We start from the raw sequence: 55,454 nt of genomic DNA, 5'->3' as shown, positions 1-55,454 counted from the left end.
CGAGCTGGAAGCGCGCCACCAGCGAGGAGAGCCGGTCCGCTTCCTGCGACAGCGAATGCGCGGCGGCGGTCGACTGCTCGGCCATGGCGGCGTTCTGCTGCGTCGCCTGATCCATCTCGCCGACGGCGGAATTGACTTCCTGGAGGCCAGAAGCCTGCTCCTGCGCGGCGCCGGCGATCTCGGCGACGAGCGTGGTGACGCGGGTGATCTCGGAGGCCATGCGCTGTAGCGCGCCGCCGGTCTGGCCAACCAGCGTGACGCCCTTCTCGACCTCGATCGTCGAAGCATCGATCAGGGTCTTGATCTCCTTGGCGGCGGAAGCCGAGCGCTGCGCCAGCGCCCGCACTTCCGAGGCCACGACCGCGAAGCCCTTGCCGGCATCGCCGGCGCGCGCCGCCTCGACCGAGGCGTTGAGCGCAAGGAGGTTGGTCTGGAAGGCGATCTCGTCGATGACGCCGACGATCTGCGAGATTTCCTGGGCCGATTTCTCGATGCCGCCCATCGCCGTCACCGCATCGCGGACGATGCTGGTCGACTGCTCGGCCTCGGTCTTGACCTGTTCCGTCGCCTGGTTGGCGAGGCGCGCGCTCTCGGCGGTCTGCCGGACCGTGGCGGTCAGCTCGTCCAGCGCCGTCGCGGTCTCTTCGACCGAGGAGGCCTGCTGTTCGGTCCGGCTGGCGAGGTCATCGGCCGCCTGGCTGATCTCGGTGGAGCCCGCCTTCATGCTCTCGGTATTGGTCGCGATCTGGCGCATCGCGTCCTCGAGCTTGGCGATGGCGCCGTTGAAGTCGTCCTTGAGCTTGACGTATTCGGCGGTGAAGCCAGCTTCGATGCGATAGGTCAGATCGCCGTCCGAGAGGCGCTCCAGGCCCTGGCCGAGCGCGTGGACCACATCCGCCTGGACACGGGCATGCTCGGTCCGCTCGGCCTCGCTGCGCCGGCGCTCGCCATCGGCGGCGTGGCGATGGCCGGCAGCCTCCTCCTCCATCCGGATCTTGTCGGCCTCCATCGCCTCCTTGGCGAGGGCGGCGTCCCGGAAGACGACGAGCGTGCGCGCCATCGCGCCGATCTCGTCGGAGCGTTCCTGATGCGCGATCGGCGTATCGAGCTGGCCGGCGGCCAGGCCCTCCATCGAACCGCGCACGGAGTGCAGCATGCCGGAAGCGCGGCGGCTGAGCACGATCACGAGGCCAAGCATGACGAGGCCGAGCGGCACCAGAACCTTGGCGACGCCGCCGACCATGCCCATGAAGGCCGCATCGACGTCGTGGACGTGCAGACCCGAGCCGACCACCCACTGCCATTGCGGAATGCCGATGATGTAGGAGATCTTCAGCGAAGGCTCCTTGTCGCCCGGCTTGAGCCAGCCATAGTCGACGAAGCCTTCGGCCTTCGACTTCGCCAGCGCGATCATCTCCTGAACGAAGAACTTGCCGTCCGCATCCTTGAGCGGCTTCATGTCCGTCGACTGGATCTTCTTGTTCGCGTGCAGGACGCTGATGCCGTCGTAATTGATCAGGAAATAGTAGTTCCCGCCGTCGAAGCGTGAGCTGCCGAGAGCGTCCATCGCCAGCTTCCTGGCGTCCTCGTCCTTCAGCTCGCCGCTCTGGACCCGGGCCAGATAGCCCTTGATCGTCGTCGCGGCCGCCTCGACCGCATTCTTCATCTCGGCCCGTTTGAGCGTGATCATCTCGTTGCGGGCGGCGTTCAGCGTATAGCCGACGCTGCCGACGGCGATCAGAACGGCCAAGGCCGCGATCAGGCCGAAGGAACGGCTGATCGAGAGGGTGGCAAGCTTCCTGGTGAACGACATTCGCGGATCCTGCGCGGATGAGGGATTCCCCTCATTCGCGCAGAATTGGCTAAGGCCCGCTTAACACTGGCGCAGTTTCGCCACATTTTGTCGCAGGCCGCGCGGATAATGGCGCGACGCTCAGATCGCCGGTGCGTAATCCTCACTGTCCTCGTCGCGGTCGGAGGCGCGTTCGCGCCGGCGCGCCTTCAGCGGCCGCCCGGAGCAGATCGCGCGCGCCAGCCCGCGGAACGGCGCCGTCAGCCGGTGGACGTCCTCGGCGCGGGCCATAATCCGCCCCGCCGTCTTCAGCTCGCGGTCGAGCCGCGCCATCGTCTTCGACAGCTCCGGCTCGTCGTCGTCGAGCCAGGCTTCGGAGACCCGCGCCATCAGCAGCACCGCGCCCTGCACCCGGAGAGCCCCGAGCGCATCCTCGGTCGGGATGCCGGCCGAGGCCAGCATGTAGCGCCAGGAATTGACCGCCCCGCGATTGAGCGCAGCCAGCGCCAGCGGATCGCGTCGGACGGCCGGCGCGATCCTGCGCAGGCCGGCTTTGTAGGGAGCCATCGCATCGAGCCGGCGCATGACGAGGTCGAACATCCGCTCCTTGACCGGCTCGCCTGCGAGATCGTCCGATGAGCCGGCGAGAACGGCATCGTCGACGATGCGGGTCACGCCGCCCAGCATGGCGAGCTTGGACGGGAACAGCCCGCGCAACTGCGCCAGCGTCAGCCCGGCCTCGGCCGCGATATCGGGCAGTTCGATCTGGTCCCAGGGTCGCTCGGCCGCGAGCCTCATCAGCGCATCGACGGCGCCCTTGCGCGGATCGGCCGGCTTGGCCGCGGGCGCAGGCGGCGCCTCGGGCGGGGTGGAAACGGGTTTGCGGGCCATGGGGCAGCTCCTCTCGCTTCGCGTCGAGAGGAGGTTAGGCCGCGATCGTGGCGGGTGGAAGGCTGTCGGCAGCATTTTCGAGCGAAGTGGAAGCCGGTCGCGTGAAGAAAATGCGTCATGCAACAATCTGAATTTTCCGGCCTTTCGGTCAGAAAGGCCGGAAAATTCAGCCGGAAAGCTCGCCGGCGCGACGTTTGGCTGCAGCCACCGCCTTGCGCATCAAGGGCGTCATGCCGTCCTCGGCCATCAGCACCTCGAGCGCGGCAGCGGTTGTGCCACCGGGCGAGGTCACGTTCTGGCGCAGCGTGCCGGGCGGCAGCGGCGACTGGAACAGCAATTCGCCCGCCCCCTCGACCGTCGCTCGCGCCAGCCTTTCGGCGACATCGGCAGGCAGGCCGGCATCCTTGCCGGCGGCGGCAAGGCATTCGACGAGATGGAAGACATAGGCCGGCCCCGAGCCAGACACGGCGGTGACCGCATCGATCAGACCTTCGTCATCGAGCCACTCGACCTTGCCGATGCTGCCGAGCAGGGCATCTGCCGTGGCGCGCTGGGCGGCGCTGACCCCCTTGCCGGGCGCGGCTGCGGTAGCGCCGCGCTGCACGGCCGCCGGCAGGTTCGGCATGGCGCGGATGATCGCGCCGGCATTGGGCAGGCGCGCCGCGAGATCGCCCAGCGTCTTGCCGGCCAGGATCGAGATCAGCAGCGTGCGGGGATGGATGAAGGCCTGCACCGCCGGAGCCGCCGTGTCGAGCATCTGCGGCTTGGTCGCGAGCACGACGACATCGGCAGCGGGAATTTCCCTGGCGGAAGGGTTGACCCGCATGCCCTTCTCGTTGGCCAGCGCGACCATCTCGTCCGACGGCTTGGGGTCGATCAGGCTGATGCCCTTGGGATCGATGCCGATGCGCAGCCAGCCCTCGAGCATGGCGCCGCCCATCTTGCCGGCTCCGATCAGGACGAGCGATTGCGGAAGGGAATTCGACATGGCGGCCTCACAGGCTTGGCGTTTCGCGGGCCCCTGCCCGCACGCTCACGACTGGGAGCCTTCCCGTCCCGTGGCCGCCCGGTCAAGTCCGTCCGAACGGATTCGGCCGGCTCAGGCTTCGCCGACCGTCTCCAGGATCGCGCCCTCCATGCCCTCCCTGGCGGTCTTGCCGGCCCAGACGACGAACTGGAAAGCCTGGTAATAGCGCTCGCAGGCCTCGACCGCGGCCTTGACCAGCGCGATGGCCTGCTCCTCGGTCGGTTCGGCTCCGCCGGAGAGCAGCAGGGCATGACGATACATCACCACGCTCTCGCTGCTCCAAAGGTCGAAATGGCCGAGCCAGAGCTGCTCGTTGACGAGGCTGACGAGCTGCAGAACCTCGCCGCGCCGCCGCTCCGGCACCTTGAGGTCGAAGGCGCAGGCGATATGCAGCGCCTCCACCTCGGCGAGCCAGGTGATCGCGACATGGTATTCCGACCAGCCGCCGGTGACGGCGACCGAAAGCTCGTCCTCGCTGTCGCGATCGAAGGACCAGTCGTTGAGCGCAGCGAGGCGTTCGAACAGGTCAAGCGGATTGGAAGGCCGATCCAGCTCGGCATCCATATCGAGGTCTATCATGCCCTAAGGTCCACCTTCCGAAGCCAAGGCTCCGGCGCGTTCGAGAAGAGGAACACGGCGACTGGAAAGCCGAAGGAACGCAACACACCTCCGGAGCATCTCTGAGGAGATACTCCCATCCGGCGCGGCAGGACGAATCCGCCCGACGAATCAATTCTTTCCACCGACGATAGCGCAGGCGCTGTGACGCTCCCAACACGGCGCCACGCTCCGCGGATTCGGCCGGCGGGCTCAATCCCCCAAGCGGGCTGTCCACAGCACATGGCTGTGGACATGACCTGAGGGCAATCGGGGCGCGCTTTCAGAGCCTATCAGAACATCCCCACTCATCCCGAGAGCCGGGCAAAAAGCAGAACGAGCCCTCAATCCTGAGGAGCCATTTCACGGAAATGGCTCCTCAGGATTGAGGGCTCGGATCGAAAAGATGCTCAGATAGGCGCTCAGGCCTTGCCGAGCTTCTCCTCCAGCGCCTTCAGCCGGGCGGCGAGCTTGTCGTTCTCCTCGCGGGCGATCAGCGCCATCTCGCGCACCGCCTCGAACTCCTCGCGGGTGACGACGTCGAGATCGCGCAGCAGCCGCTCGATCTGCGTCTTCACCACCGTCTCGACCTCGCGCCGCACGCCCTGCGCCGCGCCGGCGGCATCCGTGGCGAGGCGGGCGATATCGTCGAGGATGCGGTTGCCGGGGTTGACCATGGCTCTCTCCCTTAGGGGCGAAATTCTCTGGAGACAGCCTATAGGCAGCCTGCGCGGGGGCCGCAATTGCGACCGGTTGCCGGGCTTGCCCGAAAGGCGCCGCCACGATCACATGCGCGACCGTCCGGAGGAAACGCCATGGCCCTGCATTTCACGCCCGCCGAATTCGCCCGCCGCCGCGAGGCCCTGCTGGCCGCGATGCAGAAGGATCGCCTCGACGCGCTCTTCCTGTTCCAGCAGGAATCGATGTTCTGGCTGACCGGCTACGACACCTTCGGCTTCTGCTTCTTCCAGAGCCTGGTGGTCAAAGCCGATGGCACCATGGCGCTGCTGACCCGCTCCGCCGATCTCAGGCAGGCACAGCAAACCTCGAATCTCGGCGATATCCGCATCTGGAAGGACGGCCGCGACGCCGACCCGACCGCCGACCTGCTCGCGCTGACCCGCGATCTCGGCCTCGCCGGCAAGCGCATCGGCGTCGAATTCGAATCCTACGGCCTCGTCGCCTCAAACTACCGCAAGCTGGAAGCCGGCTTCGCCGGACAGGCCGAACTCGTCGACGCCTCGCCGATCGTCACCCGTCTGCGCGCCGTGAAATCGGTGGAGGAGATCACCTATGTCCGGCGTGCCGCGGTGCTCGCCGATGCCGCCGACCACGCGGCGCTCGACGCGATCCGTGCCGGCGCCGACGAGGGCGAAATCCTCGCCGCCCAGCATAATGCCATCTTCGCGGGCGGCGGCGACTACCCCGCCAACGAGTTCATCATAGGCTCGGGCCGCGACGCCCTGCTCTGCCGCTACAAGTCCGGCCGCCGCCGGCTCGATGCGAACGACCAGATCACGCTCGAATTCGCCGGCACCGACCGGCACTATCATGTCGCCGCGATGCGCACGGTCGTCGTCGGCGAGCCGCGCCCGCTGCACCGCCCCTATCATGCCGCCGCACGCGACGCGCTGCTCGCCTGCGAGGCGGAACTCAAGCCCGGCCGCACCGCAGGCGATGTCTTCGCCGCCCATGCCCGCGTCTTCGACGAGCACGGCCTGGCGCAGCACCGGCTCAATGCCTGCGGTTATTCATTGGGCGCCAAATTCACGCCCTCCTGGATGGACTGGCCGATGTTCTACGAAGCGAATGACTGGCCGATCGTGCCGGGCATGGTGATGTTCGCCCATATGATTTTGATGGATTCCGCCAGCGAAACCGCGATGTGCCTGGGCCGGACCTATCTCGTCGGCGAAACCGGTGCCGAGGCGCTCAACCTGCCTGATCTGGACCTCGCCATCCGTTGAGCCTAGAACAGCGGCGCAGGGAATCTCGAAGCGATCCACAGCCCGAAGGGCGGGAGGCGTCATGATCAACCGTTTGAGCGGCCTCGTTCTGGGGCCGGTCGTGGCGCTGGCTGTCGCCGGCTGCCAGGAAACCACCCAGACCGCCGCCCGTCCGCGCGTCGACGCGCCCGGCGTCCCGGTCTCGGTCCAGAGCATCTCCGGCGCCCCGGAAAGCGTCACCACCAGCTTTGCGGGTTTGCTCGGCGAGGCCGCGGCCGAGCGCAGGATGGAGATCGTCCCCGGCAACAAGCCGGCGCGCTTCCGCGTCAAGGGCTACCTAACGGCCCAGCCGACCGAGGACGGCCAGACCGCGCTCGCCTTCGTCTGGGACGTCTACGATTCGACCAAGCAACGCGCCCAGCGCGTGCAGGGCGAGAGCATCGGCAAGCGCAGTGGCGGCTCCGATCCCTGGGCCGGCATCGACCAGACGATCGTCGCCAAGGCCGCTTCCGACTCGATGGATGCGATCGCCGGCTTCCTCGTCACCGCGCCGGGCGTCGAGACGCTGACGGTCGACGACAAGCCCGCGAAGCCGGCCAGGCGCGGAACCCGCGTCGCCGCAACCGACGACAAGAAGAAGAGCTGAGGCCTCGGCCGCAGCGACGCTGCGGCAGTGGTTTCCGGGTCACGGCGCGCCACCCTGCGTTTTTTTGGCCGTCGATATTGCACTGCAGCGGTCGACTCCGCCTGACCGCGCTGTTAAGAGCCGTTCGAATTGAGCCGGCAATGCCGGTCCTCCCTGCTCAGCCTTACTGCAACGGTGCGCTACGGCATGGCCTCCCACTTCAAAGTCGTCGCCGGCAACTCCAATCGTCCGCTGGCCGAGGCGATCTGCAACCACCTCAGCATCCCCCTCGCCAAGGCCTCCGTCCGGCGCTTCGCCGACATGGAGGTCTTCGTCGAGATCCAGGAGAACGTGCGCGGCCAGGATGTCTTCGTCATCCAGTCGACCTCGTTCCCGACGAACGACCATCTGATGGAACTGCTGATCATCACCGATGCTTTGCGCCGCTCATCGGCCAAGCGCATCACGGCGGTGATCCCGTATTTCGGCTATGCCCGCCAGGACCGGCGCGCCTCGGGCCGTACGCCGATTTCGGCGAAGCTCGTCTCCAACCTGATCACCCATGCCGGCGTCGACCGCGTGCTGACGCTCGATCTCCATGCCGGCCAGATCCAGGGCTTCTTCGACATTCCGACCGACAACCTGTTCGGCGCCCCGCTGATGGCGCGCGACATCAAGGACCGGCTGGAGTGGAAAAACGCCATGGTCGTCTCGCCGGACGTCGGCGGCGTGGTCCGCGCTCGTGCGCTGGCCAAGCGCATCGACGCTCCGCTCGCGATCGTCGACAAGCGCCGCGACAGGCCGGGCGAATCCGAGGTCATGAACATCATCGGCTCGGTCGAGGGCCGTTCCTGCATCCTGATCGACGACATCGTCGATTCCGGCGGCACGCTGGTCAACGCCGCCGATGCCCTGCTCGAGCAGGGCGCCAAGGAGGTCTACGCCTACATCACCCATGGCGTGCTCTCCGGCGGCGCGGTCGCCCGCATCGCCGGCTCCAAGCTCAAGGAGTTGGTCATCACCGACTCGATCATGCCGACCGAGGCGGTGAAGGTCGCCCGCAACATCCGCGTCATCTCGATCGCCGGCCTGATGGGCGAGGCGATCGAGCGCACGGCGAGCGAGACCAGCGTGTCGAGCCTGTTCGACTGAGGCCAATATTGACAGTCTCAGTCCTCATCCTGAGGAGCCGCGAAGCGGCGTCTCGAAGGATGTTCCAGAGTGTGCTGGAGCATCCTTCGAGACGCGGGCATTCGCCCGCTCCTCAGGATGAGGGCTGAGCAGATGGTGACGGCGTTGAGCAATTCCCGCGCCCTCGTCCTGTTCTCCGGCGGCCAGGACTCCACCACGACCCTGGCCTGGGCGCTCGACCGTTTCGAGACGGTCGAGACGATCGGCTTCGACTACGGCCAGCGCCATCGCATCGAGATGGAGTGTCGCGAGACGATCCGCGCCAGGCTGCCAACGCTCGCCGCCCGCTATGCCGCGCGGCTCGGCCCCGATCATGTCGTCGATCTCAAGGCGCTCGGCGCGATCTCCGAGACGGCGCTGACCCGCGAAACCGAGATCGCCTTCGCCGAGACCGGCCTGCCCACGACCTTCGTTCCCGGCCGTAACCTGATCTTCCTGACCTTCGCCGCCGCGCTCGCCTATCGCCGCGACCTCAAGCACATCGTGCTCGGCGTCTGCGAGACCGACTATTCCGGCTATCCCGACTGCCGTGACGACACGATCAAGGCGATGCAGGTCGCGCTTGGCCTCGGTCTCGACCGCCGGCTCGTCCTGCACACGCCCCTGATGTGGCGCGACAAGGCCCAGACCTTCGCGCTGGCACGCGCCATCGGCGGACAAGCCCTTCTCGACCTCGTGATCGAGGACAGCCATAGCTGCTATCTCGGCGACAGGACGACCCGGCATGGCTGGGGCTATGGCTGCGGCCATTGCCCGGCATGCGATTTGCGAGCAAAAGGCTTCGCGGCCTATCTCGCAGCCCCCGACGATACTGGACTTATTCCATGACCCGTGACCGCCAGCGCCTGACCGAGGGTATCATCGCTCTCGTCCTGTTCGGCCTGACCATTCCCGCCGCCAACTGGCTGATCGGCAATGCCGGCTCGGTCTGCGTGCCTGACGGACCCTGCCTCGTCCCGGTCTGGCCTGGCATCATGGCCCCGAGCGGCGTCCTGATGGTCGGCCTTGCGCTGGTGCTGCGCGACATCGTCCAGCGCCGCCTCGGCCCGCTCGCCGGTCTCGGCGCCATCGCGGTGGGCACGCTGATCTCGGCCATGCTCGCCCCGCCCGCCATCGTGCTCGCCTCGGTCGCGGCTTTCCTGCTGTCGGAGCTCGCCGATTTCGCGGTCTATACGCCGCTCCAGCGCCGGCGCTTCGTCACGGCCGTCTTCGCCTCGAGCGTGATCGGTCTCGTCGTCGACAGCCTCGTCTTCCTCTATCTCGCCTTCGGCAGCCTCGACTTCCTCGCCGGGCAGATCATCGGCAAGGCCTGGATGGTGCTGCTCGCCCTGCCGCTGATGCATCTCCTGCGGCGCCGCGACGAAAGGCTGGGCCTTGTTGCCGCCTGAAGCGGCGGCTGCAACCCAGCGTAAAGTTTGAGGCGGCGTCTCAACCTGCCCTTAAGGCATTTGCGCCAGTATGCGGGTTCTTCGGCGGGCACTCAGTCGGACAATCCGTGATCAGACCTTCGGGCCGTCTGCAGGCTCTGCAGAACGATATTCTTGAAGATATCGCCCGCGGCGAGCCGCTCGCCGCCTGCATGGAGCGTCTCTGCCATCGTGCCGAGGCTATCTCGCCCGGCGTGATCTGCTCGGTCGTCACCGTCGACGATCAGGGTTGCCTCCAGCCCCTCGCCTCGCCCAGCCTGCCGACGCACTTCGCCGACTCCATCGCAGGGGCTCCGGTCGGCCCTTGCGCCGGCTCCTGCGGAACCGCGATCCATCGCGGCGAGCCGGTCGAAGTCACCGACATCGCCACCGACCCGCTCTGGGCGCCTTATACGGGCCTTGTCCTGCCGCTCGGTCTGCGCGCCTGCTGGTCGACCCCGATCAAGGCCCGCGATGGCCGCGTCATCGGCGCTTTCGCCTTCTACTTCACCAGGCCGCGCCGGGCGCAACTGCTCGAGCGCCAGATCGTCGCGACCTGCGTCCATCTCTGCGCCATCGCGATCGAGCATGACGAGGTCCGTTCCCGCAATCACCGCCTCGCCTATTTCGATACGCTGACCGGCCTGCCGAACCGCAGCCAGTTCAACGGCGCGATCGCCGAGATGAGCGCCGCCGGCCGCCGTTTCGGGCTGATGCTGATCGATATCGACCATCTCAAGCTGGTCAACGACACGCTCGGCCACGCGGCCGGCGATGCCCTGATCGCCGTGGTCGGCGCACGGCTCGCAACGGCTCTGTCAGGGTGCCTGACCTGCCGGATCGGCGGCGACGAGTTCGCCGTCCTGATCCCGGATTGCGAGGGCCCGGTGCGCATGCGCTCCCTCGCCTCGGCCGCCACCGCGGCCATGGCGCTCCCCCTGGACCATGACGGGCACAGCATCACCCCCGGCATCACCATCGGCGGAGCCATTGCCGGCGAGGATGGTCTGGACAGTGTCACCCTGCGGCAGAATGCCGACCTCGCTCTCTACCATGCCAAGGAAACCCGGCGCGGTCGCTATGTCCGCTTCCGCCGGCAGTTGCGCAGCGCGATGATGCAGCGCATCAGCGTGCGCCGCGATGTCAACGGCGCGCTCGGTGACGACCGCATCATTCCCTATTATCAGCCTGTCATCCGCCTCGACACGACCGAGGTCGTGGGCGTCGAGGCCCTCGCCCGGATGCGCCTCGACGATGGCCGCATCGTCACCGCCGGCGAATTCCAGGATGCGCTCCGCGACCCGAAGATCGCCCATCGCACCACCACCCAGATGCTGACGGCGATCGCCGCCGACATGGCCGAATGGCGGGCAAGCGGCCTGAATTTCCAGCATGTCGCGATCAACGTCACCTCGGCCGACTTCCAGAAGGGCGATCTGGTCCAGCGCGCCGCCCGCATCCTGGAGAAGGTCGGCGTGCCGATGCAGCAGCTCGTAATCGAAGTCACCGAGCAGGTCTTCATGGGCGGCCGCAAGGACGGCGTCGCGCGCACCATGGAGGCGCTGCGCGCCTGCGGCTCGCCGGTCGCGCTCGACGATTTCGGCACCGGCTTCGCCTCGCTGACCCATCTGCTCGATTTCCCGATCGACATCATCAAGATCGACCGCTCCTTCGTCGGCTCGATCGATAGCGGCGCGCGCAGCGAGATCATCATCGAGGCGCTGCTGACCATGACGCGCCGCCTCGGCATGAAGATCGTCGCGGAGGGCATCGAGAAACAGGCGCAGGCCGAGCGCCTGACCGAATTGGGCTGCCGCCTCGGGCAAGGCTATCTCTATTCCCCGCCGGTTCCGGCCTCGGTCATCCGCGAATGGCTCGCGCGCTTCGCCCGGCCTGTGCAGGCTGCGGCTCCCGCCGCCGGCCGCGTCGCGAACGCCGCCTGAGTGCCTTCCGGCCGGGCTTGAGATCGCGGCGGTTTTCGCCTATGAGCAGCCCTGCGCTCGGCTGACACCCTTGGAGGCTCTGAGCGCACCATCCGATGGCCGCCACGAGGCGGCCTTGTCATTTTACAAGTCAAGGACATCCAACATGACCGCCGTGAAGCAAATCGAGGCTTCGGCGCGCGCACAGGTCGGCAAGGGGGCCGCTCGTGCCGTTCGTCGCCAGGGCCAGACGCCTGCCGTGATCTATGGTGGGGGCGCCGCTCCCGAAGCCATCGCGCTCGACGCCAACAAGACCCGCCAGCTGATTTTCGGCGGCCACTTCCTGACCACGATCTTCGAGATCAGCGTCGCCGGTAAGAAGCAGCGCGTCATTCCGCGCGATTACCAGCTCGACCCGGTCAAGGATTTCCCGATCCATGTCGACTTCCTGCGCGTCGCCAAGGGCCAGACCGTCACGGTCCAGGTTCCGGTTCACGTCACCGGTCAGGAGCAGAGCCCCGGCGTCAAGAACGGCGGCCTGGTCCAGATCGTCGAGCACAGCCTGGAAGTCACCGTCGAGCCCGACGCCATTCCGGAATCGATCGACGTCTCGGTCGCCGGCCTGAACGTCGGCGATTCCGTCCATGCCGACGCGATCAAGCTCCCGGCCGGCGCCAAGCTCTCGATCGGCGCCGACGCCACGATCGTCACGGTCTCCGCGCCGACCGTCGAGGCCGAGCCTGAGGCCGCCGAGACCGCGGAAGCCGCGACCGAAGCCAAGGCCTGATGAAACGGCGCCGGCCGGCGCCGCTTCCATCCGGAACGATCACGAGACGGCCGGGTCAGCCCGGCCGTTTTGCTATGTAACGACAAGCCTGCCGGAGTCCCGCCATGCTGATCTTCGCCGGCCTCGGCAATCCCGGCCCGCGCTATGCCCGCAACCGGCACAATATCGGCTTCATGGCCGTGGACGAGATCGCGCGCCTGCATCGCGCCTCGCCTTGGCGCGCCCGCTTCCAGGCCGAGGCCTGCGAGGCGACGATCGGGGCTGAGAAGGTCATCCTCCTCAAGCCGCAGACATATATGAACGAATCCGGCCGTTCGATCGGCGAGGCCGCGCGCTTCTTCAAGATCGCGCCGGCCGATGTCGTCGTCTTCCATGACGAGCTGGACCTCGCTCCCGCGAAGCTGCGCGTGAAACTCGGCGGCGGCAATGCCGGCCATAACGGCCTGCGCTCGACCACGGCGGCCATCGGCAACGACTATCGCCGCGTGCGGATAGGCATCGGCCATCCCGGCGACAAGGCGCTGGTCCACGCCTATGTGCTCAACGATTTCGGCAAGGCCGAGCAGCCCTGGGTCGAGGATCTCTGCTCGGCCTGCGCCGACCATGCCGCCCTGCTCGCGGCCCATGACGACGCCGGCTTCCAGAACAAGGTCCATCTCTTCATGGACTCATGCGGCCACGCCGCCGTGAAGCGCCTCGGCGAGAAGAGCGACGGCTGATTTAGAGCGGCAACTTCGCGCCCGCCTTCGCCACCGTGACCCGGCTGGTGCTGTAGCTGCCATCGGCCTGCCGGCTTGCCGTCATCGCGACCTGCGCGCCGGGCTTGAGCTCGCTCGCCTCGGCCGGCGCCGCCATCAGGATCGTCGCCTCCGGCGTGATCGCGACCTTCTGCTCCCCGCCCGGATAGCTCAGAACGAGGTTGGCGCCATCGACGCGCGAGACCGTCTCCGCCACCGTCGCATTGGTCATGGTCGCATCGGGCAGTACGCCCCAAGGCCGATGCCCCTCGCCCGTGCCGCGCATCGCCTCCGGGAAGATCACGACCTGCACGGCCAACTGAGTGCCGTCGGGTTGCGGCTTGGCGCCGACGCCGATGAAGCTGCCCTTGGCGATATCGGAGGTCTTCGCAGCCACCATGCCACCAACCGAGAAGCCCGGCGCGAGCACGACCTTGATCTCCCGCCCATCCGCCGCCTTGAGCTCGAGCGTCGCTCCCTGCATCCGCTCGACCGTGCCGCGCAACCGCGTTCCCGGCGCCTGAGCGACAGCCACGCCGCCGGCAAGGGCAACGATCGACAGGGCGAGCGCGAGGCGGATACGGTTCATGACGGGACTCCGAACGATGCGGGCAGGCAACCCGACCGATCCAGCACCCGCGCCTGCCACGCCGCCATGCACGTTCGCGTGAGGCACACGGCCGCCATAAGACCCGCGGCTCTTGTCTTTATCGCGCAAGCCCCCCAATAAGGCCGCAACTTTCAAAGCTTCACGCCCGGCCGCGGCTGATCCGCAGCGGGCAACGGAACAGGCGATCATGGGCTTCAAATGCGGAATCGTCGGCCTGCCGAATGTCGGCAAGTCGACCCTCTTCAACGCGCTGACGCAGACGGCCGCGGCGCAGGCTGCGAACTATCCGTTCTGCACGATCGAGCCGAATGTCGGTGACGTCGCGGTGCCGGACGAGCGGCTGGAGAAGCTCGCCGCCATCGCCGGCTCCAAGGAGATCATCCCGACGCGCCTGACATTCGTCGACATCGCCGGCCTCGTGCGCGGCGCTTCGCGCGGCGAGGGGCTCGGCAACCAGTTCTTGGCGAACATCCGGGAATGCGACGCCATCGCCCATGTCGTGCGCTGCTTCGAGGACGGCGACATCACCCATGTCGAGGGCAAGGTCTCGCCGGTCGACGATATCGAGACGATCGAGACCGAGCTCATGCTCGCCGATCTCGACAGCCTCGAGAAGCGCGTGCTGCCGCTGGAGAAGAAGGCGAAGTCCGGCGACAAGGAGGCCAAGGAGGCGGTCGACCTGATGAACCGCTGCCTCACCCTGCTGCGCGACGGCAAGCCCGCCCGCCTCGTCCAGCTCTCGCCCGAGGAGCGCCGCCCGTTCGAATTGCTCGGCCTGCTCTCGTCGAAGCCCGTGCTCTATGTCTGCAATGTCGAGGAGGCCAGCGCCGACAAGGGCAACAGCTTCTCCGAGCTGGTGAAGAAGCGCGCCGCCGAGGAAGGCGCCGTCGCGGTCGTCGTCTCGGCCAAGATCGAGAGCGAGATCGCCGTTCTCCCGGCCGAGGAGCAGACCGAGTATCTGGAGGCCGTCGGCCTCGACGAGCCCGGCCTGAACCGCGTGATCCGCGCCGGCTATGCCCTTCTCCATCTCGTCACCTATTTCACGGTCGGCCCGAAGGAGGCCCGCGCCTGGACGATCGAGAAAGGCACCAAGGGGCCGCAGGCCGCCGGCGTGATCCATACCGATTTCGAGAAGGGCTATATCCGCGCCGAGACCATCGCCTATGACGATTACATCGCCAACAAGGGCGAGTCCGGCGCGCGCGAGGCCGGGAAGTTCCGGCTCGAAGGCAAGGAATACGTCGTCGCCGACGGCGACGTGCTGCATTTCCGCTTCGCGAATTGAGAAAGCCGGCGATGTCGTATTTCGAGGATTTCGTCCCGGGCGCGAGCGCACGTTCGCGCAGTCTGGCGGTCTCGCAGGACGACATCGTCGCCTTCGCATCGCGCTATGATGCGCAGGATTTCCATGTCGATCCGGAAGCCGCAAAGGCGAGCTTCGTCGGCCGCCTGATCGGCTCGGGCTGGCATAGCTGCTCCCTGCTGATGCGATTGATGGCCGAGGATTTCCTGCTCGACGCCGCCAGCATGGGCGCGCCGGGCATCGACGAGGTGAAGTGGCTGCGCCCGCTCCTGCCCGGCGACAGCGTCAGCGCGCGGCGCACCGTGCTGGAGAGCAAGGCCTCGCGCTCGCGCCCCGAGATGGGCCTCGTGCGCTTCCGGCTGGAACTGCTGAACCAGCGCGACGAGCCGATCCTGGAACAGACCAACTGGATCATGTTCGGCCGCAGCGGCTCCGGCATCGGCACGCACCCGGCCGGCCCCTGGCTCGACCACGCGCCGATCTACGAACGCCCCGCCGTCGAAAGCCCGCTGGAAGCGGCCGCCGAACCGCCGGGACCGACGCGCTTCTTCGAGGAGCTCTCGATCGGCGACAGCCATGAGCTCGGCAGCTTCGTCTTCACGGCCGAGGAGATCGTCGCCTTCGCCCGCAGCTTCGATCCGCAGCCCTTCCACATGGACGAGGCGGCGGCGCGCGGGAGCTCGTTCGGCAGGTTAGCGGCCTCCGGCTGGCACACGGCCGCCGTCTGGATGGCCTGCATGGTCCAGCACCGCAGGCGCCAGCTCGCGGCCGCTCCCGAGCGCCCGGCACGCCTCGGCCCCTCCCCCGGCTTCAGGAACCTGCGCTGGACGAAGCCGGTCTTCGCCGGGGACCGGATCACCTATCGCTCCGAGGTGGTGGACAAGCGTGAAAGCGCCTCGCGCCCGCAATGGGGCCTGTTCTTCCACCGCAACACCGGCACAAACCAGCACGGGGAAGAGGTCTTCAGCTTCGACGGCTGCGTTTTCGTCGAGCGCAAGCCCCGCTGAGGATCACGCTCCGGACCGTACGGCGGCTTCGCGTGCGCGGCGCTGGCGCAGAATGTCCGCGATGAACAGGCGCGACAGGGCGTGATAGAGCGGCTCGCGCGAGACCAGCCGCGCCGTGCCGTAGCCCAGCATCGACACCGCCATCAGCGCCAGCACGTTCTCGTGGTTTCCCGTCATCTCCACGATGATGACGAAAGCCGTCATCGGCGCCTGCACGACGCCGGAGAAATAGGCCGCCATCCCGAGCACGGCGGCAAGCCCGATCGGGGACCCCAGCAAGCTGCCGATGGTGCTGCCAAGCCCGGCGCCGACCGACAGCGAGGGAGCGAACAATCCCCCCGGTATGCCGGACAGCGAGGAAGCGAGCGTCGCGACCAGCTTGCCCAGGAAGAAGCTGGCCGGAAGCGGCGTGCCTTCGATGGCGCTGCGCGCTTCGGCATAGCCCGTTCCGAAGGTCGCGCCTCCGGTCAGGATGCCGACCAGTGCGACCAGAAGCCCCGCCCCCGCCGCGATGGCCAGAACCCGGCCGAGCGGCGTCGCCGCACGCAGGCGCCGGATGCGGCGCGTCACGGCGACCATCAGGCTGCTGAACCCGGCCCCCAGCGCCCCGCCGACCACGCCGCAGACCATGACGAGCAGCCAGTCCCGCTTCACCTCGGCGGCAATCGCGACCACGCCGAAATAGGTGTAGTTGCCGACGAGCGCGATCGCGGCGATGCCCGCGATGATCACGGCCGACAGGACGATGCCGTTCGTCCGTGCCTGGTAGGTCTTGCTCATCTCCTCGATGGCGAAGACGATCCCTGCGAGCGGCGTGTTGAAGGCTGCGGCGATGCCGGCGGCCGAACCTGCGAGGATCAGGCCGCGTGCCTGCGCCATGCCGCCCCAGCGCGCCGCCTGCAGCATGATCGAGGCACCGACCTGAACGGTCGGCCCCTCGCGCCCGATCGAGGCACCGCAGAACAGGCCGAGCACCGTCAGGACGATCTTGCCGGCGGCGATCCGCAGCGACAGGAAGCTGGCGCGCTCCGTGTCGTCGCGCAGGTGCCGCGCCGCGATGGCCTGGGGAATGCCGCTGCCCTGGGAAGCCGGAACGAACCGGAAGGCGATCCAGGCACAGAGCGCAAATCCGGCGGGAGTGACCAGCAGGGGCGCGTATCGGAGCCATCCCTCGCGCCGGAAGGCTGCGCCGAACAGTTCCTGGGCCGCGTCGGCGAGCCCCGCGAAGGCGGCGCTGACGATGCCGATCGCCAGCGCGCCCGCCCAGAACACCAGGCGCTGCTTCCAGAAACGCGGCGTGATGGCCAGGGCGCGGGAGCGCCTGAGCAGGGGAATTCTGGCGGCACGGCGGTTCATCGCACTGGCTTTCGCGACAGGCTCCAAGGGTAAAGCTACGCTGTACCAGCCGCGGACGTGCTTGCCACCCCTGGGCGGCGCAGATCGCCGATGTCGAGCCTCCCCGGGTTTGTCGAAAGCGCTCAGCCGACCTTGCCGTAGCCCGCGAACTTGGCGCCGACACGCTCCATTTCGGCAGGATCAAGGATCGCCGGCTCGATTCCCGCCGCCAGGATGTCGAGATACTGCCCCGCAAGGTTCTCGACCTCGGCGACGATGGTATGCGCGCCCGCCAGCGTCTGGCCGAGCGCGATCACGCCGTGATTGGCGAGCAGAACCGCCTTTCGCCCCTCCAGCGCCTTCACGGCGTTCTCGGCCAGCTCCGGCGTGCCGAAGGTGGCGTAATCGGCGCAGCGCACATCGGCACCACCGCAGAGCGCGATCATGTAGTGGAAGGCCGGGATGCCGCGCCGCGTGCAGGACAAGGCGGTGGCGCGCGGCGAATGGGTATGCACAATCGCCTGCGCATCGGGTCGTGCCTGGTAGATCGCGACATGGAAGGGCCATTCCGAGGACGGCTTGCGGCTGCCGCCGAGCACGGCACCGTCGAGCCCGAGATGGATCAGGTCGTCCGGCTTCGTCTGTGCATAAGGTAGGCCCGACGGCGTGATCAGCAGGCCGTCGCCGAAACGCGCGGAGACATTGCCCGATTTCGACGGGCAGAACCCAGCCCGATCGATCGCCTGCGCGACCACAACGATCTCCTGCCGCAGTTCCTGTTCGGTCATGTCCTGTCCCTGTTCGCCAGATCGGGGAAGAGCTGCGCCAGCCCCTCGGCGCTGGCCGCGCAGACGCCGCGCTCGGTGATCAGCGCCGTGACCAGCCGCGCCGGCGTCACGTCGAAGGCCGGATTGGCCGCGCCGCTGCCCGGCGCCACGACTCGGACCGAGCGGACCTCGCCGTCATCGGCGAGCCCCGATAGATGGGTGACCTCGCGCGCCGCGCGCTCCTCGATCGGAATATCGGCGAGGCCGTCGCGGATACCCCAGTCGATCGTCGGCGAAGGCAGCGCCACATAGAAGGGCACGCCGTTGTCACGCGCGGCGAGCGCCTTGAGATAGGTCCCGATCTTGTTGGCGACGTCGCCGCTCGCGGTGGTGCGATCGGTGCCGACGATCGCCATGTCGACCTGCCCGTGCTGCATCAGGTGCCCGCCGGCATTGTCGGCGATGACCGTATGCGGCACGCCATGGGAGCCGAGCTCGTAGGCCGTCAGTGCCGCGCCCTGGTTGCGCGGCCGGGTCTCGTCGACCCAGACATGGACGGGGATGCCGGCATCATGCGCGAGATAGATCGGCGCCAGGGCCGTGCCCCAGTCCACCGTCGCGAGCCAGCCGGCATTGCAGTGAGTGAGAATGTTGACCGGCACGCCGGCAGGCTTGCGCGATGCGATCTGGGCGATCAGCGGCAGGCCGTTCTCGCCGATCGACCGGCACAAGGCGACATCCTCGTCGCAGATTGCCGCGGCTTCCGCATAGGCTGCGTCGGTGCGGGCCTCCGGAGACAACGGTGCAAGGACACCCCGCATCCGCGCCAGCGCCCAGCGCAGATTGACGGCCGTCGGCCGCGTCGCACCGAGCAGGTCGAGCGCTGCCTCCAGCGCTGCGTCCGAGGTATCCGCCCGCATCGCCAGCGCCACGCCATAGGCCGCGGTCGCACCGATCAGCGGTGCCCCGCGCACGACCATGCTGCGGATCGCATCCGCCGCCTGTTCGGCCGAGCCGAGCGCGACGGTCTCGAAACGGAAGGGCAGGCGCGTCTGGTCGATCACGACGACACGCCAGCCGTCCTGCGCCAGCCAGATCGTCCGGTAATGCTGGCCGTTGATCTTCATAACCGCTCAATCACCGGCGAAGGAGACCAGCGTCCGCACGGGCACGCCGAGCCGCCGGATCTTGTCGCCGCCGCCGAGTTCCGGCAGGTCGACGATGAAGCACGCCGCCACGACCTCGGCGCCCAACCCCGCCAGCAGGTTGACCGCCGCCTCCGCCGTGCCGCCCGTGGCGATCAGGTCATCGACCAGCAGCACGCGCTCGCCCGGCTGCACCGCGTCGCGATGGATCTCGATCTCGTCCGTGCCGTATTCCAGCGCATAGGTCGCGCGCAGCGTCTCCAGCGGCAGCTTGCCCTTCTTGCGCACGGGAATGAAGCCGGCCGAGAGCTGATGCGCCACGGCTCCGCCGAGGATGAAGCCGCGCGCCTCGATCCCGGCGATCTTGGCGATCTTCAGGCCGGCGAAAGGCTGCACCAGCTCGTCGACGGCCCGACGGAAGGCCCGCGCATCGCCGAGCAGCGTGGTGATGTCGCGGAAGACGATACCGGGCCGGGGATAATCCGGGATCGCGCGGATGCTGTCGGCGAGGTTCATGGACACCGTCTCATGAGGACTGACGGCCGCCTTGGTCGGACGCCGGGCCGGCTTCGTCAAGGGCGACGTCATCAGGCCGCCCTGAGCACGCGCCCCGCGACGGCATCGAGCTTCGCCAGCAGGGCCGGATCGCGGAAGGCCGGCGCGGTCACGATGGCGGTGTCGAGCGCGTTATGAGAGCCGGCCGGGCACGGCTCGCGCTCGACCGGAAAATCGGCGGCGAGCCGCGCTACGAGGCGCCGCGCCTTGTCGGCATTGTCATGAAGCACCGCGATCACCGAGGCGACGTCGACGGCGCCGTGCAATTCATGCCAGCAATCGTAGTCCGTCACCATCGCGACCGTCGCATAGGTGATCTCGGCCTCGCGGGCGAGCTTGGCCTCGGGCATCGCCGTCATGCCGATCAGATCGTAGCCGAGGCCGCGATAGGTCGTCGATTCCGCATAGGTCGAGAATTGCGGGCCTTCCATCGTGACCAGCGTGCCGCCGCGCACGAAGGCCAGTTCCTCGGCCTCGGCCGCAGCCGCGATCCGCGCCTGCAGGGCGGGGCCGACGGGATGGGCGACCGAGACATGGGCGACGCAGCCCTTTCCGAAGAAGGAGCTCTCGCGCCGACTCGTGCGGTCGACGAACTGGTCGACCAGCACGAACAGGCCGGGATAGAGCTCGGCCTTGTAGGAGCCGCAGGCCGAGAGCGAGACGAGATCGGTCACGCCCGCCCGCTTCATCACGTCGATATTGGCGCGGTAGTTGATCTCGGAGGGCGGGATCGCATGACCGCGTCCATGGCGCGGCAGGAAGACGATCTTCGTCTGGCCCATCCGACCGATTCGCAGAACGTCGGACGGCTCGCCCCAGGGACTTTCGATGCGCTCCTCGCGCAGGTCGGTCAGGCCCGGCAGGTCGTAGATGCCCGATCCGCCGATGATTCCGAGAACGGCTTCGCTCATGGTCGATTCCCTCAAGCATCGGACCGAAAGGTGGAGGGCACTTTTCGGGAGTATCCGGTGCGATGACATCAAGCCGATCGCGGCACGTCCGGCAGGATGCGCGGCGATCGGGTGCGGCGCGGAAAGGACCATCTTTCGATGACGGTCGCAATACGCCCGGCAGGATGCCGTCATGCTCAGGCTTGCCCCGAGCATCTCCTGCCGAAGGAGGTTCCGGAATCTCCTCCCCCCTGAGATTCTCGGATCTGCGCTTCGCTTCGTCCGAGAATGACGAGTGTCATAACGAAAAAGGCCCCGTCGCCGGGGCCCTCTCCTGAACTCGGGTCGTCCGGCTCAATGAGCCGGCGAGCCGTCCGGCATGCGCGACCACACCTTCTTCTTGGTGTAGTAGAGCAGCCCTGCGAACAGCGCGAGGAAGATCATCACCTGCATGCCAAGGCGCTTGCGCGCCTCCAGATGCGGCTCCGCCATCCAGACCATGAAGGCGGCGACGTCGCGGGCATACTGATCGACGGTCTCCGGAACCGGCGACTTGCCATCCTCGCCCTTCGGATACTCGACCTGACCGTCCGAAAGCGGCTTCGGCATCGCGATCAGGTGACCGGGCATATACTTGTTGTAGTTCTGGCCGGGCAGGAGCGTGACGCCCGCGGGCGGCTCCTCATAGCCGACCATCAGGGCATGGATATAGTCCGGACCCTGCTCCTGATACTGCGTGAAGATGTCGAAGATGAAGGTCGGGAAGCCGCGGGTATAGGTGCGTGCCTTGGCCAAGACGGAGAAGTCCGGCGGATAGGCGCCGCCCTGGGCCGCGCGGGCTGCCTGCTCGTTCGCGAATGGAGACGGGAAGCGGTCGGCCGGGCGGCCGGGCCGCTCGAACATCTCGCCGGCCTCGTTCGGGCCGTCCTTGATCTGGTAGGTCGCGGCGAGCGCGGCGACCTGACCGGGCGTGAACTCGGGACCGCCGGGCTGCGACAGGTTGCGGAAGGCGACGAGGCTGGCGCCATGGCAGCTCGCGCAGACTTCCTTGAAGACCTTGAAACCGCGCTGGAGCTGGGCCCGGTCGAACTTGCCGAACGGACCCGAGAACGACCAACTCAGCGCTGGCGGCTTCGGGCCGGCCTCGGCGGCCTGCGCCGCCGGCTGGAGGAGCGCCAGCGAGAGGCCGGCGGCGAGCCCGGTCAGGGCGAGACGAAACGAGGTTCTGCTCATGGTTCCGTCAGCCCTTGACGTTCGGTTCGGCAGCGGTGGCGGTCGCGACGCGCGCGGCCGACCCGCCCTTTGACGCGAGCACCGCGTCGGCGATCGAGGTCGGCAGCGCCTTCGGCCGCTCGAACAGGCCGACGACGAAGAGCGCGACGAAGAAGCCGAAATACAGCACGGTGAAGATCTGCGAGGCGATGACGTAGCCGCCTTCCGCCGGCATGGCGCCGAGATAACCGAGGCCGATGCAGACCACGACGAAGGCCCAGAACAGCTGGCGCCCGATCGGGCGGTAGCTCATCGACTTGACCTTGGAGGTGTCGATCCAGGGCAGGAAGGCGAGCACCACGATGGCAGCGCCCATCGCCATGACGCCGCCGAGCTTGTCGGGAATGGCGCGCAGGATCGCGTAGAACGGCAGGAAGTACCATTCCGGGACGATGTGGGCAGGCGTGGAGGCCGGGTTCGCCGGGATGTAGTTGTCGGCATGGCCCATGAAGTTCGGCTGGTAGAACACGAACCAGGAGAACAGGATCATGAACACGACCATGCCGAAGATGTCCTTCACGGTCGCGTAGGGCGTGAACGGCACGGTGTCTTTCTGAACGTTCTTCACCTCGACGCCGGTCGGGTTGTTCTGGCCGACGACATGCAGCGCCCAGATATGCAGCACGACGACGCCGAAGATCATGAACGGCAGCAGGTAATGCAGCGAGAAGAAGCGGTTCAGCGTCGGGTTGTCGACCGAGTAACCGCCCCACAGGAAGGTGACGATCGTCTCGCCGATCACCGGCAGGGCCGAGAACAGGTTGGTGATGACGGTCGCGCCCCAGAAGGACATCTGGCCCCAGGGCAGCACGTAGCCCATGAACGCCGTCGCCATCATCAGCAGGAAGATGACCACGCCGAGGATCCAGAGCACCTCGCGCGGCGCCTTGTACGAGCCGTAATAGAGCCCGCGGAAGATGTGCACGTAGACGGCGATGAAGAACATCGAGGCGCCGTTGGAGTGCAGGTAGCGCAGCAGCCAGCCGTAGTTCACGTCGCGCATGATGTGCTCGACGGAGTTGAACGCCATCGAGGCATGCGGGGTATAGTGCATCACCAGGATGATGCCGGTGACGATCTGCGCCACCAGCATGAACACGAGGATGCCACCGAAGGTCCACAGGTAGTTCAGGTTGCGCGGCACCGGATAGGAGACCGCCGAGTCATGGGCAAGCCGGATGATCGGCAGGCGCGCGTCGAGCCAGCGTTCGATGCCGGTCTTCGGAACGTAGGAACTGTGACCACTCATGAAGAATGCCTCAAGGCTGTCTCATCTTGGCGGGAAAGCGTCGAGCGCATGCTCAGCCGATCTTGATCTTGGTGTCGCCGTTGAAGGCGTAGGGCGGCACCGGCAGGTTGAGCGGCGCCGGGCCCTTCCGGATGCGGCCGGAGGAATCGTAGTGCGAGCCGTGGCAGGGGCAGAACCAGCCGTCGAAATCGCCCTTCGATTCGCCAGGCGCGGTGCCCAGCGGAATGCAGCCGAGATGGGTGCAGTTGCCGAAGACGACGAGATACTGCTCGTGCCCGGCCTTGGTGCGCTGGGCATCGGTCTGCGGATCGCGGAGCGTCGCGACGTCGACGGCCTTGGCCTCGTCGATTTCCTTCTTGGTCCGGTGACGCACGAAGATCGGCTTGCCGCGCCAGAACAGCTTGATCGCCTGGCCCTCGGCGATGGGCGCGAGGTCGACATCGACCGGCGCGCCGGCCGCCACCGTCTGCGCGTCGGGCGCGAGCTGGCTGATCAGGGGAACAACGAGAGCGCCGACGCCGACGGCGCCGGCTGCGCCGGTCGCGAGCATCAGGAAATCGCGGCGGGTTGTTCCGGTCGATGTATCGGTCGCGTGCGCCACGATCCAATCCTCTTACACGTCTTGCGAGCTAGAACAGCTCGAAATTATCGCCTCTCGCCCTCATAGGGGCGCGCCGCTGCCGCCGCAATGCGGCGGTGCGTCACCTTCGGCTCTTTGACATGCAGATTGGACGAAGTCTACTGTCGCGAACGCCCCGGCCATGCATGGCGCACAGTCCGTCGAGGTAGACGTCAGACGGCGAGCTTTTCCGGATCGGCGGCGGCCAGGAATCCGCCCGATTGCCGCGCCCAGAGCCGGGCATAGAGTCCGCCCCGCGCGATCAGCTCGTCATGGCTGCCCATGTCGGCGATGCGCCCCTGGTCGAGCACGATCAGGCGGTCGAGCGCGGCGATTGTGGACAACCGATGCGCGATCGCGATCACGGTCTTGCCCTGCATCAGGGCGGCGAGCTGCTGCTGGATCGCCGCCTCGACCTCCGAATCGAGCGCCGAGGTCGCCTCGTCGAGGATCAGGATCGGCGCGTCCTTGAGCAGCACGCGCGCGATCGCGATCCGCTGGCGCTGGCCGCCCGAGAGCTTCACGCCGCGCTCGCCGACGCGCGAATCGAAACCCTTGCGGCCGTCCTGGTCGCCGAGTCCGAGGATGAAGCCGTGGGCCTCGGCCTGCTCGGCCGCGCGCGCGATCTCGGCCTCGCTCGCACCGATCCGGCCATAGGCGATATTGTCGCCGATCGAGCGGTGAAGCAGCGAATTATCCTGCGTCACCATGCCGATCTGCGCCCGCAGCGAGTCCTGCGTGACATGGGCGATGTCCTGCCCGTCGATCAGGATGCGCCCGCCTTCGAGCGGATAGAGCCTGAGCAGCAGGTTCACCAGGGTCGACTTGCCGGCGCCCGACGGCCCGACAAGGCCCACCCGCTCGCCCGGCCTGATCTGCAGGTCGAGCCCCTCGAACAGCCCCTGCCCGCGGCCGTAGTTGAAGCGGATCCTGTCGAAGCTGATCGCGCCCTTCTCGACGACGAGCGGCACCGCATCGGGCGCGTCCGGCAGGTCGTGCGGCTTGGCGATCGTCTCCATGCTCTCCTGCACCGAGCCGATATTCTCGAAGATGCCGCGCACGAGATGGATGAGCCAGCCCGACATCTGCACCAGCCGGAGCACGAGCCCGATGGCGGCCGCGACCGCGCCCGGCGTCATCTCGCCCTGGCTCCAGAGCAGCAGCGCGAGCCAGGCCGTCGCCACCACGAGCAGGCTGTTCATCGTCTGCAGGATCACGCTGACACCGGTGATCAGGCGCGACAGGTTGAGGAAGGATGCGTTCCACCGCGTCAACGAGTCGCGGACGGCGGAGCGCTCAGCATCGGCACGCGCGAACAGCTTCACCGTCAGGATGTTGGTGTAGGAATCGACGATGCGCCCGGTCGTCGTCGAGCGCCCGAGCGAATTCGCCTCCGAGCGCTGCTTCGCGCGGGGCACGAAATAGATCAGCAGCGTGACGTAGGCCCCGAGCCACAGGATCACCGGCAGCGCCAGCCACAGGCTGGTCTTGCCGAAGAAGCCGATCGCGACCGTGGCGAAGACCAGCGCGTACCAGAGGTCGTCGATCACCTCGATCGTCGCGCCGCGGATCGACTGCCCGGCCTGGATGACGCGGGCGGAAAGGCGCCCGGCAAAGTCGTTCTGAAAATATCCCAGCGCGTGGCCGAGCGTGTAGACATGGTTGCGCCAGCGGATCTGGTTGGTGATCTGCGGCACCACGACCTGGTCGACGATGGCGTGGTTGGCGAAATAGACCAGCGGCCTGACGACGACGAGCAGGAAGGCCGCGCCCGCGAGCAGCCAGCCATGGTCGCGGAAGATCGTCTCCGGCGACTGCGTCGAGAGCAGGTCGACGAACCAGCCGACCATCAGATACATCGCCGCCTCGATGCCGCTGAAGCCGAGCCCCGTCAGCATTATCAGGACCATCCAGCCCTTCACGCCCTTGATGTGATGCCACATGAAAGGCCAGACGCCCCGCGGCGGCGTCTCCTGCTCGTCGAAGGGAGCGAAGACGTCGATTCGGCTTTCGAGCCAACGGAAGAGCGGAGCGAACATGCCTGCTTGGCTAGCGGGAATGAGGGGTCGGAACAAACGACAATTCGGGATACCGGCTTTCCCTGTGCCACCCCTTGTCAGGAGCCGGCCGGGCAGGCGTCGCCATCGACGCAGCTAGGCGCCTCCGGTGGCGGCATTAGGGCAAGGGTCAATCATTCGCCCGCGGGAAGGCGGCGGCGGAAGACAAGGATCGAATAATCGTAAAATCGTCACGGCGGCGTATAGGGCCTGATATCCTTCAGAATCATCCAATAGGAACCCCAAAGCAACGGCCCCGGTTCTCGACGGCATAAACTAACCCGCCAAGGAGAGAGCCATGAGGCTTCGAATACTCGGCGCGTTGAGCGCCTGCACGATACTCGCTGCTTGCAACAGCACCGCGGAATACACCAGGTTTGATGGTTGCGACGGCCTGCGCGGCGCCGCCAAAAGCAAATGCCTGCGGTTGGCAGCCCTTCACAGCCCCACTGTGAGCAACCGCGGCGATGCGAGATCAAGGGACGTAGCGAACAACAATCCCCAAAACCCCGGCAATCCAGGCACACCCGGAAATCCGAACAATCCCGGCACGCCCGGAAATCCCAACAACCCCGGTAATTCCGGCAGCAGCAACCCAGGTGGCCTGTTCGGGTTGGCACTCGGCGTCGGCGCCAATGCCGGCGGCGTCGGAGCTAATGCCGGCGCAGGTGCCGGCCTCGGCGGCGGCGGTCTCGCGGCGGGCGCTGGCGCCAATGTCGGCACAGGCAATGGCGGGGTGGGTTCCGCGGCCGGCGCCAATGTCGGCAGCGGAGGCATTGGCGCCGGACTTGGTGCCGGCGTCGGCAGTTCCTCCGGGGGCCTCGGCGCAGCGGCGGGGGTCGGCGCCGATAGCGGTGGCGTCGGAGCAGGCCTTGGCGCCGGATTAGGAGGCTCGGGCGGCGGCCTTGGCGCCGGGGCAGGCGCCGGCTTGAACGGGGATGGTCTTGCGGTCGATGCCGGCCTCGGGAGCAGCTCCGGCGGCGGATTGGGAGCCAATGTCGAGGTCGGCGGTGGCGGGATCAACGTCAACCTGAACTGATTTCGCCGCCCCTCACCTCAACGAACCGGGACGGCTTCGGCTTGGCCGAGCGCAGTTCCCGGTTCGACACCGTCAGGCTGGGTCGACGAGATGTCCGTCCCTTCGCCCGGCTTGACGCATCCCGGTCTCACCCTCCATCTCCCCGGCATGTTGCGCCTCGCCCTTTTCCAGCCGGATATTCCGCAGAACGCCGGCACGATGATCCGCATGGCCGCTTGCCTCGGCATCGCCGTCGATATCGTCGAGCCGGCCGCCTTCGACGTCTCCGACCGGCATTTCCGTCGCTCGGGCATGGACTATCTCGAACGCGCCACGGTCCGGCGCCACGATTCCTTCGTTGTCTTCGACGACTGGCGCAGGGCGCAGGGTCACCGCCTTGTCCTGGCCGAGACCGATGGCGCGACTCCCTTGCCAGACTTCGTCTTCCAGCCTGGCGACATCGTCCTCGTCGGGCGCGAATCGGCCGGCGTGACCGCCGAGGCCCGCGCAGCGGCGGACACCAGCCTGCACATTCCCATGCGATCGGGATTGCGTTCGCTCAATGTCGCGCTGGCAGCCGCGATGGTAATGGGCGAGGCCTTGCGACAGACTGGCGGCTTCCCGGGCCGCGATGGAACAGAAGCAGACGATGACCGCTCCGAAGCCCGTTGAGTCCCCCGCCGCCGATCCCGCCGTCGTCGCAGCGCTGAAACCCCGCGCCGCGGCCTGGTTCGAGACCCTGCGCGACCGCATCTGCGCCGCCTTCGAGGCGGTCGAGGATGAGGCTGCCGGCCCCTTCCCCGCCGAGACCGACGCGCCCGGGCGCTTCGTCCGCACACCCTGGCAGCGGACCAACCATGACGGCGCGCCCGGCGGCGGCGGCGTCATGTCGATCATGAAGGGCCGCGTCTTCGAGAAGGTCGGCGTCCATGTCTCGACCGTGCATGGCAGCTTCCACCCGGATTTCGCCGGCCAGATCCCCGGTGCCGCGCAGGATCCGCGCTTTCACGCAACCGGCATCTCGCTGATCGCCCATCCCTGGAATCCGCACGCCCCGACCGTGCACATGAATACGCGGCTCGTCGTCACCACGAAACCGTGGTTCGGAGGCGGCGCCGACCTGACCCCGGTCCTGAATGCACGCCGCGATCAGGACGACCCCGACGCTCAGGCCTTCCACGCCGCGATGCGCGCGCCCTGCGAGCGCTTTCCGGCCATCGCCGACTATCCGCGCTTCAAGGCCTGGTGCGACGAGTACTTCTTCCTGAAGCACCGCAACGAGCCGCGCGGCATCGGCGGTATCTTCTACGATTATATCTGGACCGGCGATGTCGAAGCCGATTTCGCCTTCACCCAGGCGGTCGGCGAGGCCTTTCTCGGCAGCTATCCCGAGATCCTGCGCTCCAATCTCGGCAAGCCCTGGAGCGAGGCCGAACGCCACGAGCAGCAGGTCCGCCGCGGCCGCTATGTCGAGTTCAACCTGCTCTACGACCGTGGCACGATCTTCGGCCTGAAGACCGGCGGCAATGTCGATTCCATCCTGTCCTCGATGCCGCCGACGGTGCGCTGGCCATAGGGCGGGGATGTTCCCACCCTACCTCCACCACGGCCGTCATGCTCGGGCTTGACCCGAGCATCTCAGGCCGAAAGAGGCTCCAATGCCTCACTTTCAAGAGATTCTCGGGTCAAGCTCGAGAATGACGCTCTGTCACGACGGCGGCCTCGGAGGCGAGCTCGCGGCTTGCCTTCCTGACGAACCCCATCTGCTCGCCCTCTCCGGCCGGGCACCCGGCCTCGATCCAGCCCCGTCGCGCAACCTCCAGCACCTGCCCCACGCGCGGCCCCGGCGGGATGCCGAGTCCGACGACGTCCTTGCCCGTCAGCAGGAACTGCGGCGTCTGGCCGAACGCGGCGATCAGGCTTTGCACGCCACTCCTGGCCTCGCTCACCGCCGAAGCGTTCAGCAGGACGAGCGCCGCAGCAGCCGCGTCGTCGCCGACGCGATGGGCGACATGACGCAGCGCTGCGAGATCGGGCAGCCCCGCCCGGCCGCCCAGCCTCTCCAGTGCTCCGGCAATGCGCTCGATCCGGTCGAATTCGTCGTTCGAAAGCCGCAAGCCTTCGCGCAGGCGCGAGGCGTCCTCGCCGACGGCAACCGCCAGCGCCGCCAGCCGAAACGCCGGATGGACACCCGCGCCGTCATCGCCGGCGATCGCGGCGAAACGCGAGAGATGCGGCACGCCGCCGATCACCGGCATCAACAGCCCGGCGCCGGCCATCGCCCCGATCGTCGCGACCACGCCCGGTGCCACCAGGAGCTTCATCATCTCCGCCCGCACCCGCTCGCGCGACAAGCCGGCGAGCCCCTCGCGGCCGGCGATGCAGGCGCGCAGGCCCTCGGCATCGGGCTCGCCGACACCGTAGCGGGCATGGAAGCGGAAGAAGCGCAGGATACGCAGGTAATCCTCGCGGATGCGCGCTGCGGCATCGCCGATGAAACGCACCCGTCTTTGTGCGAGATCGGCGAGCCCCCCGCAATAATCGTGCAGCGTGCCGTCGCGCCCCAGCCCGAGCGCGTTGATGGTGAAGTCGCGCCGCAATGCATCCGCCGCGAAATCCCGGCCGAACACGACCCTGGCCCGGCGCCCGTCCGTCTCGACATCGCGCCTGAGCGTCGTGACTTCGAAGCTCGCCCCATCCGCGACGAGCGTCACCGTACCGTGCTCGATCCCGGTCGGCACCGCCTTGAAGCCGGCGGCCTGCCCGCGCCGGATCGTCTCCTCCGGCAGGGCCGTGGTCGCGAGGTCGATATCGCTCGCGGGCTCGCCGATGAGGAGATTGCGCACCGCGCCGCCGACGACGCGGGTTTCCTCTCCGTTTTCGTCGAGAGCCGGCAGCAATCGCGCCAACGCCGGCTGAGCCAGGAAGCGTGCGATCTCGCCGTCATGCTTCCCGCTCATTTGAAGCGGCCGGGCACCAGCACCCCGTTCTCCATATGCGGCGGCTCGTAGGCGCCCTCGCTGCGCGGCGCGATGAAGCCGCCATAGATCAGCACGGCGATCGCCAGCAGAGCTCCCGCGACCGCCAGCGCGAAGACATGGCGGCTCCAGTGCTCGACATCGAAGGGATTGCGCCTGTTGACGACGAGATAGCCTGCGAAGATGCAGAAAGGCAGGACGAAGAGCAGGACCTCTTCGATGATCGCGCGCAACATCGGCTTCGTCGTTCCCCGGCGCGGCACCCGCGCAGTACAGTTTTATCCGACCAGCCGCTCGTAGAGATTGCGGATCATGCCGGCGGTCGCCCCCCAGATATAGCGACCCTCGAACGGCATCGCATAGTAGGTGCGGAAATGGCCCTTCCATTCGATGCCCTCGCGCTTGTGATTCGCCGGGTCGAGCAGGAAGGAGAGCGGCGTCTCGAAGGCCTCGTCGACCTCGTTATGGTTGATCGTCAGCGAGAAGGGCGGCTCGACCAGCGCCACCACCGGCACGATCCGGTAGCCCGTGCCTGTGAGATAGGCATCGAGGAAGCCGAGCGTGCGGATATGCGAGCGCGACAGGCCGATCTCCTCCTCGGTTTCGCGCAAGGCCGTAACGACCGGCGAACCGTCGACGGCATCGACCCGCCCGCCGGGAAAGGCGATCTGCGCCGAGTGGTTGCGCAGAGCTGCGGCGCGCTGCGTCAGCAGCACGGTCGGTCCCGCGGGGCGCGGCACGATGCCGATCAGCACGGCGGCCGGGACAGCGCGCTTCTCGTCGGGGATCGGCACGGATGTCGACTGATGCTCATGATCGCCGCGGGGCCGGCTGATCACATCGCCCAGCATGGGCGGCTCCGCCCGCAGCCGTTCGCGTGCCAAGGCCGCGAAGCCTTCGGCGCTGAGATTGAGAGCGGACTCGACTGACTTCAGCACTAGAGGCCCTCGATCTCGCTCGCCGGCACGGCCGGAAAGAATTCTCCTGCCGCGGCGATCCCGAACATCGCCACGCCCTCCGCCTCCCTGATCTCGCCGAGCGCGAGCAGATCGTAGGTCAAGGCCCGCGTCAGCCGGGCCCAGAGGCCGCGCCGGACATGGACATAAGGCGTCAGCCCGTCCTGCGCAGCCCGCGCGAAACGCAAGGCGTGGTCCGGCCCGACGCTGACGAGATCGTCGACCTGCGTCCGGAACGCGATCGCCCGGTCGTCTCCCTCGCCCTCGACCTGCATCTCGACGGCCTGGAACGGCGCGTCCTCGACGCTGATTCCGACCTTCTCGACCGGGGTCACGAGAAAGTAATCCTCGCCCTCGCGCTTCAGCACCGAGGAGAACAGCTTCACCAGCGCCGGCCGGCCGATCGGCGTGCCCATATAGAACCAGGTCCCGTCGGCGGCGATGCGCATGTCGAGATCGCCGCAGAACGGCGGGTTCCAGCGCTCCACCGGCGGCAGGCTGCGAACCTTGCCGCCGCCGAGCGAGGCCATCAGGCGTTCCATCGCGTTGCCTGGCCCGGTCATCGGAAGGCCAATCCCCAATTGTTGCGGCATCCTGCTTGCATCGCGTTTCCGCCTTGAACTCCACATAATCGTGAAGCCGAGTTGATGTGTACCATTCCATTCGGCGCTTGAGCCGCCGTGATGGCCCGTCCACATTGAACGGCCGAACGCATCGGCGGTTCGCAGGACGGCGCAACGGCCCGCGACAGTGAAGGAGACCGACATGGCGGCGCAAGCCCGGGCAAGCGAGAGCACTTCGCCGATCGACCTCGACACAGGCATCGTCGAGGCGGCCGAAGCCGCACTCGGCGCCATCGGCGCGGCCCGCAAGGAGATCGGCCAGGTCATCTTCGGCCAGCAGAAGGTCGTCGATCTCTCGCTGGTGACGCTGCTTTCGGGCGGCCACGGCCTGCTCGTCGGCGTTCCCGGCCTCGCCAAGACCAAGCTCGTCGAGGCGATGGGCACCGTGCTCGGCCTTGCGGCGCGGCGCGTCCAGTTCACGCCGGACCTGATGCCGTCCGACATTCTCGGCTCCGAGGTTCTCGACGAATCGAGCGACGGCAAGCGCCATTTCCGCTTCATCAAGGGCCCGGTCTTCGCCCAGCTCCTGATGGCGGACGAGATCAACCGCGCTAGCCCACGCACCCAGTCGGCCCTGCTGCAGGCGATGCAGGAGCATCATGTGACCGTCGCCGGCGAGCGCTATGACCTGCCGGCGCCCTTCCATGTCCTGGCGACGCAGAACCCGATCGAGCAGGAAGGCACCTATCCCCTGCCCGAGGCCCAGCTCGACCGCTTCCTGCTCGAGATCGATGTCGGCTATCCCGACCGCGAGGCCGAGCGCCGCATCCTGCTGGAGACCACCGGCGCAGGCGAATACAAGCCGGCGCAGGCGATGACCTCGGAAACGCTGATGTCGATCCAGCGCCTCGTCCGCCGCCTGCCGGTCGGCGACGCCGTGGTCGACGCGATCCTCGATCTCGTCCGCTCCGCCCGCCCCGGCGAGGGCGAGGCTTCAGTCACCGACAAGCTGTCCTGGGGCCCCGGCCCCCGCGCCAGCCAGTCGCTGACGCTGGCGGTGCGTGCGCGTGCCCTCGTCGAGGGCCGGCTCGCCCCTTCGGTCGACGATGTCGCGGCGCTCGCCATTCCCGTCCTGAAGCACCGCGTCGCCCTGACCTTCGCCGCCCGCGCCGATGGCGAGACAGTCGAGGGGCTGATCGGCAAGCTCGTGGAACGGCTGGGATAGGCCGATGCTGCGCACGCGCGTCCTGGCTCCGGGCGAGAGGCGGCCGTCGCGGCCGGTCCTCACCGAATCGCTCGACCTGGCTGCGCGCCTGCCGCGCCTGATCCTGGAGGCGCGCCGCGTCTCCGCCAGCATCCACGGCATCCACGGCCGGCGTCGCGCCGGCCCTGGCGAGACCTTCTGGCAGTATCGCCCGCTTGTCGCCGGCGAATCGGCCTCGCGCATCGACTGGCGCCGCTCCGCTCGCGACGGCCATCTCTTCGTCCGCGAGCGCGAATGGGAAGCCTCGCATTCGATCTGGCTCTGGATCGACCGCTCGCCCTCGATGGGCTTCGCTTCCTCGCTGGCCATGGCCTCGAAGCTCGACCGCGCGCTGGTCGCGGGGTTCGCCCTGGCCGAGACGATGGTCGAGGGCGGCGAGCGCGTCGGCCATCTCGGGCTGACGCGGGCGCTGGCCTCGCGCCGCATCGTCGAGATGCTGGCGCAGGCGATTCTCGCCGACGAGCGCAACGCCGCCTCCGACCTGCCGCCGGAAGCGCCGCTGCCGCGACTGGCGGACGCGATCATCATCACCGACGGGCTCTCGCCCGCCTCCAAGCTCGCCCAACGCATCGCCACGCTCGCTTCGTCGGGCGCGCGCGGCCATGTCCTGCTGATCGCCGATCCGATCGAGGAGACCTTCCCCTTCAACGGCCAGGCCGAACTCTTCGACCTGGAGGACGGGTTGACCCTGCGCGTCGGCGATGCCGGCGCCTGGGGCGATGAATATCGCCGGCGCCTGGCTGCCCATAGCGAGGCCATCGCCGAGGCCTGCCGCAAGGCCGGCTGGACGCTGACGCTGCATCGCACCGACCGGCCGGCCAGCGAAGCGGTGCTGCGCATCGCGAGCCTCGTCGCCGCCTCGCGCAGCGCCTCGGGCTTCTGAGGGGAAACGCCGATGCTCAGCGCCCTGCCCTTCAGCTTCACCGCCCCGCTCGCCCTCGCTGCGCTCGCCCTGCTGCCGGCGCTCTGGCTGATCCTGCGCGTGACGCCGCCACGCCCGCGCCGGATCGATTTCCCGCCGCTCAAGATCATGGCGGACCTGATCGCCAGGCGCGAGACGCCCGCCCACACGCCCTGGTGGCTGCTCGCCTTGCGCATGGCGGTGGCCGCGCTCGCGATCCTCGCCGTCGCCGGCCCGGTCTGGAATCCGGTGCGCGATGCCGCGCCTTCGCGCGGCCCGGTCCTGATGCTGATCGATAACGGCTTCGGCGCCGCGACCGACTGGCCGGAGCGCGTTTCGGTCGCCGAATCGCGCATCGCCGCCGCGACCCGCGAAGGCCGCCCGGTCGCTGTCGTCGGCCTGGCAGAAGCCCCTGCCGCCATCGCGCTGGCCGAGCCGCGCATTGCGCTCGACCGGTTGCGCGCGCTCCCGCTCCAGCCGCATGCGCCGGATCGTGCCGCCCATCTCCAGCGTATCGAGGCTTTCCTGCAGGGCGCGCCCTCGGCCGAGATCGTCTGGGTCGCAGACGGACTCGCCGTCTCCGACGACGGCAGCTTCCTCGCCCGGCTGAAGCAGGATGCCGAGGCCCGCCGCCTCGCTGTTCATGCAGCCCCGGCCGCGCAACTCGCCCTCTCAGCGCCCGAGAACCTCGCGGGTGCGCTCACCGTCAAGGTGCTGCGCCCGACCCCCGGCGCCGCCGCGACCGGCCAGATCCGCGCGCTCGATCTCAAGGGCCTGCCGCTCGGCAATGCGCCTTTCATCTTCGAGGGCAGCAATCTGGAGACCACCGCGCGCCTGACCCTGCCGATCGAGGTCCGCAACGCCGTGTCGCGGCTGGAGATCGTCGGCGAGCGCAGTGCCGGCGCCGTCGCGCTGCTCGACGACCGGGCCAAGCGCCGCCGCATCGGCATCGTCTCCGGCGCTACCGCAGATACCGCGCAGCCATTGCTGTCGCCGACCTATTATCTCTCCCGTGCGCTCCAGCCCTTCGCCGAGATCCGCGAGCCGCGACAGGGCTCGATCGATCCGGTCGGCGAAATGCTGGCGCAGAATCTCTCGGTGCTGGTCCTCGCCGATATCGGCGCGCTCGATCGCGAGACGAGCGAGAAGGTCACGAGCTTCGTCGAGCGCGGCGGCGTGCTGCTGCGCTTCGCCGGCGCCCGGCTCGCGGCGTCTTCCGACGACCTGACGCCGGTGCGCCTGCGTCGTGGCGGCCGCACGCTCGGCGGCGGCCTGTCCTGGGAGACGCCGCGCAGGCTCGCGCCCTTCACCCGCGAAAGCCCCTTCTTCGGCCTGACGATCAGCGACGACATCCGCGTCAGCCGCCAGATCCTGGCCGAGCCCGAGCCCAACCTGTCGCGCAAGACCTGGGCGGCGCTGGAGGACGGCACGCCGGTCGTGACCGCCGAGCGGCGCGGCGACGGGCTGATCGCCATGGTCCATGTCACTGCCGACACCACCTGGTCGAACCTGCCGCTCTCGGGCCTCTTCGTCGATATGCTCCGCAAGATCGTCAACCTTGCCGGGAACGGCCCCGCCGCGGTCGAGGCCCAGAGCGACGACAAGCGCGTCGAGACCCTGTCACCGGCCCGCGTGCTCGACGGCATCGGCCAGTTCCGCTCGGCGCCCGCGACGGCCCAGCCGGTGGCGCGCAACTATGCCGGTCGCGCGACGCTCGCCCATCCGCCCGGCCTTTACGGCCCGACCGACGGCTCGCTCGCGGTCAACGCTTTGACGCCGACCGACACGCTCGCGGCGCTCGACCTCGCCAGCCTCGGCGTCGCCGTCCTGCCGATCGACGAGCCGATCGCGCGCGACATCCGGCCATTGCTCCTCGTCCTGGCTCTGCTTCTGCTCGTCGCCGACACCCTGGCGACGCTCTGGCTCGGCGGGCGCCTCAACACCTCCCGTCTGCGCAGGGCCGCCGCGCCGGCCGCGATCCTGCTCGCGCTCGCCGCCTCCTTCGCTCTCACGCCCGATACCGCCCGCGCCCAGCAGCCGGCTCCCAATGCGCAGGCCGATACCCGTCCGCCGATCCCGCGCGCCCTGCTCGCCAATGGCGCGATGACGCGGCTCGCCTATGTCGTCACCGGCGACAAGCCCGTCGACGACATGTCCAAGGCCGGCTTGACCGGCCTCAATTCGGTGCTCGGCGCTCGCACGGCACTCGAGCCGGGCGAGGCGGTCGGCGTCAACGTCGAGCGCGACGAGCTCGCCTTCTTCCCCGTCCTCTACTGGCCGATCGTCGCGGGCCGCCCGATCCCTTCGGCCGAAACCTTGCGCAAGCTCGAAGCCTATATGAAGGGCGGCGGGCTCGTGATCTTCGACACCCGCGACGCGATGAGCGCGCGCCCTGGCGGTGGCACGACGCCCGAGGGCGACCAGCTCAAGCGCATGCTGCAGACGCTCGACATTCCCGAGCTGGAGCCGCTGCCGCGCGACCACGTCCTGACCAAGACCTTCTACATCCTCGACGAACTGGTCGGCCGCTACGACACCGGCACGACCTGGGTCGAGACCCTGCCGCCCGCCGATAGCGACGGCCGACGCCCGGCGCGAGCAGGCGACAATGTCTCGCCCATCGTGATCACCGCCAACGACCTCGCGTCCGCCTGGGCGATCGACCGGCGCGGCGAAGGGCTGGTGCCGTTGTCCGGGGGCGATCCGCGCCAGCGCGAGATGGCGCTGCGCGCCGGCGTCAACCTCGTGATGTATGCGCTCACCGGCAACTACAAGGCCGATCAGGTCCATGTCCCGGCCCTGCTCGAAAGGCTCGGCCAGTGATGAACGATCTCTTCTCCTCAGCCCTCATCCTGAGGAGCCGTTCCGACAGGAGCGGCGTCTCGAAGGATGCTCCAGGAGGCTTCGGAGATATCTGGAGCATCCTTCGAGATGCACCTGCGGCGCTCCTCAGGATGAGGGCTGAGAACAGGATACCGGGAGGAGCACGCTGATGTGGAGCGTCTCCCTCGCCCCGATGGTGCCCCTGCCGCTGCTGATCGGCCTCGCCGTGCTCGCGGCTCTGGCTGCCGGCGCTGCCATCGTGCTCGCCGGCCGCAGCGCGATCCTGCGCGCGCTCGCGCTCGTCGTGCTGACGGCGGCGCTGGCCGATCCCTCGCTCGTCTTCGAGGACCGCGAGCCGGTCAAGGACGTGGTCTCGGTGGTGGTCGACCGCTCGGCCTCGAACCGCCTCGCCGACCGCGCGGCCCAGACCGATGCCGCCGTCGCCGAGATCGAACGGCAGTTGCGCGGCATCCCCAATGTCGAGCCGCGCATCGTCGAGCTGCGCGACGCCCAGGGCACGAATGACGGCACGCGCCTGTTCGAAGCCCTGTCGTCGAGCCTGGCCGACGTGCCCTCCGAGCGCGTCGCCGGAGCGATCGCGATCACCGACGGCCTCGCCCATGACGCCCCGGCCAATGCAGAGGCACTCGGCCTGCGTGCGCCGCTGCATGTCCTGACCACCGGCCGCGATGCCGAGATCGACCGCCGTATCGTCCTGGTCGATTCGCCGCGTTTCGGCATCGTCGGCAAGGACCAGATCATTCGCCTGCGCGTCGTCGACAAGGGCGGCCCGGGCCGCGCCGGGCTGACCATCCGCCGCGACGGCGAGATCATCGCCCGCCGCGAGGTCACGACCGGCCAGACCGTACAGGTCCCCGTCCGCATCGATCGTGGCGGGCCGAACGTCGTCGAGATCGAGGCGCAAGCCATCGACAACGAGCTGACGCTGGCCAACAACCGCGCCGTGATCACCATCGAGGGCGTTCGCGACAAGCTCCGCGTGCTGCTGGTCTCGGGCGAGCCGCATCCGGGCGAGCGCACCTGGCGCAACCTGCTCAAGGCGGACGCCAATGTCGACCTCGTGCATTTCACCATCCTGCGCCCGCCGGAGAAGCAGGACGGCACACCGATCAACGAGCTTTCGCTGATCGCCTTCCCGACGCGCGAGCTGTTCCAGGTCAAGATCAAGGAATTCGACCTGATCATCTTCGACCGCTACGCCAACCAGTCGATCCTGCCGCTGCTCTATTTCGAGAACATCGTGCGCTATGTCCGCGACGGCGGCGCATTGCTCGTCGCGGCAGGCCCCGAATATGCGGGATCGCAGACGCTGGCGCGCACGCCGCTCGGCCAGATCCTGCCCGCCCTGCCCGATGGCAGCGTCATCGACGAGGCCTATCGGGCTCAGGTCAGCGAGCCCGGCAAGCGCCACCCCGTCACCCGCGACCTGCCGGGCTCCGAGGTCTCGCCGCCGCGCTGGGGCGAATGGCTGCGCATGGTCGGCGCCCAGGCGCGGGCCGGCGGCGCGCCCGTCATGACCGGCCCCGGCGAGCGCCCGCTGCTGATGCTGGCCCGCGAGCAGAAGGGCCGCGTCGCGCTCTTCCTCTCCGATCATGCCTGGCTCTGGGCGCGGGGCTTCCGCGACGGCGGCCCCTATCTCGACCTGCTGCGCCGTCTGAGCCACTGGCTGATGAAGGAGCCGGAGCTTGAAGAGGAGGCGCTGCGCGCGACCGTCCGCGGCGCGACCGTCGAGGTCGAGCGCCAGACACTGCGTGACAATCCCGGGCCGGTGACCATCACCGCGCCGGACGGCCAGTCGCGCACGGTGACGCTGGAGCCCGGCCGCCCCGGCCTGTTCACCGCCCGCATCCCGACCAGCGATCTCGGCCTCTACCGATTGACCGCCGACAACCTTACCGCCTTCGCCAGCGTCGGACCGGAAAACCCGCGCGAATTGATGGAAGTGGTCAGCGATCCCGGCGCGCTTCAGACATTGGCGCAGGCGACCGGCGGCTCGTCACGGCGCGTCGGCCGGGAGAGCGGTTCGGCCGTCAACGTGCCGCGCATCGTTCCGGTGCGCTCGGGCAGCCAATTCGCCGGCAATGACTGGATCGGCCTGAGGATCAGCGATTCCGGCATCGTGCGCGGCGTGCGCATCTCACCGCTCTTCATCGGATTGCTGGGTCTTGCCGTGCTGTTCGGCGCCCTCGTTGCCGGCTGGCTCGGCGAAAGCGGCCGGCGCCTCAGGCGGCAGGCGTAGATTCTACCGTCATTCCGGGGCATTGCGCAGCGATGAGCCCGGAATCCAGGAGCACGACATGTCCGTCATGGTCGGGCTTGTCCCGACCATCCACGTCTTCATCGATGCCGGGCGGCGTTCAAGACGTGGATGCTCGCCACAAGGGCGAGCATGACGAGCTGGAACAAGGTCGTGTTCGTGGATTCCAGGCTCGCCGCCGCGCGGCGCGCCGGAACGACGGCAGGATCACCCCGCCCGTGCCGAGGTCACCACCCCGCTACGCTGCTTCAACACGCCGTCGACCAGCTCCAGCGCGAGGAAACGCGCCGGATCGGCCGGGCCCGGCAGCACGAGCTGGCCGGGCGGCAGCACCTTGAAGCCGAAGCGCGCGTAATAGGGCGCGTCCCCGATCAGCATGATCAGGTCATGCCCGGCCTCGCGCGCGGCATCGATCGAGCGGTTCATCAGCGCGGCCCCGATGCCCCGGCCCTCGAAGGCAGGATCGACGGTGAGCGGGCCGAGCATCAGCGCCTTGTGGCCGCCGGCGAGTACCGCCGTCACCTTCACCGAACCGACGAGGAAGGTGCCGACATGAGCGGCGAAGGACAGCGCGTGATCGGGCGGCACGCCCTCGCGCAGGCGGAACGCCGTGCGGGCGAAACGGCCGGGACCGAAAGCGCGCTCGTGCAGGCGCTCGATCGCGGCGGCGTCCACGGGAAGTTCGTGGCGGATGGTCAGGGGCAGGGATGTCACGATGATCGACGCTTAAGCGGGAGGCGGGTCGGCTGAGCGAAGGCAGGCGCGTGCAGGCGCAGTGCCGGAAGGGCGCATTCAGCGCGCCGGTCGTCGCAGGTCTCGCAGGCTCGGGCGGATCATCATGACAGCGCCTCTACAGTATCGGGCCGGAAAGGGAAATCCACTTTTCGGAAAAATCCGAGGCGGCACCGAATGGCGCTTAAGCGGTGTCCATCCATCCGGCGGCATTCCCCTGCGGAGGCTTGCTCGCCTTGCCGGATTGGTCTCAACTCCGGTCGCGAAGCGGGGGAACACAGCGCGGAAGCCGAAGGCGATATCGCCTGTCGAAGCGGAGGAAACCGATGCCCGGATTCAAGCCAATCACCCCTGCCCTGCTTCTGGCGGCGATCTGCCTGCCGGCACTGGCCCAGCAGCCGGCACAGCCAAAGGAGCCGGTTAGGGACGAGTTCTTCTGGCTCGGCGAGATGAACAAGGCCAGCACCGTCATCAATGCCGAGCAGGGCCTGCTCGACCGGGCGCTGGCGCCGAAGCTGGCGCAGGGCATCGCCAAGGTGATCGAAGCCGGCAACGAGCCCGGCGCGAGGCGGCCCTCGACCGTCATCACGTTCGAGCCGCTGATGATCAAGGAGGCCGGGGTCGAGGTCACGCTGATCCATGCCGGCCGCTCGAGCCAGGACATGCACGCGACCTATCGCGCCGCGATCATGCGCGACCGGCTGCTGACGCTCGCCGGTGAGCTCAACCGGGCGACGCGGACGATGGTCGAGCTTGCCGCGACCCATCGCGACACGATCGTCCCCAACTACACCAACGGCGTCGCCGCCCAGCCCAACAGCTACGGCCATTACCTGCTCGGCCTCGTCGCCGGGCTCGATCGCGACGCGCAGCGCATCCGCGAGACCTATGCCCGGGTCGACCGCTCTCCCATGGGCACGACCGTGCTCAACGGCACGAGTTGGCCGCTCGATCGCCAGCGCATGGCCGACTATCTCGGCTTCGCGGCCTTGGTCGAGAACGCCTACGACGCCTCGCAGATCGCCGCGGCCGACCTGCCCGTGGAGGTCGGCGGCATCGTCACCGGCATCGCGCTGCATGTCGGCGGCTTCATCGAGGACGTGATGACGCAATATGCGCAGTCGCGGCCCTGGATCATCCTGCGGGAGGGCGGCGGCAACACCTATGTATCCAGCGCCATGCCGCAGAAGCGCAATCCGGGCCTGCTGAACGGCACGCGTGAAAGCGCCTCGACCGCCCTTTCGCTGGCAATGGGGCCGGTCTTCCGGGGGCATAACATCCCGCCCGGCATGCCCGACGCCAAGGACGCCAGGGCCAACAGCGCGATGACCGACAGCGCGACCAGGGCCGTGCAGGGGCTGGATCGCATCCTGAAGGCGCTCGCCATCGATCCGGAGCGGGCCCTGGAGGAGCTCAACAGCGACTGGACGGCATCGCAGGAACTCGCCGACGTGCTGATGCGGAAATACAAGCTGCCCTTCCGCGCCGGCCACCATTTCGCGTCGGAGGTGGTCGACTACGCCAAGCTCCACAACATCAAGCCGACCGAATTTCCCTATGCGCAGGCGCAGGCGATCTACCGCAAGGCGGCTCCGGAGATGGGGCTCGCCGCCGCTGATCTGCCGATGAGCGAGGCCGAGTTCCGCGCGACGCTCGACCCCGTCGCGATCATCAGGAACCGCGCCACATCGGGCGGCCCGCAGCCGGCCGAGATGGACCGGATGCTGGCCGAGGCCAGGCAGCGCCTCGACCGGCAGGACGCCTGGATCAAGGATCGCCGCGCCAAGATTGCGGCGGGCCTGGCGAAGCTCGATGCCGATTTCGCCACGCTGGCGAAAAGCGCCAACTGAGCCGCACGGCAGCCGCGCTCACCATTCCGTAGCCAGCGGCTGCCCGGAGAGGATCTCCGCCAGCCGCCGCCGCGTCGCCTGCGTCGTTGCATCCGGCAGGCGATCCAGCGGAAAGAATCCGGCTTCCGCGATCTCGCGGTCCGGCTGCTTGATCTGCTCGATGCGGAACCGGCGCAGCACGTAGACGGCGACGTGATCGCGCCGGGAGAGCCTGCGGTTGAAGAAGAATCCATGCAGAACGGGCCGCTCGGCCGCAACGATACCGGCCTCTTCCGACAATTCGCGCTCCAGGGCCTCTTCGGCCGTTTCGCCGACCTCGACCCCTCCTCCCGGCAGATACCAGCCGGGAACATAGGTGTGACGGACCAGGAAGACCTCGTTGCGTTCGTTCAGGACGACGACGCGCACGCCCAGCGTCATGCCGCGCGCAAACCTGAAATAGACATGCAGCAGACGCGTCAGCAGGCGTTGCGCGAGCGTGCGGGGCATCTCGGGATCGGCGGTCGGCTGGGGCGTCGCTGATTGCATCCGATCGATTCTCAAGGTCGGGTTAATTGTCTATGCAAAAATCGCATGACGGACCGTCAAGTCCATCAGTTGCCCTGCCACAAACGCGCCCCAAATGAGGCAGATACCGCAGCGCAACATCAGGACACCGAAACCATGCTTCTCTCTTTCATCATCGCTCGCTTCAAGGCCAAGCCGGCCTATGTCTGGAAGCCCGCCGTCACCCTGACCGATTCCCGCATCGTGTCGGAACTGACCGGCGCCGCCAACTGAGGTCCTCCGACCTGTCCGCAGTCCAGGCGCGCCATCGGCGCGCTTGACTGACGGCCTCCTGCGGGGGCAAGCGCTTGAGCGTGTTCAAGCTCGCGCATCTGTCCGACCCGCATCTCGGCCCGCTCGCCGGGTTTTCGCTGCATCAGCTCTTCGGCAAGCGCGCGACCGGTTACGTCAACTGGCGTCGCAAGCGCCGTCACGCCCATGACATGGATATCCTGGCGCGTATCGTCGCCGACATCCATGCGCATGAGCCCGACCATGTCGCCTGCACCGGCGACGTCGCCCATATCGGCCTGCCCGACGAATTCAAGACAGCCATCGCCTTCCTGGACGAACTCGGCCCGCGCGAAAGGGTCAGCTTCGTGCCGGGCAATCACGATGCCTATGCGCGTTCCTCGCTGAAGCCGCTGGCCGGCCTGCTCGCGCCCTGGATCGCCGATGACGATGGCAAGGCCGGCTACCCCTGGTATCGCCGCCGCGGCCCGGTCGCGCTGATCGGCATCAACAGCGGCGTGCCGACCCTGCCCCTGATGGCGACGGGGCGCGTCGGCAGCGAGCAGGTCGCCCGCACCGAGGCGCTGCTGGATCGCGCCCGCGACGAAGGCCTGATCCGCGTCGTGCTGATTCACCACCCGCCCTATGTCGGCGGCGCCAAGCGCGGCCGCGAACTGGTCGATGCCGCCGCCTTCGAGGCCATGCTGAAGCGCAAGGGCGCCGACCTCGTCCTGCATGGCCATAATCACAGCTTCTCGCTGGCCTGGCGGCCGGGGCTCGGTCGAGACGTGCCGATCGTCGGCGTGCCCTCGGCATCGATCGGCCCGCGCGGCCATGGCGAGCTCGGCACCTGGCATCTCTTCCGCATCGAGGGCGATGCGAAGGAACCGGGTATCACGCTGGAGCAGCGTGGCTTCGAGCCGGACGGAGCCGTGACGCTCCGTCAGGAAATCTCCCTGACGAAAGCCGTCTGAAAGACGTCATCCCGTGCGCGCCGCAGCGTGCAGCGCTGCTGCGCAGACACGGGACCGCACGACGACAGAGGCTCCCGTCGTCGCACACGCTACAGGGTGTCTTTTTCTGAGAACGGTCCCGCGTCTGCGCAGCGGCACTGCGTGCCGCAGCGCGCACGGAATGACGCAGCTCTCAGACGCAGCGTCCGCCGTCGACCGCCAGCACCGAGCCGGTCACCATGTCGGCCTCGTCCGAGCACAGGAACAGCGCGGCATTGGCGATGTCCTGCGGCGTCGAGAAGCGGCCCCACGGGATCGAGGCCGTGAACTGCGCACGGCGCTCCGGCGTGTCCTCGCCCATGAAGGTCGCGAGCAGCGGCGTCTCGCCCGCGACCGGCGCGATCGCGTTGACCCGGATCTTGTCCGGCGCGAGCTCGACAGCCATCGACTGAGAGATCAGGTTCGCCGCGCCCTTCGAGCCATTGTACCAGGTCAGGCCCGGACGCGGCCGCAGGCCCGCCGTCGAGCCGATATTCAGGATCACGCCGCCGCCATGCTCCCGGAAATGCGGAACGGTCGCGCGCGCCATCAGGTAGATCGACTTCACGTTCACCGCGAAGATACGGTCGAACTCCTCCTCGGTCACCTCGGTCATCGGCTTGTTGCGATGGGTGGTGCCGGCATTGTTCACGACGATATCGAGCCGCCCGACCTTGGCCACGATCTTCTCGACCGCCTTGTCGACGCTCTTGGCCTTGCCGACATCGCAGGTCACGGCGAAGGCCTTGCGGCCGATCGCCCTGGCAGCCTCCTTGGCCTTGTCGCCGTTGATGTCCAGCACCGCGACGCGCGCGCCCTCGCGCACGAAGGTCTCGGCGATACCGAAGCCGAAGCCCTGCGCCGCGCCGGTCACCAGCGCCGTCTTGCCCTTGAGTCTCATGGTCGCTCCTCGTGCTCTGCGATTGCGCGATGTTTGAAACGATTGAGCGCCGCGGTAAATGCGCTTTCGCGCGCGGGCCGGTGCAAAATTGGAATAGCCTAGCCGTCATTCCCGGGCGAAGCGAAGCGTAGACCCGAGAAACTCAGGACAAGAAGATGCTGGTTTCCGAGATGCTCGGGTCAAGGCCGAGCATGACGATGCGCCTTACGCCCCGATCTCCTCGCGCAGCATCTCCAGCTCGAGCCAGCGCTCTTCGGCCTCGCCGATCTCGCGCGCGACCTCTTCCAGCCGGGCCGTCGCCTTGGCGAAGAGCTTCGGATCGCGCGTGTAGAGATCGCCGGCAACCGCCGTGTTGAGCTTCGCGGCCTCGGCCTGCAAGGTCTCGATCTTCTTCGGCAGCGTCTCCAGCGCATGCTTCTCGTTGAAGGAGAGCTTGCGCCTGGAGGCGGATGCGGCCGGCGCCGCGGCAGCAGCTTTGGGCGCAGCGGGCGCCGCCTTCTCGACCGGCCGCGCCTTGGCCCCGACGCCGCGCCCGCGCTGCGCCAGCATGTCGGAATAGCCGCCGGCGAACTCTGTCCAGACGCCGTCGCCATCCGAGATCAGCACGGAGGAGACGACGCGGTCGATGAAGTCGCGATCGTGGCTGACCAGCAGCACCGTGCCTTGATAGTCGGCGAGCAGTTCCTGCAGCAGGTCGAGCGTCTCGAGATCGAGATCGTTGGTCGGCTCGTCCAGCACCAGCAGGTTCGAGGGCTTGGCCAGCGCACGCGCCAGCATCAGGCGCCCGCGCTCGCCGCCGGAGAGCGCGCCGACCGGCGTGCCGCGCTGGATCGGCTGGAACAGGAAGTCCTTCATGTAGGAGATGACATGGCGCGGCTGGCCGCCGACCATCACCTGGTCCGAGCCGCCGCCGGTCAGAACGTCGCCGAGCGGCATCTCCGGATCGAGGCTTTCGCGGCGCTGGTCGAGCGTCACCATCTCCAGCGCCGTGCCGAGCTTGACCTTGCCGGAATCCGGCGCGAGCGCGCCCGTCAGCAGGTTGATCAGCGTGGTCTTGCCGGCGCCGTTCGGCCCGACGATGCCGATCCGGTCGCCGCGCGCGACGCGCAGCGACAGGTTCTTGACGATGGTGTTGTCGCCATAGGCCTTGGCGACGTCGATCGCCTCGATGACGAGCTTGCCGGACGCCTGCGCCTCGCTCGCCTCCAGCCGGACATTGCCTTGCGCGGCGCGGGCCGTGCGGCGCTGGTCGCGCAGCGCATGAAGCTCGCCGAGCCTTCGCTGGTTGCGGGTGCGCCGGGCGCTGACGCCATAGCGCAGCCAGTCCTCTTCACGGGCGATCTTGCGGTCGAGCTTGTGGCGGTCGAGTTCCTCCTGCGCCAGAACCTCGTCGCGCCAGGCCTCGAATTCGCCGAATCCCCTCTCGGCCCGCCGTGTCACGCCACGGTCGAGCCAGATCGTCGCTCGCGAGAGCGAGGTCAGGAAGCGCCGGTCGTGGCTGATCAGCACCATGGCCGAACGCAGCGATTTCAGCTCCTGCTCCAGCCATTCGATGACGGGCAGGTCGAGATGGTTGGTCGGCTCGTCCAGCAGCAGGATGTCCGGCTCCGGCGCCAGAACCCGCGCCAGCGCGGCGCGACGCCCCTCGCCGCCCGACATCGAGGCCGGGTTCTCCTGCCCGGTCAGGCCGAGTTCGGTCAGCAGATATTGGGCGCGATAGGCGTCGTCGCCCGGTCCCAGCCCGGCTTCGACATAGGCGAGCGCGGTGTTGAAGCCTGTGAAATCAGGCTCCTGCGGCAGGTAGCGGATGGTCGAGCCCGGCTGCACGAATATCTCGGCATGATCGGGCTCGACGATCCCTGCCGCGATCTTGAGCAGCGTCGACTTGCCCGAGCCATTGCGGCCGACGAGGCAGACGCGCTCGCCGGCCGAAACCGCGATCTCGGCGGCTTCGAGCAAGGGCTGTCCGCCGAAGGTGAGCGCGACGTCGCGTAGATGCAGCAAGGGAGCCATGATCCGTCCTGTGTTCGGCCTGCGGGATAGACCGCCGCCGCCGCCCTGTCACGTCCGCAGGGAACCACCTTTGTCATTCCGGGGCTTCGCCCTCGGGTCCGACCTTTGGTCGGCCCAAGGATAAACTCCGCGAAGGACCCGGAAGCCACGACCGGGCGAGCGGCTTACAAGCGCAGCATTAAAACTCTCACCCAGTCGTGGGTTCCGGGTTCATGCCTGCGGCATGCCCCGGAATGACAAGCCTGCGGCTCGAAGCATGTGATCAAAGGCCATGGCACGGCCCTTGCCAGCCCCTTCCCGTCCCTTATCGTGATCCGGATCGAGCCCTGATGAGTGCAAGAGCGATGCCCAGCGAACGCCCGATCGGGATCGGTCATAATGGCGGCCCGCCATTGAAGGAGCGCAAGCGCCGCTCGGCCACAGGCTCCGGCAACATCGGCCGCTATTTCGACTGGCGCTTCGCCCATCGCAAGGCCTGGAAGAAGCCGCGCGAGATCGCGTTGAGACGCGAGGAGAAGGCCTCGGCACTCGGCCTCACCTATGAGGAATACGCGCTGGAGGTCATGGAGCGCGGCTATTTCCCGCAGCCCGAGCATGTCGAGACGATCAAGTCGAAGCGGGCGCAGCGCCGGAAGGATGGCGGCGTGGTCGGCCAGTCGCTGAAGGGCATGAAGCTGAGCTGAGCGGCAGTGCGCAGCCAATGACGCGCTCTTACCTTCTCGTCATGGTCGGGCTTGTCCCGACCATCCATGTCGTCCTTCTGGCCGCGCGGTGTTCAAGACGTGGATGCTCGCCACAAGGGCGAGCATGACGCGGGAATCACCCTCCCAGCCAGCGCCGGGCCAGACGCGTCGCCGGCTTCTCGAAGAAGCGGTACAACAGCAGCGCCGCGACAACGGAACCGGCAAGCGCCAGCGCGATGTAAAGCGCAGGCGAATGCAACCCGAGCCGCAGCACGACCTCGCGCATCCCCCGAATCACGAAGGGATGGACGAGATAGAGTGCGTAGGAAGCGTCGCCCACCGCAGCCAGCGCCTTCACAGGCGGCAGTGGCACGATGCCCTCGCGGCCGCAACCGGCCGCGAGCATCAGGAGAACGGCGGCTCCACCGCGCCACAAGACGCTGCTCCACGGCCCATCTGCGCCCGGAACATGGGCAGCGGCGACCAATAAGGCGGCACCGGCTATCGCGACGGCGATCCGCAAGGCCCCATGCAGTCGCAAGCCCTGCTGCCGGAGCACCGCGATCCCCATCCCCGCCGCGAACTCCAGCACGATCGGCTGGCCCCAGAAACCGAAGGGCAGCGAGAGCGGCCCCTTCAGGCTCTCGGCACCGACCAGCAGCGCCAGAACGAGCGTGATCGCCGGCAAGGTCCAGCGTCGCGGCAGCATCAATCCGGCCGCGAACAGGACGTAGAACAGCATCTCGTAATTCAGCGTCCAGCCCAGCGAATAGACCGGCTGCACCATCCCCTGCGTCGAGATTACCGGCCAGAACAGGTAGGAGCCGAGCACCTGCTGGAGGTTCGGCACGCCGGAATTGAGCACGGCCGGAACCGCGAGGCCGACCAGCAGGAACAGCGTCGTCATCGCCCAGTAGAGTGGCACGATGCGCGCCAGCCGCCGTTTCAGGAAGAGGCTGGAGGCGCCGTCCCGGCCGAACAGGTCCTGCGAGGCATGGACCATGATGAAGCCGGAGACGACGAAGAAGATGTCGACACCGGCCATCCAGGGCAGGAGGTCGCTGCGCGTGAAGCTCAGGCCCGCGCGGGTGGCGACGACGGCCGCATCCGGCTGGACATGGTGGATCGCGACCATCAAGGCAGCGAGCGCGCGCAGGACCTGGATCGAAGGAATGGGCTGCACGCGGACCTGTGCGACGTGGTGAGAAGGCCGCTCAGCCAAACCACAGCCGCTTGGGATCGTCGAGCCCGAAGCGATGGAGATTGGCCGCGATCGCGGCCAATCCCTGCTCGGCTGCATCCGTCGCGGTGATGACATGCAGGGCGAAACGCTCTGCCAGATCCTCCATCGGAGGCTTGCCGGCGAAGGCCGCGCGAATGGCCGCCTTGTCGGCGAGCGGCAGCAGGTGCGGCGCGATGCCGCCGGCGATATAGACGCCACCCGTCGCCTTGAAGACGAGCGCGAGATCGCCGGCGACGCGCCCCAGCAGGCGCCAGAAGCAGACCACGGCCATCAGCGCCGCCGGATCGCCGTCATGGGCAAGTCGGGAGACATCGGCCGCGCTGACCTCGGCCTCCAGCATGCCGGAGGTTCGCGCCACAGCCTTGTGCAGGCGCACGAGCCCGTCGCCGCTCAGGAGATGCTCGACGGTCAGGCGCGGGATGCCTTCGCCCAGCGCGGGCCAGATCTTCTGCTCGGTCTGGTCCTCGGGTCCGATGCCGATATGACCGGATTCGGTGGGGATCAGCATGCCGCGTTCGCCGCGCATCAGCAGAGCCGCCGCGCCGAAGCCGGTGCCCGGCCCCAGCACCAGCTTGACGCCGTCAGGCTCGGGATCGCCCTCGACCAATGTGGTGAGATCGCCCGGCCTCAGCACGGCGAGCGAGGCGGAAAGCGCCTCGAAATCATTGACCATCAGCCCCTGGGTGAGACCGAGGGCCTCCGCGATCCGCGATCCATCCAGATGCCAGACCGCGTTCGTCAATTGCGCCTGCCGGCCATCGAGCGGCCCGGCGACGGCGATGACGGCGGAACGCGGCTTCTCCGGCACATCGACCAGCACGGACGCGAAGGCCGCCTCCGCCGTCGGATGGCTCCCGGTCCCGATCCGCGCCAGCGGCCGGTGCGCGCTATCGGCATCGCTCACCAGCGACAGGCGGCAATTCGTCCCGCCGATATCGGCGACCAGCACCGGGTAGGAGATCGAGGGCGGGCGCATCAGAGCGGCTTCCGCCAGGGCGCGAACCAGCCGAGGCCTTCGAGCGTGCCGGCCTCCGGCCGGTACTCGCAGCCGACGAAGCCGTCATAGCCGAGACCGTCGAGCTCGTTGAACAGCACCGGATAGTCCGGCCCGGAGGCGTCGGGTTCGTGACGGCCATTGGCACGGGCGATCTGGACATGGCCCACAAGCGGATAGAGCGCCTTGAGCTTCGCCGAGACGTCGCCATGGATCAGCTCGCAATGGTACATGTCGAATTGCAAACGAACATTCGGCCGGCCGGATTCGCGGACATACGCCGCCGCCCGGTCGAAGTCGTTGAGGAAATAGCCCGGTATGTCCTTGCCGTTGATCGGCTCCAGCAGCAGCTCGACGCCCTGCTCGCCGAGCCTGTCGGCGGCATAGGCGAGCGAGGCCCGATAGGTCTTCTGAGCGACGGGGTCGTTCGCGTCGGCCAGCCCCGCCATCATATGCAGGCGCTTGACGCCGGTCTCATGAACATAGGAAAGCGCCTTGTCGACCGAGGCCCGGAACTCGTCTTCGCGCCCGGCGAGCGAGGCGAGGCCGCGTTCACCCCTGGTGAAATCGCCGGGCGGGAGATTGTAGAGCGCCTGCGTCAGCTCTCCGCCGGCCAGCGCAAGGCCGACCTGCTCGGGCGTATGCTCGTAGGGAAAGAGGAACTCGACCGCTTCGAACCCCGCCTCGGCGGCCGCCTTGAAGCGATCGAGGAACTCCCATTCAGTGAACATCATCGACAGGTTGGCGGCAAAACGCGGCATGGGTCTCTCTGCAGGCTGGGCGGTATCGGTCGCCGCAGGCTAAACCGATGCGCCCGCCGCGTCATGGACAAACGCGACAGGGAGGCAATGCGTTCCGCTATCACCACGATCCAGCGAACGGGTCATCCCGGGCGAAGCGCAGACCGGGGTCCGTTCCGGAACGCGGCCGCCAAAGGTTCTGGCATAGATCCCGGATCGGCGCGGCTTCGCCGCTTGTCCGGGATGACATCACCTTGAAGCCGCAGCCCCTTTAAGCATCACTTCTTCTCCGCCTTCGGTGGCGGGTTCGGATCGGTCGAGAAGCGCCGGAACACCATGTCGGGCGAGGAGGTGTTGTGGCGCGAATGCGTCGTGCGCCCCATCCAGATATCGGTCGCCTTGCCGCCGGGATAGGACATCAGTGCCTCCTCGCGCCAGCCCTTGGCGCCGGGCTCGCGCAGGGCGATGCGGGCGACGTCGTTGTTGAACTCGGTGACATACATCGAGCGCAGCGCCAGGAAGCCCTTGCCGCCGGTCACCGGCTTGTCGAGCACGGCATCCAGCACCATCCGGTTCTCGTCGACGCTGTCGAGCTTGAGGCTTCCGGACGAGCCGTCCTTGAAGCTGAGCTTGAAGGTCAGCGTCTTCGGATCGAACGCGATCTCCCTGATGTTTACGACCGGGCGCCCCTCCTGCTCGATCGGCCCGAACAGGAATGAGGAGCCGTAGGAGGAGAAGCCGAGATGTTCCGGCGGCAGCGGCCTTGCGCGCCAGTTGCCGTCCTGCGGATAGACCACCAGCACCTCATGCGACTTGTCCTTGCCGAGCTTCCAGAGCTGGACGAGATGCAGCCCCTTCTCGACGCGGTCGCCGACGCGGAAGGTCGCCTCCGCCGGGCGCCAAAAGCTCGGGAACGTGTAGCCGACCAGCCAGTAGTCGATCGATTCGTAGAAGGTGACGCGCCGCGGCGGCGTCGGCGGCGCGAAGGATGGATCGCCCTTCATGTCGCAATTCGTCCAGTCGGCATCCCAGTTGTCGCGCACGAGCCCGGCCACATAGGCGGGATGGGCCGCCTCGATCTGGAAACGCCGGACCTCGGGCGAGACCACCTTGATCGTGACGTTGTCCTTCTCGGCGCAGAGCACCGGCTCGGATTCGTTCTTCACCTCGACGGCGACGTCCCCGGCAGCCCGTGCGACCGTCAACGAGGCGAAAAGAAGGAGCGAAACCGCGAGCGGGCGAAGCAGACGAGTCATGACGTTCCCTGATGGTGAGATCGAGACAGCCTGAGCGCCGCGAGATGAACCGCGGCTGACCGGCTTGTGGTGAAACGGCGGAGGCCGCGACAACGGACCCGCTTCCGCAGGCCGGCAGGGCCCTGCTACGAACGAAGGGCGCGGAAGTTCCCATCTCCACAGCCGACGGAGCGATCGATGCAGCCGCTGCTTCTCTGGGCCGGGATGGTGATGGGGTTGACGGCGCTGGTCCATTCGGTCGTCGGCGAATTCCTGATCTTCCGGCAACTGCGCAGCAGCGGCATCGTTCCAACCGAAGGCGGCCCGTTGCTCCGGGAACGCCATGTCAGGATTCTCTGGGCGAGCTGGCACCTCGTCAGCATCCTCGGCTGGGCGCTCGCCGCGATCCTGATCGCGATGGCGCAGGCGCCGGCCGCCCCTCTACCGAACGCATGGCTGCTGAAGGTCGCGATTGCAGCGTCGCTGGCGGGTTCGGCGCTGGTGCTGTTCGCGACGCGCGGGCGTCATCCCGGCTGGTTCAGCCTGCTGGTCGCGGCGATCCTCGCCTGGCTCGGCGGCGACAGCCTCTGAAGCTGCGTCTCAGGCCGTCAGGATGGCGTAGACATCGCCCGAGTTGGCCTCATGCGGCAGGCCGCGCAGGTAGTCGCCCATCGCTTCCGCGCTCGCCGGCTCAGCGAGTTCCAGCCGTTGGCTTTCGCCGATGGCGACATTGAAGCGGTAGGGGCCGAGCGTTTCCAGCAGCGCGAGGCAGGCCTCGGCGACATCGCGCTGGATCGTCGTGAACTCGAAGGAGATTACCGGCACGGCCCTGGTCAGCCCGGCCAGCACATGAGCCTCGAAGCCCTCGACATCGATCTTGAGCAGTTTCGGCAGGCCGTAGCGCTGGATCAGGCGGTCGAGCGTGGTGCAGGGCACCGTGATCTCATGGTCCCAGACCTGCCCTTCCCAACCGCCCGCACCTTCGGCAGCACCGATGAAGGCGGCCGAGGCGGTCGAGACGGTGGGATTCGCGCTGTTGATCCTGAGCCCGATCGAGCCCTCACGATCGGCGCAGGCCGCCTCGACGAGAATCACCAACGGATCGCGCCGGTGGATCAGGCGGATGACGCGGGCCGGACCGGGCTGCGGCTCCAGCGCCACGACGCGCGCGCCGAGCCGGCGGAAGGAGGAGACCCGGTCACCGACATGGGCGCCGATATCGAAGGCGAGATCGCCTGACGCCAGAAAGGCCCGGTAGAGCCGGTCCATCGCCGCATGGCGCTCCTTGTCGCCGTGGTAGACGCGCAGGGAGCGCGAGAGCGCCTTCACCGTTCCCTTGGGATAGGTGACGGCGTTCATGCGGCTTGCCTTTCGCGGATCGCGTCAAGCACCGGCGGCAGGTCGAAATCCTCGGGGATGCCGCAAAGCCCGCGTCGCGCCAGCCAGGCACCGCAGGCCGGCGCCGCCGTCAGCATGGCGAAGGGAATCGCCAACACGTAGCCCGCGGTGAGCGGCAGCGACCAGATCAACACGGAAGGCGCCATCAAGCCCAAAGTGACGAAGAGCCAGGCGCCGAACAGCAGATGCGGCCACAGGCCCGCGAAGGCCGTGGCGAAGGACAGCGCATGGGCGTCTCGCGCCTGCCCGTTCCAGCCGATGGTCGCCCGACCGAAAACGAGCCCGATCATGAACAGCGTCGTCCGGAAGCTCGAGACCGCACCCTGCAGGAACGAAAACACGAGCTCGATCGCGGCCGACGCCAGGAACCGCGCCTTGCCGCCATAGCGTGCGACACCGCCCTGCGTGAGCAGGATGTCGGCAAAGCCGGCGAGCTTCGGCGAAAGATACATCGCCAGGAACAGGAGATAGAGCCCGGCAGCCGGCACGACCGGATAGTCGGCGATCCCCCGGTCCTCCAAGACCTTCAGCGGCAGGAGCGCGATCATCAGCGTCCAGGCCGGAAGGCCGAGGAACATCAGGATCGCCCAGACCAACTGGAAGCGGCTCATCGGCTTCAGGCCTGCAATGTCGAGCAGCTTGAGATATTGCAGGTTGCCGAGGCACCAGCGCAGGTCGCGCTTGGCGAATTCCAGCATGGTCGGCGGGTTCTCTTCCCAGCTTCCGCCTTCGACCGGCAGCACGCGCACTTCGTAGCCGGCGCGGCGCATCAGGGTCGCTTCGACCTGGTCATGGCTCATCACCGCTCCGCCCAGCGGCGGCCCACCCGGCAGCACCGGCAGATGGCAGTGCTCGCGGAACGGCGCGATCCGCACCAGCGCATTATGGCCCCAGAACGGCCCGCAATCGCCGCCCCACCAGGCCGAGCCCATGGTGTAGGGCCGCATGCCGTGGCGCATGCCGAACTGGAAGATGCGGGCGAAGGCCGATTTGCTGGGCATGCCGACCACGAGACTTTGCAGGATTCCGAGCTTCGGATGCGCCTGCATCATTCGGGCCATGCTCAGGATCGTCGCGCCCGCCATGACGCTGTCGGCATCGAGCGGCAGCATCAATTCGTAGCGCTCGCCCCAGCGCTCGCAGAAATCGCGGAGATTGCCGGCCTTGAACCCGGCATTCTCATCGCGGCGGCGATAGGTTACCCGTGCCGGGTCGCCGAGTTCGCGCGCCCAGGCCTCGGCCAGTTGCTCCTCGGCCGTGGCGACGGCCGGGTCGTTCGTATCCGACAGCACGAAATAGTCGAACCAGGCGCCCTCGCCGGTCGTGTCGAGGCTGTCCTTGACGACCTTGAGCCGCCGGAAGGCGCGCGCCGGGTCCTCGTTGCGCAAGGTCATCAGCACCGCCGTGCGCAGGGTGAGCGGCATCGCCTGATCACCCGCCACGGCAAAGGGCGCGACCTCGTCAAGCCCGTCCGCCTTGCCATGCAAGAGCCAGAGGCCGATCGCCGCGTTCCAGAAGCCGAGCACGGTCCAGGGCGCCCCGAACAGGAAGGCGACGAAGATCGCGACATCCGCGACGCTCCAGCCGCCCGCGCCCAGCACGTGCGCCAGCCCCGCAAACAGCAGCGCCAGCGTGACGAGATTCAGGGCTAGGACGAGGAACCGCCGGCGGTGCAGCACCGTTTCCGCCTGCAGCCCGGCCGGGGTCAGACCGTTCGGCCCGGCCTCTTGCGCCGCCCGCCGGAACGTGGTCGGAGCGGGGCGCTGGTTCATGGCGGTCTCTGTCATGGTAGGCAGACAGGCTCGGACGGACGGGATCGGACGCGAATGGCGCGGGAGCTAAAGCCTGCAACAGTGATTGACGCAAGGACCAAGGCTCTTGCGCTTTGGTATACAGCGCCCCGTGAATGCAACCTGAATGAGGTCGCCCTGCCCGCTCTCGGGTCGGAGGACTGCATGTTGACGACGCTCTGGAGCGGCGTCAGCCGCGGCACCGAGCGGCTGGTCTGCGAGGGTCGTGTGCCCTGCTCCGAGCACCAGCGCATGCGCGCCCCCTTCCAGGAGGGCGACTTTCCCTTCCCCGTCAAATACGGCTACTGCGCCGTCGGCCGCGTCGAGGCCGGCCCGCCGGACCTGCTCGGCCGTATCGCCTTCTGCCTGCATCCACATCAGGACCGCTTCATCGCCCCGCGCGACAGGCTCGTCCTCGTGCCCGATGCGGTGCCGGCCCGGCGCGCCATCCTCTCCGCCAACATGGAAACGGCGCTCAACGCCCATTGGGATGCCGGCTCCGGCCCCGCTGACAGGATCGTGATCGTCGGCGGCGGCGTTCTCGGCCAGCTCGTCGCCTGGCTGGCAGCCCGCCTGCCGGGAGCCGACGTCACGCTCGTCGATGTCGAGCCAAGCCGGGCCAGGCTCGCCGCTGCACTGGGCTTCAACTTTGCCCTTCCCGACGCCGCGCCCCGCGATGCCGATATCGTCTTCCATGCCAGCGCGACGGCCGCAGGCCTCGAAACCGCCATCGCGGCAGCGGGCACCGAGGCGCGCATCGTCGAACTGAGCTGGTTTGGCGAAGGCGCCGTGCCCGCCGCGCTCGGCGGCGCCTTCCATGCGCGCCGCTTGCAGCTCATCTCATCGCAGGTCGGCCTTGTATCGGCGTCGCGACGCGCCCGCTGGGATTATGCTCGCCGGGCCAAGGCCGCGATGGCCCTGCTCGCCGACGACCGGCTCGATGCGTTGATCACCGACGAGATCCCCTTCCGCGACCTGGCCGAGCGCCTGCCCGGCCTGCTCGCACCCGGCGCCGCTGGCCTGACCGCCGCGATTTGCTATGAAACGCAGCCCTGACCGGGCCGCATCGCCAATCCACTCTTGGGAGATCGCATGTTTTCCGTCGAAGTCCGCGACCGCATCATGATCGGCCATTCCCTGCCCGATCCCTTCTTCGGTCCGGCGCAGAACATGCACGGCGCCACCTTCGTGGTCGATGTCGCCTTCTTCCGGGAAACGCTGAACAAGCAGAACGTCGTCGTCGATATCGGCGCCGCGCTCGACACCCTCGCCGAGACGCTGAAGCCGCTGAAATACCAGAATCTCGATGTCCTCCCTCAATTCGCAGGGATGCTGACCACCACCGAATTCCTCTGCAAGCACATCTTCGACACCATGGCGGCCGCGGCGAAATCCGGCGCGCTCGGCGCCGATGGCGCGGGGCTGGACAGGATTCGCGTGACGCTCCACGAGACCGATCTCGCCCGCGCCAGCTACGAGGGCGCGCTCGCGTGAGCAGTATCGTCTTCGCCATCCCCGGCGATATCGATGCGCCGACAGGCGGCTACGGCTACGACCGGCGCCTGCTCCAAGAATGGCACGAAGCCGGCATCGAG

The 55,454-nt window shown here is 67.8% G+C and carries 54 protein-coding genes (2 of these 54 running past the window's edge); 25 read left to right on the top strand and 29 right to left on the bottom strand.

The features are described 5' to 3' along the window. The 5 genes from OCUBac02_RS08330 to OCUBac02_RS08310 all read right to left on the bottom strand — a co-directional run. A protein-coding gene (locus OCUBac02_RS08330) for a methyl-accepting chemotaxis protein (protein WP_173044850.1) crosses the window boundary here: on the bottom strand, positions 1-1,813 show its 5' portion. It extends 155 nt beyond the left edge of the window; only the first 1,813 of its 1,968 coding nucleotides appear in the window; its start codon is at positions 1,811-1,813; its stop codon lies beyond the left edge, outside the window. A gap of 120 nt (positions 1,814-1,933) precedes the next feature. After that, entirely contained in the window at positions 1,934-2,683 is a 750-nt protein-coding gene (locus OCUBac02_RS08325) for a TetR/AcrR family transcriptional regulator (RefSeq protein WP_173044848.1), read from the bottom strand. Between the two features lie 166 nt (positions 2,684-2,849). Continuing rightward, a complete protein-coding gene (proC, locus tag OCUBac02_RS08320) occupies positions 2,850-3,671 on the bottom strand; it encodes a pyrroline-5-carboxylate reductase (protein ID WP_173044846.1) in 822 nt (273 codons plus the stop codon). A 111-nt stretch (positions 3,672-3,782) separates the two neighbouring features. After that, complete coding sequence (locus OCUBac02_RS08315) at positions 3,783-4,289, bottom strand: type III secretion system chaperone family protein (protein ID WP_047580643.1); 507 nt, start codon at positions 4,287-4,289, stop codon at positions 3,783-3,785. Positions 4,290-4,729: 440 nt separating this feature from the next. Further along, complete coding sequence (locus OCUBac02_RS08310; RefSeq protein ID WP_047577935.1) at positions 4,730-4,984, bottom strand: accessory factor UbiK family protein; 255 nt, start codon at positions 4,982-4,984, stop codon at positions 4,730-4,732. Between the two features lie 138 nt (positions 4,985-5,122). On the opposite strand from OCUBac02_RS08310, the gene OCUBac02_RS08305 reads away from it, so the two are divergent. The 8 genes from OCUBac02_RS08305 to pth all read left to right on the top strand — a co-directional run bounded on the left by OCUBac02_RS08305 (position 5,123) and on the right by pth (position 12,903). Continuing rightward, positions 5,123-6,274: a M24 family metallopeptidase gene (locus tag OCUBac02_RS08305; RefSeq protein WP_173044844.1), complete on the top strand. Its 1,152-nt coding sequence runs from the start codon at positions 5,123-5,125 to the stop codon at positions 6,272-6,274. A gap of 61 nt (positions 6,275-6,335) precedes the next feature. After that, the gene (locus OCUBac02_RS08300) at positions 6,336-6,899 is read left to right on the top strand and encodes a hypothetical protein (protein ID WP_052232382.1); all 564 of its coding nucleotides are present in this window, start codon (positions 6,336-6,338) and stop codon (positions 6,897-6,899) included. Between the two features lie 186 nt (positions 6,900-7,085). After that, the gene (locus tag OCUBac02_RS08295; protein WP_047579794.1) at positions 7,086-8,030 is read left to right on the top strand and encodes a ribose-phosphate pyrophosphokinase; all 945 of its coding nucleotides are present in this window, start codon (positions 7,086-7,088) and stop codon (positions 8,028-8,030) included. Between the two features lie 132 nt (positions 8,031-8,162). Next, the gene (queC, locus tag OCUBac02_RS08290; RefSeq protein WP_047574562.1) at positions 8,163-8,897 is read left to right on the top strand and encodes a 7-cyano-7-deazaguanine synthase QueC; all 735 of its coding nucleotides are present in this window, start codon (positions 8,163-8,165) and stop codon (positions 8,895-8,897) included. Then, positions 8,894-9,457, top strand: coding sequence for a VUT family protein (locus OCUBac02_RS08285; RefSeq protein WP_173044842.1), 564 nt, complete (start codon positions 8,894-8,896; stop codon positions 9,455-9,457). Before queC ends, OCUBac02_RS08285 begins: the two co-directional genes overlap by 4 nt. 107 nt (positions 9,458-9,564) lie before the next feature. Beyond that, complete coding sequence (locus OCUBac02_RS08280) at positions 9,565-11,418, top strand: putative bifunctional diguanylate cyclase/phosphodiesterase (protein ID WP_173044840.1); 1,854 nt, start codon at positions 9,565-9,567, stop codon at positions 11,416-11,418. A 145-nt stretch (positions 11,419-11,563) separates the two neighbouring features. Further along, positions 11,564-12,184, top strand: coding sequence for a 50S ribosomal protein L25/general stress protein Ctc (locus OCUBac02_RS08275; RefSeq protein WP_173044837.1), 621 nt, complete (start codon positions 11,564-11,566; stop codon positions 12,182-12,184). A 104-nt stretch (positions 12,185-12,288) separates the two neighbouring features. Then, positions 12,289-12,903, top strand: coding sequence for an aminoacyl-tRNA hydrolase (gene pth, locus OCUBac02_RS08270; RefSeq protein WP_173044835.1), 615 nt, complete (start codon positions 12,289-12,291; stop codon positions 12,901-12,903). Between the two features lies 1 nt (position 12,904). Here pth and OCUBac02_RS08265 read toward each other — a convergent pair whose 3' ends face one another. Beyond that, positions 12,905-13,510, bottom strand: coding sequence for a hypothetical protein (locus OCUBac02_RS08265; protein WP_173044833.1), 606 nt, complete (start codon positions 13,508-13,510; stop codon positions 12,905-12,907). Positions 13,511-13,718: 208 nt separating this feature from the next. On the opposite strand from OCUBac02_RS08265, the gene ychF reads away from it, so the two are divergent. Continuing rightward, the gene (gene ychF / locus OCUBac02_RS08260) at positions 13,719-14,816 is read left to right on the top strand and encodes a redox-regulated ATPase YchF (protein WP_173044831.1); all 1,098 of its coding nucleotides are present in this window, start codon (positions 13,719-13,721) and stop codon (positions 14,814-14,816) included. 11 nt (positions 14,817-14,827) lie between these two features. Then, the gene (locus tag OCUBac02_RS08255) at positions 14,828-15,841 is read left to right on the top strand and encodes a MaoC family dehydratase (protein WP_173044829.1); all 1,014 of its coding nucleotides are present in this window, start codon (positions 14,828-14,830) and stop codon (positions 15,839-15,841) included. A 3-nt stretch (positions 15,842-15,844) separates the two neighbouring features. Here OCUBac02_RS08255 and OCUBac02_RS08250 read toward each other — a convergent pair whose 3' ends face one another. The 9 genes from OCUBac02_RS08250 to OCUBac02_RS08210 form a co-directional block, all read right to left on the bottom strand. Continuing rightward, a complete protein-coding gene (locus OCUBac02_RS08250) occupies positions 15,845-17,197 on the bottom strand; it encodes a chloride channel protein (RefSeq protein ID WP_173044828.1) in 1,353 nt (450 codons plus the stop codon). A 122-nt stretch (positions 17,198-17,319) separates the two neighbouring features. Continuing rightward, entirely contained in the window at positions 17,320-17,964 is a 645-nt protein-coding gene (locus tag OCUBac02_RS08245) for a class II aldolase/adducin family protein (RefSeq protein ID WP_047582400.1), read from the bottom strand. Next, complete coding sequence (mtnA, locus tag OCUBac02_RS08240) at positions 17,961-19,070, bottom strand: S-methyl-5-thioribose-1-phosphate isomerase (RefSeq protein ID WP_173044826.1); 1,110 nt, start codon at positions 19,068-19,070, stop codon at positions 17,961-17,963. Before mtnA ends, OCUBac02_RS08245 begins: the two co-directional genes overlap by 4 nt. Before the next feature lie 6 nt (positions 19,071-19,076). Then, positions 19,077-19,604: an adenine phosphoribosyltransferase gene (locus OCUBac02_RS08235; protein ID WP_173044824.1), complete on the bottom strand. Its 528-nt coding sequence runs from the start codon at positions 19,602-19,604 to the stop codon at positions 19,077-19,079. A gap of 71 nt (positions 19,605-19,675) precedes the next feature. Beyond that, entirely contained in the window at positions 19,676-20,554 is an 879-nt protein-coding gene (locus OCUBac02_RS08230) for an S-methyl-5'-thioadenosine phosphorylase (RefSeq protein WP_173044822.1), read from the bottom strand. Positions 20,555-20,887: 333 nt separating this feature from the next. After that, complete coding sequence (locus tag OCUBac02_RS08225) at positions 20,888-21,766, bottom strand: cytochrome c1 (protein ID WP_173044820.1); 879 nt, start codon at positions 21,764-21,766, stop codon at positions 20,888-20,890. 7 nt (positions 21,767-21,773) lie between these two features. Next, positions 21,774-23,054, bottom strand: a complete 1,281-nt coding sequence (locus tag OCUBac02_RS08220) for a cytochrome b (RefSeq protein WP_173044818.1) — start codon at positions 23,052-23,054, stop codon at positions 21,774-21,776. 52 nt (positions 23,055-23,106) lie between these two features. Next, a complete protein-coding gene (gene petA / locus OCUBac02_RS08215) occupies positions 23,107-23,655 on the bottom strand; it encodes a ubiquinol-cytochrome c reductase iron-sulfur subunit (protein WP_280528851.1) in 549 nt (182 codons plus the stop codon). 191 nt (positions 23,656-23,846) lie between these two features. Then, positions 23,847-25,712 carry an ABC transporter ATP-binding protein gene (locus tag OCUBac02_RS08210; protein ID WP_173044816.1) on the bottom strand — a complete coding sequence of 622 codons (1,866 nt, stop codon included), beginning with the start codon at positions 25,710-25,712 and terminating at the stop codon, positions 23,847-23,849. Between the two features lie 631 nt (positions 25,713-26,343). Here OCUBac02_RS08210 and OCUBac02_RS08205 point away from each other — a divergent pair. From OCUBac02_RS08205 to hemF, 3 genes are all read left to right on the top strand, one after another. Next, entirely contained in the window at positions 26,344-26,769 is a 426-nt protein-coding gene (locus OCUBac02_RS08205; protein WP_173044814.1) for a hypothetical protein, read from the top strand. Positions 26,770-26,916: 147 nt separating this feature from the next. Next, on the top strand, positions 26,917-27,420 hold the full coding sequence (locus OCUBac02_RS08200; protein ID WP_173049431.1) for a tRNA (cytidine(34)-2'-O)-methyltransferase: 504 nt from the start codon (positions 26,917-26,919) through the stop codon (positions 27,418-27,420). After that, positions 27,398-28,324 (top strand): oxygen-dependent coproporphyrinogen oxidase, encoded by a 927-nt coding sequence (hemF, locus tag OCUBac02_RS08195; RefSeq protein WP_173044812.1) that lies wholly within the window; start codon positions 27,398-27,400, stop codon positions 28,322-28,324. Before OCUBac02_RS08200 ends, hemF begins: the two co-directional genes overlap by 23 nt. A gap of 109 nt (positions 28,325-28,433) precedes the next feature. On the opposite strand, the gene OCUBac02_RS08190 is transcribed toward hemF, so the two are convergent. The 4 genes from OCUBac02_RS08190 to OCUBac02_RS08175 all read right to left on the bottom strand — a co-directional run bounded on the left by OCUBac02_RS08190 (position 28,434) and on the right by OCUBac02_RS08175 (position 31,245). Further along, the gene (locus tag OCUBac02_RS08190) at positions 28,434-29,708 is read right to left on the bottom strand and encodes a CCA tRNA nucleotidyltransferase (protein WP_173044810.1); all 1,275 of its coding nucleotides are present in this window, start codon (positions 29,706-29,708) and stop codon (positions 28,434-28,436) included. Further along, the gene (locus tag OCUBac02_RS08185) at positions 29,705-29,962 is read right to left on the bottom strand and encodes a DUF6111 family protein (protein ID WP_173044808.1); all 258 of its coding nucleotides are present in this window, start codon (positions 29,960-29,962) and stop codon (positions 29,705-29,707) included. Before OCUBac02_RS08185 ends, OCUBac02_RS08190 begins: the two co-directional genes overlap by 4 nt. A gap of 42 nt (positions 29,963-30,004) precedes the next feature. After that, entirely contained in the window at positions 30,005-30,577 is a 573-nt protein-coding gene (locus tag OCUBac02_RS08180; RefSeq protein ID WP_173044806.1) for a CoA pyrophosphatase, read from the bottom strand. A gap of 86 nt (positions 30,578-30,663) precedes the next feature. Further along, positions 30,664-31,245 (bottom strand): DUF1285 domain-containing protein, encoded by a 582-nt coding sequence (locus tag OCUBac02_RS08175; protein WP_173044804.1) that lies wholly within the window; start codon positions 31,243-31,245, stop codon positions 30,664-30,666. A gap of 202 nt (positions 31,246-31,447) precedes the next feature. Between OCUBac02_RS08175 and OCUBac02_RS08170 the strand changes: the two genes are divergently transcribed. From OCUBac02_RS08170 to OCUBac02_RS08150, 5 genes are read left to right on the top strand one after another with little or no spacing between them, the layout of a single operon-like run. Further along, entirely contained in the window at positions 31,448-32,470 is a 1,023-nt protein-coding gene (locus tag OCUBac02_RS08170) for an AAA family ATPase (RefSeq protein ID WP_047579344.1), read from the top strand. A gap of 4 nt (positions 32,471-32,474) precedes the next feature. Beyond that, positions 32,475-33,392, top strand: coding sequence for a DUF58 domain-containing protein (locus OCUBac02_RS08165; protein ID WP_173044802.1), 918 nt, complete (start codon positions 32,475-32,477; stop codon positions 33,390-33,392). Between the two features lie 12 nt (positions 33,393-33,404). After that, the gene (locus OCUBac02_RS08160; protein WP_173044800.1) at positions 33,405-36,233 is read left to right on the top strand and encodes a DUF4159 domain-containing protein; all 2,829 of its coding nucleotides are present in this window, start codon (positions 33,405-33,407) and stop codon (positions 36,231-36,233) included. Further along, positions 36,233-36,403 carry a hypothetical protein gene (locus tag OCUBac02_RS08155; protein ID WP_173044798.1) on the top strand — a complete coding sequence of 57 codons (171 nt, stop codon included), beginning with the start codon at positions 36,233-36,235 and terminating at the stop codon, positions 36,401-36,403. The genes OCUBac02_RS08160 and OCUBac02_RS08155 overlap by 1 nt, the downstream gene beginning before the upstream one ends. Beyond that, a complete protein-coding gene (locus OCUBac02_RS08150; RefSeq protein WP_173044796.1) occupies positions 36,403-38,493 on the top strand; it encodes a hypothetical protein in 2,091 nt (696 codons plus the stop codon). Before OCUBac02_RS08155 ends, OCUBac02_RS08150 begins: the two co-directional genes overlap by 1 nt. A gap of 225 nt (positions 38,494-38,718) precedes the next feature. Here OCUBac02_RS08150 and OCUBac02_RS08145 read toward each other — a convergent pair whose 3' ends face one another. Next, the gene (locus OCUBac02_RS08145) at positions 38,719-39,225 is read right to left on the bottom strand and encodes a GNAT family N-acetyltransferase (protein WP_173044794.1); all 507 of its coding nucleotides are present in this window, start codon (positions 39,223-39,225) and stop codon (positions 38,719-38,721) included. A gap of 344 nt (positions 39,226-39,569) precedes the next feature. On the opposite strand from OCUBac02_RS08145, the gene OCUBac02_RS08140 reads away from it, so the two are divergent. Next, positions 39,570-41,093: an argininosuccinate lyase gene (locus OCUBac02_RS08140; RefSeq protein ID WP_173044792.1), complete on the top strand. Its 1,524-nt coding sequence runs from the start codon at positions 39,570-39,572 to the stop codon at positions 41,091-41,093. Positions 41,094-41,111: 18 nt separating this feature from the next. Here OCUBac02_RS08140 and OCUBac02_RS08135 read toward each other — a convergent pair whose 3' ends face one another. Continuing rightward, the gene (locus tag OCUBac02_RS08135) at positions 41,112-41,582 is read right to left on the bottom strand and encodes an NUDIX domain-containing protein (protein ID WP_465247779.1); all 471 of its coding nucleotides are present in this window, start codon (positions 41,580-41,582) and stop codon (positions 41,112-41,114) included. Between the two features lie 371 nt (positions 41,583-41,953). On the opposite strand from OCUBac02_RS08135, the gene OCUBac02_RS08130 reads away from it, so the two are divergent. Beyond that, positions 41,954-42,844, top strand: coding sequence for a metallophosphoesterase family protein (locus OCUBac02_RS08130; protein ID WP_173049429.1), 891 nt, complete (start codon positions 41,954-41,956; stop codon positions 42,842-42,844). A 172-nt stretch (positions 42,845-43,016) separates the two neighbouring features. Here OCUBac02_RS08130 and OCUBac02_RS08125 read toward each other — a convergent pair whose 3' ends face one another. Together OCUBac02_RS08125 and OCUBac02_RS08120 are read right to left on the bottom strand one after the other, a co-directional pair. Beyond that, positions 43,017-43,763, bottom strand: coding sequence for an SDR family oxidoreductase (locus OCUBac02_RS08125; RefSeq protein ID WP_173044788.1), 747 nt, complete (start codon positions 43,761-43,763; stop codon positions 43,017-43,019). Between the two features lie 204 nt (positions 43,764-43,967). Beyond that, positions 43,968-45,779, bottom strand: coding sequence for an ATP-binding cassette domain-containing protein (locus tag OCUBac02_RS08120; protein ID WP_173049427.1), 1,812 nt, complete (start codon positions 45,777-45,779; stop codon positions 43,968-43,970). Between the two features lie 341 nt (positions 45,780-46,120). Between OCUBac02_RS08120 and OCUBac02_RS08115 the strand changes: the two genes are divergently transcribed. Next, on the top strand, positions 46,121-46,459 hold the full coding sequence (locus tag OCUBac02_RS08115) for a hypothetical protein (RefSeq protein ID WP_047579967.1): 339 nt from the start codon (positions 46,121-46,123) through the stop codon (positions 46,457-46,459). A gap of 136 nt (positions 46,460-46,595) precedes the next feature. Here the strand turns inward: OCUBac02_RS08115 and OCUBac02_RS08110 are convergent, their stop codons facing one another. The 4 genes from OCUBac02_RS08110 to OCUBac02_RS08095 form a co-directional block, all read right to left on the bottom strand. Further along, positions 46,596-47,642 carry an acyltransferase family protein gene (locus tag OCUBac02_RS08110; protein WP_244639131.1) on the bottom strand — a complete coding sequence of 349 codons (1,047 nt, stop codon included), beginning with the start codon at positions 47,640-47,642 and terminating at the stop codon, positions 46,596-46,598. Between the two features lie 31 nt (positions 47,643-47,673). Beyond that, the gene (locus OCUBac02_RS08105) at positions 47,674-48,678 is read right to left on the bottom strand and encodes a glucokinase (RefSeq protein ID WP_047578507.1); all 1,005 of its coding nucleotides are present in this window, start codon (positions 48,676-48,678) and stop codon (positions 47,674-47,676) included. Then, entirely contained in the window at positions 48,678-49,457 is a 780-nt protein-coding gene (gene otnI / locus OCUBac02_RS08100) for a 2-oxo-tetronate isomerase (protein WP_173044786.1), read from the bottom strand. Before otnI ends, OCUBac02_RS08105 begins: the two co-directional genes overlap by 1 nt. A 257-nt stretch (positions 49,458-49,714) precedes the next feature. Then, entirely contained in the window at positions 49,715-50,692 is a 978-nt protein-coding gene (locus OCUBac02_RS08095; protein WP_173044784.1) for a hypothetical protein, read from the bottom strand. A gap of 177 nt (positions 50,693-50,869) precedes the next feature. Here OCUBac02_RS08095 and OCUBac02_RS08090 point away from each other — a divergent pair, with 177 nt between their 5' ends. Next, complete coding sequence (locus tag OCUBac02_RS08090) at positions 50,870-51,262, top strand: hypothetical protein (protein ID WP_173044782.1); 393 nt, start codon at positions 50,870-50,872, stop codon at positions 51,260-51,262. Between the two features lie 9 nt (positions 51,263-51,271). Here the strand turns inward: OCUBac02_RS08090 and OCUBac02_RS08085 are convergent, their stop codons facing one another. After that, on the bottom strand, positions 51,272-52,030 hold the full coding sequence (locus OCUBac02_RS08085; protein WP_173044780.1) for an FkbM family methyltransferase: 759 nt from the start codon (positions 52,028-52,030) through the stop codon (positions 51,272-51,274). Then, positions 52,027-53,841 carry a glucans biosynthesis glucosyltransferase MdoH gene (gene mdoH, locus OCUBac02_RS08080; protein WP_173044778.1) on the bottom strand — a complete coding sequence of 605 codons (1,815 nt, stop codon included), beginning with the start codon at positions 53,839-53,841 and terminating at the stop codon, positions 52,027-52,029. Before mdoH ends, OCUBac02_RS08085 begins: the two co-directional genes overlap by 4 nt. 54 nt (positions 53,842-53,895) lie before the next feature. Here mdoH and OCUBac02_RS08075 point away from each other — a divergent pair, with 54 nt between their 5' ends. The 3 genes in view from OCUBac02_RS08075 to OCUBac02_RS08065 are tightly spaced (at most 36 nt apart) and all read left to right on the top strand, a layout consistent with a single transcriptional unit that may run on beyond the window. Continuing rightward, complete coding sequence (locus tag OCUBac02_RS08075) at positions 53,896-54,915, top strand: zinc-dependent alcohol dehydrogenase (protein WP_173044776.1); 1,020 nt, start codon at positions 53,896-53,898, stop codon at positions 54,913-54,915. 36 nt (positions 54,916-54,951) lie between these two features. Continuing rightward, the gene (locus OCUBac02_RS08070) at positions 54,952-55,353 is read left to right on the top strand and encodes a 6-pyruvoyl trahydropterin synthase family protein (RefSeq protein WP_173044774.1); all 402 of its coding nucleotides are present in this window, start codon (positions 54,952-54,954) and stop codon (positions 55,351-55,353) included. Next, positions 55,350-55,454 carry the beginning of a glycosyltransferase family 4 protein gene (locus tag OCUBac02_RS08065; RefSeq protein WP_173044772.1) on the top strand. 960 nt of this gene lie beyond the right edge of the window, so 105 of the gene's 1,065 nt are visible here — the first part of the coding sequence; the start codon lies at positions 55,350-55,352; the stop codon falls past the right edge of the window. Before OCUBac02_RS08070 ends, OCUBac02_RS08065 begins: the two co-directional genes overlap by 4 nt.

The organism is Bosea sp. ANAM02, from assembly GCF_011764485.1.
GTDB lineage: Bacteria > Pseudomonadota > Alphaproteobacteria > Rhizobiales > Beijerinckiaceae > Allobosea.
Note: the sequence above shows the minus strand (reverse complement) of the source record. Positions and strands in the feature narration are given on the sequence as shown.

Bases quoted from the DNA above. Each gene is read 5' to 3' on its own strand.
- OCUBac02_RS08300 (WP_052232382.1), top strand. From the start codon at position 6,336: ATGATCAACCGTTTGAGCGGCCTCGTTCTGGGGCCGGTCGTGGCGCTG.
- OCUBac02_RS08095 (WP_173044784.1), bottom strand. From the start codon at position 50,692: ATGACTCGTCTGCTTCGCCCGCTCGCGGTTTCGCTCCTTCTTTTCGCC.
- OCUBac02_RS08190 (WP_173044810.1), bottom strand. From the start codon at position 29,708: ATGAGCGGGAAGCATGACGGCGAGATCGCACGCTTCCTGGCTCAGCCG.
- OCUBac02_RS08185 (WP_173044808.1), bottom strand. From the start codon at position 29,962: ATGTTGCGCGCGATCATCGAAGAGGTCCTGCTCTTCGTCCTGCCTTTC.
- OCUBac02_RS08305 (WP_173044844.1), top strand. From the start codon at position 5,123: ATGGCCCTGCATTTCACGCCCGCCGAATTCGCCCGCCGCCGCGAGGCC.
- OCUBac02_RS08325 (WP_173044848.1), bottom strand. From the start codon at position 2,683: ATGGCCCGCAAACCCGTTTCCACCCCGCCCGAGGCGCCGCCTGCGCCC.
- OCUBac02_RS08315 (WP_047580643.1), bottom strand. From the start codon at position 4,289: ATGATAGACCTCGATATGGATGCCGAGCTGGATCGGCCTTCCAATCCG.
- OCUBac02_RS08160 (WP_173044800.1), top strand. From the start codon at position 33,405: ATGCTCAGCGCCCTGCCCTTCAGCTTCACCGCCCCGCTCGCCCTCGCT.
- OCUBac02_RS08155 (WP_173044798.1), top strand. From the start codon at position 36,233: ATGAACGATCTCTTCTCCTCAGCCCTCATCCTGAGGAGCCGTTCCGAC.
- OCUBac02_RS08295 (WP_047579794.1), top strand. From the start codon at position 7,086: ATGGCCTCCCACTTCAAAGTCGTCGCCGGCAACTCCAATCGTCCGCTG.
- mdoH (WP_173044778.1), bottom strand. From the start codon at position 53,841: ATGAACCAGCGCCCCGCTCCGACCACGTTCCGGCGGGCGGCGCAAGAG.
- OCUBac02_RS08200 (WP_173049431.1), top strand. From the start codon at position 26,917: ATGTTGCGCCTCGCCCTTTTCCAGCCGGATATTCCGCAGAACGCCGGC.
- OCUBac02_RS08255 (WP_173044829.1), top strand. From the start codon at position 14,828: ATGTCGTATTTCGAGGATTTCGTCCCGGGCGCGAGCGCACGTTCGCGC.
- OCUBac02_RS08250 (WP_173044828.1), bottom strand. From the start codon at position 17,197: ATGAACCGCCGTGCCGCCAGAATTCCCCTGCTCAGGCGCTCCCGCGCC.
- mtnA (WP_173044826.1), bottom strand. From the start codon at position 19,070: ATGAAGATCAACGGCCAGCATTACCGGACGATCTGGCTGGCGCAGGAC.
- queC (WP_047574562.1), top strand. From the start codon at position 8,163: ATGGTGACGGCGTTGAGCAATTCCCGCGCCCTCGTCCTGTTCTCCGGC.
- OCUBac02_RS08135 (WP_465247779.1), bottom strand. From the start codon at position 41,582: ATGCCCCGCACGCTCGCGCAACGCCTGCTGACGCGTCTGCTGCATGTC.
- OCUBac02_RS08070 (WP_173044774.1), top strand. From the start codon at position 54,952: ATGTTTTCCGTCGAAGTCCGCGACCGCATCATGATCGGCCATTCCCTG.
- OCUBac02_RS08115 (WP_047579967.1), top strand. From the start codon at position 46,121: ATGCCCAGCGAACGCCCGATCGGGATCGGTCATAATGGCGGCCCGCCA.
- ychF (WP_173044831.1), top strand. From the start codon at position 13,719: ATGGGCTTCAAATGCGGAATCGTCGGCCTGCCGAATGTCGGCAAGTCG.
- OCUBac02_RS08230 (WP_173044822.1), bottom strand. From the start codon at position 20,554: ATGAGCGAAGCCGTTCTCGGAATCATCGGCGGATCGGGCATCTACGAC.
- hemF (WP_173044812.1), top strand. From the start codon at position 27,398: ATGACCGCTCCGAAGCCCGTTGAGTCCCCCGCCGCCGATCCCGCCGTC.
- OCUBac02_RS08285 (WP_173044842.1), top strand. From the start codon at position 8,894: ATGACCCGTGACCGCCAGCGCCTGACCGAGGGTATCATCGCTCTCGTC.
- OCUBac02_RS08090 (WP_173044782.1), top strand. From the start codon at position 50,870: ATGCAGCCGCTGCTTCTCTGGGCCGGGATGGTGATGGGGTTGACGGCG.
- OCUBac02_RS08225 (WP_173044820.1), bottom strand. From the start codon at position 21,766: ATGAGCAGAACCTCGTTTCGTCTCGCCCTGACCGGGCTCGCCGCCGGC.
- OCUBac02_RS08150 (WP_173044796.1), top strand. From the start codon at position 36,403: ATGTGGAGCGTCTCCCTCGCCCCGATGGTGCCCCTGCCGCTGCTGATC.
- OCUBac02_RS08310 (WP_047577935.1), bottom strand. From the start codon at position 4,984: ATGGTCAACCCCGGCAACCGCATCCTCGACGATATCGCCCGCCTCGCC.
- OCUBac02_RS08105 (WP_047578507.1), bottom strand. From the start codon at position 48,678: ATGCGCCCGCCCTCGATCTCCTACCCGGTGCTGGTCGCCGATATCGGC.
- proC (WP_173044846.1), bottom strand. From the start codon at position 3,671: ATGTCGAATTCCCTTCCGCAATCGCTCGTCCTGATCGGAGCCGGCAAG.
- OCUBac02_RS08265 (WP_173044833.1), bottom strand. From the start codon at position 13,510: ATGAACCGTATCCGCCTCGCGCTCGCCCTGTCGATCGTTGCCCTTGCC.
- OCUBac02_RS08245 (WP_047582400.1), bottom strand. From the start codon at position 17,964: ATGACCGAACAGGAACTGCGGCAGGAGATCGTTGTGGTCGCGCAGGCG.
- OCUBac02_RS08180 (WP_173044806.1), bottom strand. From the start codon at position 30,577: ATGCTGGGCGATGTGATCAGCCGGCCCCGCGGCGATCATGAGCATCAG.
- otnI (WP_173044786.1), bottom strand. From the start codon at position 49,457: ATGCCGCGTTTTGCCGCCAACCTGTCGATGATGTTCACTGAATGGGAG.
- OCUBac02_RS08165 (WP_173044802.1), top strand. From the start codon at position 32,475: ATGCTGCGCACGCGCGTCCTGGCTCCGGGCGAGAGGCGGCCGTCGCGG.
- OCUBac02_RS08125 (WP_173044788.1), bottom strand. From the start codon at position 43,763: ATGAGACTCAAGGGCAAGACGGCGCTGGTGACCGGCGCGGCGCAGGGC.
- OCUBac02_RS08140 (WP_173044792.1), top strand. From the start codon at position 39,570: ATGCCCGGATTCAAGCCAATCACCCCTGCCCTGCTTCTGGCGGCGATC.
- OCUBac02_RS08275 (WP_173044837.1), top strand. From the start codon at position 11,564: ATGACCGCCGTGAAGCAAATCGAGGCTTCGGCGCGCGCACAGGTCGGC.
- OCUBac02_RS08085 (WP_173044780.1), bottom strand. From the start codon at position 52,030: ATGAACGCCGTCACCTATCCCAAGGGAACGGTGAAGGCGCTCTCGCGC.
- OCUBac02_RS08175 (WP_173044804.1), bottom strand. From the start codon at position 31,245: ATGACCGGGCCAGGCAACGCGATGGAACGCCTGATGGCCTCGCTCGGC.
- OCUBac02_RS08210 (WP_173044816.1), bottom strand. From the start codon at position 25,712: ATGTTCGCTCCGCTCTTCCGTTGGCTCGAAAGCCGAATCGACGTCTTC.
- pth (WP_173044835.1), top strand. From the start codon at position 12,289: ATGCTGATCTTCGCCGGCCTCGGCAATCCCGGCCCGCGCTATGCCCGC.
- OCUBac02_RS08235 (WP_173044824.1), bottom strand. From the start codon at position 19,604: ATGAACCTCGCCGACAGCATCCGCGCGATCCCGGATTATCCCCGGCCC.
- OCUBac02_RS08170 (WP_047579344.1), top strand. From the start codon at position 31,448: ATGGCGGCGCAAGCCCGGGCAAGCGAGAGCACTTCGCCGATCGACCTC.
- OCUBac02_RS08075 (WP_173044776.1), top strand. From the start codon at position 53,896: ATGGCGCGGGAGCTAAAGCCTGCAACAGTGATTGACGCAAGGACCAAG.
- OCUBac02_RS08220 (WP_173044818.1), bottom strand. From the start codon at position 23,054: ATGAGTGGTCACAGTTCCTACGTTCCGAAGACCGGCATCGAACGCTGG.